General features: G+C 72.8%; 49 protein-coding genes and 1 pseudogene. 27 read left to right on the top strand and 23 right to left on the bottom strand.

Going from position 1 to position 56,599, the window contains the following annotated elements; genetic code table 11:
• Nucleotides 1–129 precede the first annotated feature (129 nt).
• Genes ACFVS6_RS35365 through ACFVS6_RS35355 form a run of 3 tightly spaced genes read left to right on the top strand, consistent with a single transcriptional unit; the run spans nucleotide 130 to nucleotide 3,535 of the window.
• Nucleotides 130–1,149 (top strand): carbohydrate ABC transporter permease, encoded by a 1,020-nt coding sequence (locus tag ACFVS6_RS35365; RefSeq protein WP_389710555.1) that lies wholly within the window; start codon nucleotides 130–132, stop codon nucleotides 1,147–1,149.
• 59 nt (nucleotides 1,150–1,208) lie between these two features.
• Nucleotides 1,209–2,045, top strand: a complete 837-nt coding sequence (locus tag ACFVS6_RS35360) for a carbohydrate ABC transporter permease (RefSeq protein WP_389710568.1) — start codon at nucleotides 1,209–1,211, stop codon at nucleotides 2,043–2,045.
• An 8-nt stretch (nucleotides 2,046–2,053) separates the two neighbouring features.
• Complete coding sequence (locus tag ACFVS6_RS35355) at nucleotides 2,054–3,535, top strand: glycoside hydrolase family 3 protein (protein ID WP_389710553.1); 1,482 nt, start codon at nucleotides 2,054–2,056, stop codon at nucleotides 3,533–3,535.
• Between the two features lie 112 nt (nucleotides 3,536–3,647).
• Here the strand turns inward: ACFVS6_RS35355 and nagB are convergent, their stop codons facing one another.
• Together nagB and ACFVS6_RS35345 are read right to left on the bottom strand one after the other, a co-directional pair.
• On the bottom strand, nucleotides 3,648–4,433 hold the full coding sequence (gene nagB / locus ACFVS6_RS35350) for a glucosamine-6-phosphate deaminase (RefSeq protein ID WP_389710551.1): 786 nt from the start codon (nucleotides 4,431–4,433) through the stop codon (nucleotides 3,648–3,650).
• A 186-nt stretch (nucleotides 4,434–4,619) separates the two neighbouring features.
• A complete protein-coding gene (locus tag ACFVS6_RS35345; RefSeq protein ID WP_389710549.1) occupies nucleotides 4,620–5,381 on the bottom strand; it encodes an SDR family NAD(P)-dependent oxidoreductase in 762 nt (253 codons plus the stop codon).
• A gap of 85 nt (nucleotides 5,382–5,466) precedes the next feature.
• Here ACFVS6_RS35345 and ACFVS6_RS35340 point away from each other — a divergent pair, with 85 nt between their 5' ends.
• Entirely contained in the window at nucleotides 5,467–6,060 is a 594-nt protein-coding gene (locus ACFVS6_RS35340) for a TetR/AcrR family transcriptional regulator (protein ID WP_389710547.1), read from the top strand.
• A 408-nt stretch (nucleotides 6,061–6,468) separates the two neighbouring features.
• Nucleotides 6,469–7,938 carry a sensor histidine kinase gene (locus ACFVS6_RS35335; protein ID WP_389710566.1) on the top strand — a complete coding sequence of 490 codons (1,470 nt, stop codon included), beginning with the start codon at nucleotides 6,469–6,471 and terminating at the stop codon, nucleotides 7,936–7,938.
• A gap of 193 nt (nucleotides 7,939–8,131) precedes the next feature.
• Here the strand turns inward: ACFVS6_RS35335 and ACFVS6_RS35330 are convergent, their stop codons facing one another.
• On the bottom strand, nucleotides 8,132–8,389 hold the full coding sequence (locus ACFVS6_RS35330; RefSeq protein WP_004937597.1) for a WhiB family transcriptional regulator: 258 nt from the start codon (nucleotides 8,387–8,389) through the stop codon (nucleotides 8,132–8,134).
• Between the two features lie 319 nt (nucleotides 8,390–8,708).
• The gene (locus tag ACFVS6_RS35325) at nucleotides 8,709–9,674 is read right to left on the bottom strand and encodes a diacylglycerol/lipid kinase family protein (protein WP_389710545.1); all 966 of its coding nucleotides are present in this window, start codon (nucleotides 9,672–9,674) and stop codon (nucleotides 8,709–8,711) included.
• A gap of 84 nt (nucleotides 9,675–9,758) precedes the next feature.
• Here ACFVS6_RS35325 and ACFVS6_RS35320 point away from each other — a divergent pair, with 84 nt between their 5' ends.
• Nucleotides 9,759–10,247, top strand: a complete 489-nt coding sequence (locus ACFVS6_RS35320) for a hypothetical protein (protein ID WP_389710543.1) — start codon at nucleotides 9,759–9,761, stop codon at nucleotides 10,245–10,247.
• A 25-nt stretch (nucleotides 10,248–10,272) separates the two neighbouring features.
• Here the strand turns inward: ACFVS6_RS35320 and ACFVS6_RS35315 are convergent, their stop codons facing one another.
• The 3 genes from ACFVS6_RS35315 to ACFVS6_RS35305 form a co-directional block, all read right to left on the bottom strand.
• Nucleotides 10,273–11,262, bottom strand: coding sequence for an RNA polymerase sigma factor SigF (locus ACFVS6_RS35315; RefSeq protein ID WP_281208121.1), 990 nt, complete (start codon nucleotides 11,260–11,262; stop codon nucleotides 10,273–10,275).
• A gap of 11 nt (nucleotides 11,263–11,273) precedes the next feature.
• Nucleotides 11,274–11,687 (bottom strand): anti-sigma regulatory factor, encoded by a 414-nt coding sequence (locus ACFVS6_RS35310; RefSeq protein ID WP_281208104.1) that lies wholly within the window; start codon nucleotides 11,685–11,687, stop codon nucleotides 11,274–11,276.
• A 214-nt stretch (nucleotides 11,688–11,901) separates the two neighbouring features.
• Nucleotides 11,902–12,162: a UBP-type zinc finger domain-containing protein gene (locus ACFVS6_RS35305; RefSeq protein WP_389710541.1), complete on the bottom strand. Its 261-nt coding sequence runs from the start codon at nucleotides 12,160–12,162 to the stop codon at nucleotides 11,902–11,904.
• Between the two features lie 55 nt (nucleotides 12,163–12,217).
• Between ACFVS6_RS35305 and ACFVS6_RS35300 the strand changes: the two genes are divergently transcribed.
• Entirely contained in the window at nucleotides 12,218–13,801 is a 1,584-nt protein-coding gene (locus ACFVS6_RS35300) for a Na+/H+ antiporter (protein ID WP_389710539.1), read from the top strand.
• Between the two features lie 49 nt (nucleotides 13,802–13,850).
• Here the strand turns inward: ACFVS6_RS35300 and ACFVS6_RS35295 are convergent, their stop codons facing one another.
• From ACFVS6_RS35295 to ACFVS6_RS35280, 4 genes are all read right to left on the bottom strand, one after another.
• On the bottom strand, nucleotides 13,851–14,744 hold the full coding sequence (locus ACFVS6_RS35295; RefSeq protein WP_389710537.1) for a 1-aminocyclopropane-1-carboxylate deaminase/D-cysteine desulfhydrase: 894 nt from the start codon (nucleotides 14,742–14,744) through the stop codon (nucleotides 13,851–13,853).
• A gap of 39 nt (nucleotides 14,745–14,783) precedes the next feature.
• Entirely contained in the window at nucleotides 14,784–15,374 is a 591-nt protein-coding gene (locus tag ACFVS6_RS35290; RefSeq protein ID WP_389710535.1) for an N-acetylmuramoyl-L-alanine amidase, read from the bottom strand.
• 125 nt (nucleotides 15,375–15,499) lie between these two features.
• Nucleotides 15,500–16,696 (bottom strand): globin domain-containing protein, encoded by a 1,197-nt coding sequence (locus tag ACFVS6_RS35285; RefSeq protein ID WP_389710533.1) that lies wholly within the window; start codon nucleotides 16,694–16,696, stop codon nucleotides 15,500–15,502.
• Nucleotides 16,697–16,866: 170 nt separating this feature from the next.
• Entirely contained in the window at nucleotides 16,867–17,325 is a 459-nt protein-coding gene (locus ACFVS6_RS35280) for an RrF2 family transcriptional regulator (protein WP_389710531.1), read from the bottom strand.
• 247 nt (nucleotides 17,326–17,572) lie between these two features.
• On the opposite strand from ACFVS6_RS35280, the gene ACFVS6_RS35275 reads away from it, so the two are divergent.
• The 4 genes from ACFVS6_RS35275 (at nucleotide 17,573) to ACFVS6_RS35260 (ending at nucleotide 21,525) form a co-directional block, all read left to right on the top strand.
• Nucleotides 17,573–18,979, top strand: a complete 1,407-nt coding sequence (locus ACFVS6_RS35275) for a family 2B encapsulin nanocompartment shell protein (RefSeq protein WP_389710529.1) — start codon at nucleotides 17,573–17,575, stop codon at nucleotides 18,977–18,979.
• On the top strand, nucleotides 18,979–20,025 hold the full coding sequence (locus tag ACFVS6_RS35270; RefSeq protein ID WP_389710527.1) for a family 2 encapsulin nanocompartment cargo protein polyprenyl transferase: 1,047 nt from the start codon (nucleotides 18,979–18,981) through the stop codon (nucleotides 20,023–20,025). The genes ACFVS6_RS35275 and ACFVS6_RS35270 overlap by 1 nt, the downstream gene beginning before the upstream one ends.
• A 210-nt stretch (nucleotides 20,026–20,235) precedes the next feature.
• Nucleotides 20,236–20,829: a GNAT family N-acetyltransferase gene (locus ACFVS6_RS35265; protein ID WP_389710525.1), complete on the top strand. Its 594-nt coding sequence runs from the start codon at nucleotides 20,236–20,238 to the stop codon at nucleotides 20,827–20,829.
• Nucleotides 20,830–20,940: 111 nt separating this feature from the next.
• The gene (locus ACFVS6_RS35260; protein WP_389710523.1) at nucleotides 20,941–21,525 is read left to right on the top strand and encodes a dihydrofolate reductase family protein; all 585 of its coding nucleotides are present in this window, start codon (nucleotides 20,941–20,943) and stop codon (nucleotides 21,523–21,525) included.
• A 219-nt stretch (nucleotides 21,526–21,744) separates the two neighbouring features.
• Here ACFVS6_RS35260 and snpA read toward each other — a convergent pair whose 3' ends face one another.
• Nucleotides 21,745–22,401, bottom strand: a complete 657-nt coding sequence (gene snpA / locus ACFVS6_RS35255) for a snapalysin (protein ID WP_389710521.1) — start codon at nucleotides 22,399–22,401, stop codon at nucleotides 21,745–21,747.
• A 206-nt stretch (nucleotides 22,402–22,607) separates the two neighbouring features.
• Between snpA and ACFVS6_RS35250 the strand changes: the two genes are divergently transcribed.
• The 3 genes from ACFVS6_RS35250 to ACFVS6_RS35240 all read left to right on the top strand — a co-directional run bounded on the left by ACFVS6_RS35250 (nucleotide 22,608) and on the right by ACFVS6_RS35240 (nucleotide 25,676).
• Nucleotides 22,608–23,540 carry a LysR substrate-binding domain-containing protein gene (locus ACFVS6_RS35250; protein WP_389710520.1) on the top strand — a complete coding sequence of 311 codons (933 nt, stop codon included), beginning with the start codon at nucleotides 22,608–22,610 and terminating at the stop codon, nucleotides 23,538–23,540.
• A gap of 275 nt (nucleotides 23,541–23,815) precedes the next feature.
• Nucleotides 23,816–24,733, top strand: a complete 918-nt coding sequence (locus ACFVS6_RS35245; RefSeq protein WP_389710518.1) for a DUF4097 domain-containing protein — start codon at nucleotides 23,816–23,818, stop codon at nucleotides 24,731–24,733.
• Nucleotide 24,734: 1 nt separating this feature from the next.
• Nucleotides 24,735–25,676, top strand: a complete 942-nt coding sequence (locus tag ACFVS6_RS35240) for a helix-turn-helix transcriptional regulator (RefSeq protein ID WP_389710516.1) — start codon at nucleotides 24,735–24,737, stop codon at nucleotides 25,674–25,676.
• A 91-nt stretch (nucleotides 25,677–25,767) separates the two neighbouring features.
• Here the strand turns inward: ACFVS6_RS35240 and ACFVS6_RS35235 are convergent, their stop codons facing one another.
• The 4 genes from ACFVS6_RS35235 to ACFVS6_RS35220 form a co-directional block, all read right to left on the bottom strand.
• Nucleotides 25,768–26,328, bottom strand: a complete 561-nt coding sequence (locus ACFVS6_RS35235) for a Clp protease N-terminal domain-containing protein (RefSeq protein ID WP_389710514.1) — start codon at nucleotides 26,326–26,328, stop codon at nucleotides 25,768–25,770.
• Nucleotides 26,328–26,537 (bottom strand): helix-turn-helix domain-containing protein, encoded by a 210-nt coding sequence (locus ACFVS6_RS35230; protein ID WP_079429728.1) that lies wholly within the window; start codon nucleotides 26,535–26,537, stop codon nucleotides 26,328–26,330. Before ACFVS6_RS35230 ends, ACFVS6_RS35235 begins: the two co-directional genes overlap by 1 nt.
• Nucleotides 26,538–26,628: 91 nt before the next feature.
• Complete coding sequence (locus ACFVS6_RS35225) at nucleotides 26,629–27,591, bottom strand: zinc-binding dehydrogenase (protein WP_389710512.1); 963 nt, start codon at nucleotides 27,589–27,591, stop codon at nucleotides 26,629–26,631.
• Nucleotides 27,592–27,743: 152 nt separating this feature from the next.
• A complete protein-coding gene (locus ACFVS6_RS35220) occupies nucleotides 27,744–28,946 on the bottom strand; it encodes an NADP-dependent malic enzyme (RefSeq protein ID WP_389710510.1) in 1,203 nt (400 codons plus the stop codon).
• Nucleotides 28,947–29,471: 525 nt separating this feature from the next.
• On the opposite strand from ACFVS6_RS35220, the gene ACFVS6_RS35215 reads away from it, so the two are divergent.
• From ACFVS6_RS35215 to ACFVS6_RS35205, 3 genes are read left to right on the top strand one after another with little or no spacing between them, the layout of a single operon-like run.
• Nucleotides 29,472–30,422 (top strand): ABC transporter substrate-binding protein, encoded by a 951-nt coding sequence (locus tag ACFVS6_RS35215; protein WP_356875721.1) that lies wholly within the window; start codon nucleotides 29,472–29,474, stop codon nucleotides 30,420–30,422.
• 35 nt (nucleotides 30,423–30,457) lie between these two features.
• Nucleotides 30,458–31,408, top strand: coding sequence for an amino acid ABC transporter permease (locus ACFVS6_RS35210; RefSeq protein ID WP_388889162.1), 951 nt, complete (start codon nucleotides 30,458–30,460; stop codon nucleotides 31,406–31,408).
• A gap of 11 nt (nucleotides 31,409–31,419) precedes the next feature.
• The gene (locus ACFVS6_RS35205; RefSeq protein WP_389710564.1) at nucleotides 31,420–32,172 is read left to right on the top strand and encodes an amino acid ABC transporter ATP-binding protein; all 753 of its coding nucleotides are present in this window, start codon (nucleotides 31,420–31,422) and stop codon (nucleotides 32,170–32,172) included.
• Between the two features lie 113 nt (nucleotides 32,173–32,285).
• Here the strand turns inward: ACFVS6_RS35205 and ACFVS6_RS35200 are convergent, their stop codons facing one another.
• Nucleotides 32,286–33,044, bottom strand: coding sequence for a class I SAM-dependent methyltransferase (locus ACFVS6_RS35200; protein ID WP_389710562.1), 759 nt, complete (start codon nucleotides 33,042–33,044; stop codon nucleotides 32,286–32,288).
• Between the two features lie 103 nt (nucleotides 33,045–33,147).
• Between ACFVS6_RS35200 and ACFVS6_RS35195 the strand changes: the two genes are divergently transcribed.
• Entirely contained in the window at nucleotides 33,148–33,777 is a 630-nt protein-coding gene (locus tag ACFVS6_RS35195) for a CGNR zinc finger domain-containing protein (protein WP_389710507.1), read from the top strand.
• On the opposite strand, the gene sodX is transcribed toward ACFVS6_RS35195, so the two are convergent.
• Complete coding sequence (gene sodX / locus ACFVS6_RS35190) at nucleotides 33,681–34,100, bottom strand: nickel-type superoxide dismutase maturation protease (protein WP_389710505.1); 420 nt, start codon at nucleotides 34,098–34,100, stop codon at nucleotides 33,681–33,683. The two genes, ACFVS6_RS35195 and sodX, sit on opposite strands and share 97 nt — an antisense overlap.
• Nucleotides 34,101–34,273: 173 nt before the next feature.
• Between sodX and sodN the strand changes: the two genes are divergently transcribed.
• A complete protein-coding gene (gene sodN / locus ACFVS6_RS35185) occupies nucleotides 34,274–34,669 on the top strand; it encodes a superoxide dismutase, Ni (RefSeq protein WP_388889173.1) in 396 nt (131 codons plus the stop codon).
• 229 nt (nucleotides 34,670–34,898) lie between these two features.
• Here sodN and ACFVS6_RS35180 read toward each other — a convergent pair whose 3' ends face one another.
• Nucleotides 34,899–35,084, bottom strand: coding sequence for a DUF6104 family protein (locus ACFVS6_RS35180; protein WP_281210560.1), 186 nt, complete (start codon nucleotides 35,082–35,084; stop codon nucleotides 34,899–34,901).
• Between the two features lie 137 nt (nucleotides 35,085–35,221).
• Between ACFVS6_RS35180 and ACFVS6_RS35175 the strand changes: the two genes are divergently transcribed.
• The 7 genes from ACFVS6_RS35175 (at nucleotide 35,222) to fxsT (ending at nucleotide 49,674) form a co-directional block, all read left to right on the top strand.
• Nucleotides 35,222–37,333, top strand: a complete 2,112-nt coding sequence (locus tag ACFVS6_RS35175) for a trypsin-like peptidase domain-containing protein (RefSeq protein ID WP_389710503.1) — start codon at nucleotides 35,222–35,224, stop codon at nucleotides 37,331–37,333.
• A 175-nt stretch (nucleotides 37,334–37,508) separates the two neighbouring features.
• Entirely contained in the window at nucleotides 37,509–38,540 is a 1,032-nt protein-coding gene (locus ACFVS6_RS35170; protein WP_389710501.1) for an AAA family ATPase, read from the top strand.
• Nucleotides 38,541–38,546: 6 nt separating this feature from the next.
• Nucleotides 38,547–43,466: an SAV_2336 N-terminal domain-related protein gene (locus tag ACFVS6_RS35165; RefSeq protein ID WP_389710499.1), complete on the top strand. Its 4,920-nt coding sequence runs from the start codon at nucleotides 38,547–38,549 to the stop codon at nucleotides 43,464–43,466.
• A complete protein-coding gene (fxsA, locus tag ACFVS6_RS35160; protein ID WP_389710497.1) occupies nucleotides 43,463–43,729 on the top strand; it encodes an FxSxx-COOH cyclophane-containing RiPP peptide in 267 nt (88 codons plus the stop codon). Before ACFVS6_RS35165 ends, fxsA begins: the two co-directional genes overlap by 4 nt.
• A 97-nt stretch (nucleotides 43,730–43,826) precedes the next feature.
• Nucleotides 43,827–45,092, top strand: coding sequence for an FxsB family cyclophane-forming radical SAM/SPASM peptide maturase (locus ACFVS6_RS35155; RefSeq protein WP_389710495.1), 1,266 nt, complete (start codon nucleotides 43,827–43,829; stop codon nucleotides 45,090–45,092).
• Complete coding sequence (locus tag ACFVS6_RS35150; protein ID WP_389710493.1) at nucleotides 45,089–46,561, top strand: HEXXH motif domain-containing protein; 1,473 nt, start codon at nucleotides 45,089–45,091, stop codon at nucleotides 46,559–46,561. Before ACFVS6_RS35155 ends, ACFVS6_RS35150 begins: the two co-directional genes overlap by 4 nt.
• 110 nt (nucleotides 46,562–46,671) lie before the next feature.
• Entirely contained in the window at nucleotides 46,672–49,674 is a 3,003-nt protein-coding gene (gene fxsT, locus ACFVS6_RS35145; RefSeq protein WP_389710491.1) for an FxSxx-COOH system tetratricopeptide repeat protein, read from the top strand.
• Between the two features lie 144 nt (nucleotides 49,675–49,818).
• Here the strand turns inward: fxsT and ACFVS6_RS35140 are convergent, their stop codons facing one another.
• From ACFVS6_RS35140 to ACFVS6_RS35125, 4 genes are all read right to left on the bottom strand, one after another.
• Nucleotides 49,819–53,703, bottom strand: a complete 3,885-nt coding sequence (locus tag ACFVS6_RS35140; protein ID WP_389710489.1) for a multifunctional oxoglutarate decarboxylase/oxoglutarate dehydrogenase thiamine pyrophosphate-binding subunit/dihydrolipoyllysine-residue succinyltransferase subunit — start codon at nucleotides 53,701–53,703, stop codon at nucleotides 49,819–49,821.
• Between the two features lie 258 nt (nucleotides 53,704–53,961).
• Nucleotides 53,962–55,092: an ATP-binding protein gene (locus tag ACFVS6_RS35135; RefSeq protein WP_389710487.1), complete on the bottom strand. Its 1,131-nt coding sequence runs from the start codon at nucleotides 55,090–55,092 to the stop codon at nucleotides 53,962–53,964.
• Nucleotides 55,089–55,829, bottom strand: a complete 741-nt coding sequence (locus ACFVS6_RS35130) for a response regulator transcription factor (protein ID WP_281210121.1) — start codon at nucleotides 55,827–55,829, stop codon at nucleotides 55,089–55,091. Before ACFVS6_RS35130 ends, ACFVS6_RS35135 begins: the two co-directional genes overlap by 4 nt.
• A gap of 245 nt (nucleotides 55,830–56,074) precedes the next feature.
• Nucleotides 56,075–56,398 carry a hypothetical protein gene (locus tag ACFVS6_RS35125; RefSeq protein ID WP_389710485.1) on the bottom strand — a complete coding sequence of 108 codons (324 nt, stop codon included), beginning with the start codon at nucleotides 56,396–56,398 and terminating at the stop codon, nucleotides 56,075–56,077.
• 16 nt (nucleotides 56,399–56,414) lie between these two features.
• On the opposite strand from ACFVS6_RS35125, the pseudogene ACFVS6_RS35120 reads away from it, so the two are divergent.
• A pseudogene (locus ACFVS6_RS35120) lies at nucleotides 56,415–56,599 on the top strand (hypothetical protein); the annotation flags it as partial.

The following is a 56,599-nucleotide window of genomic DNA, read 5'->3' as shown; positions in this document are numbered from 1 at the left end:
TTCCACCCCGCCCCCCCGCCCTCACCCCGTAGGGCACCCGCGGGGGGGGGGGGGCGGCGCCCCCCGCCGCCCCGCCCCCACCCCCGGTCGCGCATTTGACTCCACAGTCAACCGCGAGGAAGCCCCGACATGACCGTGCACTCCCAGGGAGCGACGACCAGCGCTCCACAGGACGCACCACAGAAGTCCGCCGGACGGCCCAAGGTGCCCGGCACCGGTACCGGCCCCAGCCATCCGTCGCCTCGCGGGGACAGAAGGTCGCTCCCCTCGGGGTGGGCGCCGTATCTGCTCGTCCTGCCCGCGGTGCTCAGCCTCGCGACACTGCTGCTGTACCCGCTGATCAAGAACGTGATCCTGTCCTTCCAGGACATCAACAAGATCGAGTTCATCCAGCGGAAGTACCCGTTCGCGGGACTGGACAACTACACCCAGCTGCTCGGCGATTCCGACTTCTGGACCGTCGTCCTGCGCAGCTTCGGCTTCACCTTCGCCAACGTCGCGCTCATCATGGCGGTCGGCTGCCTCATCGGCATCCTGCTCAACAGGCTCGGCAAGTGGATGCGCCTGGTCCTGTCGATGGCGCTGGTGATGGCCTGGGCCATGCCGATCGTCGCGTCGGTCCAGGTCTTCAAGTGGCTCTTCGACGAGCAGTTCGGCGTCATGAACTGGGTCATGCGCTCCGCCGGCTTCTCCGGCTACGACCAGCACAACTGGTTCGAGACCGGCTTCTCCACCCTGGTGATCATCACGATCCTGGTGGTCTGGGGCTCGGTCCCCTTCGTCGCCCTCAACATGTACGCCGGTCTGACGACGGTCGGAGCCGAACTGTACGAGGCCGCCCGCATGGACGGCGCCAACGGCTGGCAGACCTTCTGGAAGGTCGTCTTCCCCCAGCTGAAGCCGTTCTTCCTGATCACCACCTTCCTTGAGGTGATCTGGGTCTTCAAGGCCTTCACCCAGGTCTACGCGATGAACAAGGGCGGCCCCGACCGCGCCTCCGAGATCCTCCCGGTCTTCGCCTACGTCGAGGGCCAGAGCCAGTTCCACTACGGCCTGGCCGCCGCGATCTCCGTCCTGACGATCCTGATCCTCATCATCGTCATGTCCTTCTACTTCCGCCTGATCCTGAAGCAGGAGGAGGAGCAGTGAGCACCACCACCGCCCCGAAGCCGGCGCCGTCCGCCCCGTCCGCGAAGCCCGCCCAGCGGCTGCGCACCGGCCGGCCGCTGCGCCCCGGAACCGTCGCCAAGAACGTGGGCGCCCTCCTGCTGGCCCTCGTCTTCGTCTTCCCGGTCTACTGGATGTTCTCCTCGGCGCTCAAGCCGTCCAGCGAGATGCTCAGCAAGGACCCCGTCTTCGTCTTCACGCCGACGCTGAAGAACTTCGACAAGGCCACCGGCGTCGACAACTTCTGGTCGTACGTCACCAACAGCCTCGTCGTCACGATCTGCGCGGTGCTGCTGGCCCTGCTCGTCGCCCTCGCCGCGAGCTTCGCCATCGCCCGCATGAAGTTCAAGGGCCGCAAGGGCCTCGTCCTCGCCGTGATGATGGCCCAGATGGCCCCCTGGGAGGTCATGGTCATCGCGATGTACATGATCGTCCGCGACGCCGAGATGCTGAACAGCATCGGCGTGCTGACCGCCATCTACTTCGTGATGGTCCTCCCCTTCACCATCTGGACCCTGCGCGGCTTCATCGCCGCCGTCCCGGTGACCCTGGAGGAGGCGGCCCAGATCGACGGCTGCACCCGCGGCCAGGCCTTCCGCAAGGTGATCTTCCCGCTGCTCGCCCCCGGTCTGATGTCGACCTCGCTCTTCGGGTTCATCACCGCCTGGAACGAGTTCGCGATGGTCCTGATCCTGAACAAGGACAAGACCGCCCAGACCCTCCCGCTGTGGCTGACCGAGTTCCAGACCGCCTTCGGCAGCGACTGGGGCGCCACCATGGCGGCGTCCTCGCTCTTCGCGGTACCGGTCCTGCTGATCTTCATCTTCCTCCAGCGCAAGGCCGTCGGCGGCATGACCGCCGGCGCCGTGAAGGGATAACGGCCGACATGACTGTCCTTGCGCACCGCACGGATACCGTGACCCGCGACGCCCTCGCGGTCCTCCAGCCCGGCTTCGAGGGCACCACCGCCCCCGCCTGGCTGCTGCGCCAGGTCTCCGAAGGCCTCACCGCCGTAGGGCTCTTCGGCCGCAACATCACCTCGGCCGGGCAGCTCTCCGCCCTCACCGCGCAGCTGCGCGCCGAGCGCGACGACGTGCTCGTCGCCATCGACGAGGAGGGCGGCGACGTCACCCGCCTGGAGGTCCGGGGCGGTTCGTCCTTCCCCGGGAACCTCGCGCTGGGCGCCGTCGACGACACCGGCCTCACCCGCGACGTGGCCCGCGAGCTGGGCCGCCGCCTCGCCGAGTGCGGGGTCAACCTCAACTGGGCGCCGTCCGCGGACGTCAACTCCAACCCGGACAACCCCGTCATCGGGGTCCGCTCCTTCGGCGCCGACACCGCCCTCGCCGCCCGGCACACCGCCGCGTACGTCGAGGGCCTCCAGGCCGCCGGGGTCGCCGCCTGCACCAAGCACTTCCCGGGCCACGGCGACACCAACGTCGACTCGCACCACGCGCTGCCCCGCATCGACGTCGACCTGGACACCCTCCAGGCCCGCGAGCTGATTCCCTTCAAGGCGGCCATCGAGGCCGGCACCAAGGCGGTCATGAGCGCGCACATCCTCGTGCCCGCCCTCGACCCGACCCGCCCGGCCACGCTCAGCCCGCAGATCCTGACCGGCCTGCTGCGCAAGGAGCTCGGCTACGAGGGCCTCATCGTCACCGACGGCATGGAGATGAACGCCATCGCGGGGACGTACGGCATCGAACGCGGCTCGGTCCTGGCCATCGCGGCCGGCGCCGACGCCATCTGCGTCGGCGGCGGGCTCGCCGACGAGGCCACCGTGCTGGGCCTGCGCGACGCGCTCGTGGCCGCCGTCCGCGAGGGCTCGCTGCCGCAGGAGCGGCTCGCCGACGCCGCCGCCCGGGTGCGCGCCCTCGCGGACTGGACCCGTCGGGCCCGGTCGGACGCGCGGCCGGAGGGGAGCGGCGCGTCCGACATCGGCCTGACGGCGGCCCGCCGGGCCGTGGTCGTCTCCGGCACCGCGACCCCGGTCACCGACCCGTACGTCGCCACGCTCACCCCCGTCCCGAACATCGCCGTGGGGGACGAGACCCCGTGGGGGGTGGCCGCGGAGCTGGCCGCGCTGGTCCCGGGCACCGGGGCGGGCGTCTACCCGAAGGGCTCCGCAGTCGGGGACGTGCTCGCGGCCGCGGGCGACCGCACCGTCGTCGCGGTGGTCCGCGACGCGCACCGGCACCCGTGGATGACCGAGGTCCTGGACGCGCTCGTCGCGGCCCGCCCGGACACCGTGGTCGTCGAGATGGGCGTACCGCTCGCCGCGCCGCGCGGGGCCCTGTACCTCGCCACGCACGGCGCCTCCCGCGTCTGCGGCCGGGCCGCCGCCGAGGTCATCGCGGGCGTGTAACGGCCGGCGGCCCCGCGCGGGTCGACGCCGTACGTGCGAAAGGGCCGGGCCCCCGAGGAGGGGAGCCCGGCCCTTTCGCCGTTCCGCCGGCCGTGCCCGGCCGCGGACGCGGTTACAGGCCCTGCCAGGCGGGCTTGTCCGCGTAGGTCTGACGGAAGTAGTCGGCCAGCTTCAGCTTCGACGCGGCGGCCTCGTCGACGACGACGGTGGCGTGCCGGTGCAGCTGGAGCGCGGAGGCCGGGACGAGGGCCGAGAGCGGGCCCTCGACGGTCTGCGCGACGGCCTCGGCCTTGCCCTCGCCGGTGGCCAGCAGGACCAGGTGACGGGCGTCGAGGATGGTGCCGATGCCCTGGGTGATGACGTGGTGCGGCACCTGGTCGATGTCGTCGTCGAAGAAGCGCGCGTTGTCGACGCGGGTCTGCTGCGTCAGCGTCTTGATCCGGGTGCGGGAGGCCAGCGAGGAGCAGGGCTCGTTGAAGCCGATGTGGCCGTCCGTCCCGATGCCCAGCAGCTGGAGGTCCACGCCGCCGGCCGCGGCGAGGGCGCGGTCGTAGGCGTCGCAGGCGCCGACGATGTCCTCGGCGGAGCCGTCGGGGCCCATGAAGGAGGCCTCGGACAGGCCGAGGGGCTCCACGACCTCGCGCAGGACGACGGCGCGGTAGGACTCGGGGTGCCCGGCCGGCAGGCCGACGTACTCGTCGAGCTGGCAGACGCGGGCCCTGGACGCGTCGACCTCGCCCGCCTTGACCTTGGCGGCGAGCGCTTCGTAGATGGGCAGCGGGGTAGAGCCGGTCGCCACGCCGAGCAGGGCGTCGGGCTTGCGACGGACCAGGGCGGCCATGGCCTCCGCGATGAGCTCGCCGCCTGCCTTGGCGTCCGGGACGATGACAACTTCCACGCGGGGCCTGCCGATCTGAGAGAAGTGCGGTCACATTGTGGTATAGACCAATCTAGCAGAGCGGGGCCGTCCGTGGCGGGCCTTCGCCCCCGATCCATGGTGGTCCCGATCGCCCGCCCCGGCCTCCCGGGGCGGCGACGCCCGCGCCCCGGCCGGGCCGACGGGGACCCGCCGGCCCGGCCGCCCTCAGACCGGCGAGAGCTGGAGCCCACCCGTGGCGTCCAGGTGCTGGCCGGTGACCCAGCGGGAGTCGGGCGAGGCGAGGAAGGCGACCACGTCCGCCACCTCGTCGGGGGTGCCGACCCGGCGGAAGACGGACCGGGAGGCCAGGTGCTCCCGGGTCCCGGGATCGGCGAGCAGGGCGGCGTTCAGGTCGGTCTCGGTGATGCCGGGGCCGACCGAGTTCACGGTGATCCCGCGCGGGGCGAGTTCGGCGGCCAGGGACACGGTCAGGGCGTTCACCGCGCCCTTGGCCATGACGGTGGCGAGGATCGCGGGCAGCGCGAGGTGGGGGGTGCCGGTGACGTTCACGATCCGACCCCCGTCCCGCAGCCGCGCCAGCCCGTGCTTGATCACGAAGAACGGAGCCCGGGCGTTGAGCGCCTGGACCTGGCGGAAGGTCTCCTCGTCCGTGTCCGCGATGCCGGCGAAGGTCGCCGCGCCGGCGTTGTTCACCAGTACGTCCACGTGCTCGGTGGCCAGCGGATGGGCCTCGTACGCAGCCCAGAGCGCCTGGGCGTCGCCCGGCACCCCGAGTTCCGCGCGGACCGGGAAGGCCGTACCCCCGGCGGCCCCGATCGCGGCGACGGTCTCCTGCGCCGCGGCCCCGTCGTGCCCGTAGTGCACCGCGACCAGGGCTCCGTCGCGGGCCAGTCGCCGCGCGACCGCCCGCCCGATCCCCCTGCTGCCGCCGGTGACCAGTGCCGTCTTCCCCTTGAGCACGCCCATGACGCGCCCCCCTTCAGCATTCGCTAGTGGTCGCTACAGAAAGGGACCGTACCAGATTCGCTAGCGACCGCTATAGAATCCGGGCATGGTGACCGGACAGCGCGGCAGGCCCCGCTCCTTCGACCGCGACGCCGCCCTCGACAAGGCCATGCTCGCCTTCTGGGAGCGCGGGTACGAGGCGACGTCCATCTCCGACCTGACCGCCTCCCTGGGCATCAGCGCGCCCAGCCTCTACGCGGCCTTCGGTGACAAGCGCAAGCTCTTCGACGAGGTCGTCGTGGTCTACGGGGGCCGGTACGGCGACTTCGCGAGCGTGGCCATGGCCGAGGAGCCCACCGCCCGGGACGCCGTGCGGCGCATCCTGTTCGAGGCCGCCGAGGTCTACACGGACCCGGCCCACCCGCCGGGCTGCATGGTGATCAGCGCGGCCGTGAACACCACCAGCGAAGAGGTGGCGGAGGCCCTGCGGCAGCGGCGCAACGCCAACCTGGTGATGTTCGAGAGCCGGATCCGCGCGGACGTCGCCGCCGGGGTGCTCCCCGCCGACACCGACGCCGGCGCGCTCGCCCGCTACGCCGGGGCCGTGATCCAGGGAATGTCCGTGCAGTCCCGTGACGGGGCGAGCCGGGAGGAACTGGAGGCGGTCGCGGCCCGGGCGATGCTGGCCTGGCCGGCGTGACCTGATCCGCGGAGAAGGGTCAACTGCGGGAATTCCTGGAATGGGGCCCGGAATTCGGCCCTGAAATTCCTCTGGGCCACGGTGCAGGACGGGACCCTCGACCCGCCCGGCACCGTAGCCCGGAGTACTTACGGCCGTCGGGTGTGCGGTTCCCGGCGGCCGGTTGGGAGGTGCCTGCGCGGTCAGGGCAGAGCGCGCGGTTACCTCTATCCGTCCTCCTGTGCGGGGAGGGCGGAAGTCTCACTCAATTGTGGACTAGACCATTCTGCTCTGTCCATCCAATGGCGGGTGTCTTCATCCCGTCACTTCCTCCAACAGTACGCGGAGCGGGCCCCTCGTGGGTACTCCTGGGTATTCGCGTGGGGAAAGTCATGGCCGTACCCGGGGTACGCTCGCCGGGTGCCCTCCATGAACGACCTCGTACGCCAGCACACCGCTCTCAGTGAAGCCGAACTGGAGTGGCTCCATCTGCTGGTCTCGGAGTGGCAGCTGCTCTCCGACCTGTCCTTCGCCGACCTCGTGCTGTGGGTGCCCACCCTCGACGGCACCCGGTACGTGTCGGTCGCCCAGATGCGCCCGAACACCGGCCCCACCTCGTACCAGGACGACATGGTCGGCCACCTGGTGCCGCGGGGCCGCCGCCCGCTCCTCGACGCCGCCCTCGACGAGGGTCGGATCGTGCGCGAAGGCGACCCGGAGTGGCGCGAGGAGGTGCCCGTCCGCGTCGAGTCGATCCCCGTGCGCCGCGAGGGCCGGGTCCTGGGCGTCATCGCCCGCAACACCAACCTGCTCACTGTGCGTACACCCAGCCGACTGGAGCTCACCTACCTCCAGTCCGCCTCCGACCTGGCCCAGATGATCGCGGCGGGCTCCTTCCCGTATCCGGGGCAGCAGGTCGACATGGACGCCTCCCCGCGCGTCGGGGACGGCCTCATCCGGCTCGACGCCGAGGGCGTGGTGACGTACGCGTCCCCGAACGCCCTCTCCGCCTATCACCGGCTCGGCCTCGCGGCCGACCTGGTGGGCCAGCACCTGGGCACCACCACCGCCGAACTCGCCCCGTCCCGGGGCCCGGTGGACGAGGCGCTGGTGAAGCTGGCCAGCGGGTGGGCGCCCCGGGAGACCGAGGTCGAGGGCACCAGCGGGGTCATCCAGCTGCGCGCCATCCCCCTCAAGCCCAAGGGCACCCGCATCGGTTCCCTCGTGCTGTGCCGCGACGTCACCGAACTGCGCCGTCGCGAACGCGAACTGATCACCAAGGACGCGACCATCCGGGAGATCCACCACCGGGTGAAGAACAACCTCCAGACGGTGGCCGCGCTCCTGCGGCTCCAGGCCCGACGGATGGATTCGGAGAACGGCCGCGAGGCGCTGAACGAGGCCGTGCGTCGCGTCGGTTCGATCGCGATCGTGCACGAGACGCTCTCTCAGAACCTCGACGAGCGGGTCGAGTTCGACGAGATCGCCGACCGCGTGATCGCGATGGTCGCGGAGATCTCCCCGGGCAAGGTGGCCTGCCGGCGCACCGGCCGCTTCGGGATCCTGGACGCGGAGGTCGCCACCCCGCTGTCGATGGTGCTGACGGAGGTGCTCCAGAACGCGCTGGAACACGCCTTCACCCAGGGGGAGGGCGGCACGGTCGAGGTGTCCGCGATCCGTTCGGGCAGCGGCCGGGCCGACGCCCGACTGTTGATCACCGTGCTCGACGACGGCTGCGGACTGCCCGAGGGGTTCGACCCCCAACGCGCCGGCAACCTCGGGCTGCAGATCGTACGGACCCTCGTGGAGGGGGAGCTCGGCGGCACCTTCGACATGCTGCGCGTCGAACCGCGCGGCACCAAGGTGGTCCTCGACGTCCCGGCCAGCCCCCAGAAGTGACCCCCCGACCCGTCACTCAACGTGACGGGAACGGAACCGGCTCGCCGGGCGCGGTGCCGGGAAAGCACTGAGCCCCGGACCAGGGGGCACCCCCAGCGGTGGCTGGGGGGAGTCCCGGTCCGGGGCTCAAGAGCACGTTGCTGAGCGCTGCTATGGGTACTACGCGCTGCGGCTCGAGGCTCGAAAGTCGATGTCAGGCGGTGGCGTTGCGCGCCCGATTGCGAGCGGCGCGGCGCTTCATCGCGCGGCGCTCGTCCTCGCTGAGACCGCCCCAGACGCCGGAGTCCTGACCGGACTCGAGCGCCCACTGCAGGCACTGCTCCATGACGGGGCAGCGGCGGCAGACGGCCTTGGCTTCCTCGATCTGCAGCAGCGCAGGACCGGTGTTGCCGATGGGGAAGAAGAGTTCCGGGTCTTCCTCACGACAAACGGCGTTGTGACGCCAGTCCATGGCTGCTCCATCTCCTTGTATTGCGGGCAGGTTGCTTGTGAATGTGAACGCTTTCACGAATCCCCCCGTGAGGGAAGGGCCGACGCCCAGTTGCCTGGTGCGGTCCGAGATTCGTGGAGGGGTTCTGGCGCTCTGTGTGGGTGCCGGGTGCTGCGGGCTGTCCCGATCGCCATGTAGAGATTCGCAAACCTCGGACGGGGATACAACCCCTTCCGGAAAGTTTTTTTGGATTCGTCGGTGTCTACTAGGTCACAGCCCTAGTTCCTAGGGGTGGACTGGCGTGTAAACGTTCGAGTGAAAGGACTTTGGGCCCTTCCACTCACACAATCACACGCAGTGCCCGGCGTACGCCTGTGAACCGAACGCTGGTGCGCAGTCCGAGGTGATCGCCGTCCATCTGGAAGGGGAGCGGAACCTTCGAATGCAAGGTGAAGTCGGTCAGATCGTGCAGAGACACCGCGTGCTTGCCGTGCGGACCGCGCTCAGGAGTCGAGGTCAGGAGCTGCGTGGCGTACCGGGCGACCGCCGGAGTTGACAAACGATTGAGCGCCAATACGTCAAGCGCGGTATCGAACGACGCCTCCGGGGAGGCGTAGAGGGGCCGGTTCCCCAGGTACGTCCAGGGGGAGGTGTTGCAGACTATCGAGAGCACCAGGTCCGTCACCGGATCCTGGCCGGGACGCTCCAGGGTGACCGTGCCGTTCCTGCGGTTCGGCTCCTCCCAGAACTGGCGCATGAGCTGTCGCATGTACAGGGCGTGCGTCGAACGCTTGCCGCGTTCGCGCTGCTGCTCGACCCGTCCCACCACGCCCGCGTCGAATCCGAAGCCCGCGCAGAACGTGAACCAGCGGGCCGGGACCGACTCGTCCTCGGTGCCGGGGGAGCCGGCGGCCAGGCCGAGGCCCACCGTCCGCTCGCGCTCCTCGCGCAGGGCGTCCAGCAGGGCGCCGGTCGCCTCGACCGCGTCGTTCGGCAGTCCCAGCGCCCGGGCGAAGACGTTCGTCGATCCGCCGGGCACCACCGCCAGCTTCGGCAGCCGGTCCGGATCGGGCCCGTCGTGCAGCAGGCCGTTGACCACCTCGTTGACCGTGCCGTCGCCGCCGAGGGCGACCACCAGGTCGAGACCCTCGTGCGCGGCCTTGCGGCCCAGGTCACGGGCGTGGCCCCGGTACTCGGTCGTCACCGCTTCCAGCTTCATCTCGCTGGCCAGCGCGTGGGTCAGGACGTCGCGCGTGCGCGCACTGGTCGTCGTCGCTGCTGGGTTGGCCACGAGGAGTGCACGCATGACCGCCAGAGTACCCACCCCTCCCCGGGCATTCCCTACCGACCGTCCCGTACCGCGCCGGCGGCACGCGGCTACCCTGCTGGGGTGAGTAAGAAGCAGAGCCGTCAGCAGAGCCGTCGGCAGACCCCGAACGCCCCCGCCGCCGCGGTCGCCGCACCCGCGGTCGCCCCTGCCGCTGCGCTGCCCCGTCGGCTCACCGCCGCCGCCGTGCTCACCGCCCTGGAGGGCCTGGCCCTGGCCGGGCTCGGCGTCTACATGCTGTTCGTCGGCATCGCCGGCGACCCCGACTCCCCGCAGCAGGCCGAGACCGGCGGGGTGACCCTGCTCGCGCTCGCCGCGCTCCCGCTCGTCGCCGCGCGGGGCCTGCGCCTGGGCCGCCGCTGGAGCCGCGGCCCGGCACTGATCACGCAGCTCATGGCGATGCCGGTGGCGTGGACCCTGTGGACCACCGGCGGCGCGATGACGGCCGCCGCCGTGGCACTGGCCCTGGCCGCCATCGCCGTGACCGTCCTGCTGGTGAACCCCACGGCCACCGAGGCGCTCGGCATCGGGCCCGGCGAACAGGCCCGATGACCCCGCCCCTCACGTAGGCCGGCGGCTACTCCTCCACGAGGAGCTTCTCCCGGAGCTGGGCCAGGGTGCGGGCCAGCAGCCGGGACACGTGCATCTGGGAGATGCCGACCTCCTGCGCGATCTGCGACTGGGTCATGTTGCCGAAGAACCGCAGCAGCAGGATCCGCTTCTCCCGCGGCGGCAGTCCCTCCAGGAGCGGCTTGAGGGACTCGCGGTACTCGACGCCCTCCAGCGCCTCGTCCTCCGAGCCCAGGGTGTCCGCGACGGCCGGGGACTCGTCGTCCGTGTCCGGCACGTCCAGGGAGAGCGTGCTGTAGGCATTGGCCGATTCCAGCCCCTCCAGCACCTCCTCCTCGGAGATCCCGAGCCGTTCGGCCAGTTCGTGCACCGTCGGCGAGCGGCCGTGCTGCTGCGACAGCTCGGCCGTGGCCGTGGTCAGCGACAGCCGCAGCTCCTGGAGGCGGCGGGGGACCCGTACCGCCCAGCCCTTGTCGCGGAAGTGCCGCTTGATCTCGCCGACCACGGTGGGCGTGGCGTACGTCGAGAACTCGACCCCGCGGTCCGGGTCGAACCGGTCCACCGACTTGATCAGGCCGATCGTCGCGACCTGCGTCAGGTCGTCCAGCGGCTCGCCGCGGTTGCGGAACCGCCGAGCCAGGTGCTCGACGAGCGGCAGGTGCATCCGGACCAGCCGGTTGCGCAGTTCCGCGCGCTCCGGTGAGCCCTCGGGCAGCTCGCGCAGCTCGAAGAACAGGGCCCGCGCACCGCTGCGGTCCCGCGGATCCGGCAGCGCCACGGGCGCGGCCGGCACCGCCGGGGCCGTGGCAGCGGCCTCCGGTGGCTGTGGTTGGTCGTGCTGGTTCTCGCTCATAGGGCCCGCCCGTCGCTCCGCCGAGTCCAAAAAGCCGTCTTCCGCATCCGCGTCAGCCGGGTGCGGCCGGGCGTGCTGCTGTTCCGGAATGCCGCCGTCGACCTCGTGCCGTACCCGGGGCCGATCCCCGCCCCGCACCGGGATCTCCCCGCCGCTCACACCGGGCCTGGCCCCGCGCCGCGCTGTTTGTAGAGACTGATGCTCACCGTCCGGTTCTCCTCGACCGTCGCCTCGACCTTGCCGGCCAATGCCGACAGGACCGTCCACGCGAACGTGTCGCGCTCCGGCGCGCGGCCGTCGGTGGTCGGCGCCGAGACGGTCACCTCCAGCGAATCGTCCACCAGCCGGAAGACGCAACTGAGGACGGAGCCGGGCACGGCCTGCTGGAGCAGGATCGCGCAGGCCTCGTCCACCGCGATGCGGAGGTCCTCGATCTCGTCGAGAGTGAAGTCCAAACGGGCTGCGAGACCGGCCGTGGCCGTTCGCAGCACGGACAGGTAGGCACCCGCAGCGGGCAGCCGGACTTCCACGAAGTCCTGGGTCCCGGGCTCGCCTGCGATCTGGGACACCCTCACCTCCAAGGTGGTACGAGCTCTGTTCGCCGGTGACGCTATCGCGATCCGGGTGATCGTGTCGCGGCACCCCTCACAGCGCCCCTTTCGGGGCGCCCGGGCCGACCTGCCGTGCGTCCAGTGACTGATGGTAAGCCCATGGGTACGCACAGTGGCTAGAGGTCTGCGGGCCCAATTCGGGGGAACCGGCGGAGGGTTGACCTACCCCGGTTCAGACGATCGAACCGTCGACGAAGCACCATCGCCAGGTCTCCCCCGGCTCGAAGCTCCGCATCACCGGATGGCCGGTCTCCTGGTGGTGCGCGGTGGCGTGCCGGTGGGGGGAGGAGTCGCAGCAGGCCACGTACCCGCACCCGAGGCACATCCGCAACTGCACCGGATGGCTCCCGAGTGCCAGACATTCCGGGCAGGTCATCGCATGTGGGACGGGCTCGGGGCGCGGCAGTTCTGCAACGTGGGTGCACTCGCTCATGATGGCCAGCGTACGACCAGGCTGCGTGTGCACGACGCGATGAGGGTGGATCGTCATGGAGGTATTGCCGCTGGTGGCGCTGGTGGCGGGCAGCGCCGCGGTGGCGGGCCTGGCCCGCCGCACGCCGGTGCCCGCGCCGCTGCTGCTCGTCGCGGTCGGGCTGATCGCGGCGTACGTCCCGGGCGTGCCGCCGTACGTCCTCGACCCGCACATCGTGCTGCCGCTGCTGTTGCCGCCGCTGCTGCACACGGCCGCGGTGGACAGCTCGTACCTCGACCTGCGGGCCAACGTCCGGCCGATCGCGCTGCTGTCGGTCGGCTACGTGCTCTTCGCGACGCTGGCCGTCGGCTACGCGGCGTACCTGCTGGTGCCGGGGCTCTCGCTGCCCGTGGCGCTGGTGCTGGGCGCGGTGATCGCCCCGCCGGACGCGGTGGCGGCGACCGCGATCGCCCGCAAGCTGGGCCTGCCGAACCGGATCACGACCATCCTGCAGGGCGAGTCCCTGGTCAACGACGCCACGGCGATCACCGCCTACAAGGTGGCGCTCGCCGCGGCCGTCGGGGTCGGCGCGGGCTGGGCCGGGGGGATCGCGGAGTTCCTGCTCGCCTCCGTCGGCGGGGTCGGCGTGGGCCTGCTGCTGATGGTGCCGATCCACCAGCTGCGCAAGCGGCTGAAGGAACCCCTGCTCCAGAACACCCTGTCGCTGCTGATCCCGTTCGTGGCGTACGCGGCGGCCGAACGGGTGCACGCCTCGGGAGTGCTGGCGGTCGTCGTCGTCGCCCTCTACCTCGGGCACCGGAACTGGCAGGTCGACTTCGCCACCCGGCTCCAGGAGGAGGCGGTGTGGAAGATGGTCTCCTTCGTCCTGGAGTCCGTGGTCTTCGCGCTGATCGGACTCCAGCTGCCGGTGGTCCTCAAGGGCCTGGGGGAGTACGAGCCCTCCGCCGTGGTCGGGTACGCGGTCGCCGTGTTCCTCGCCGTGGTGGCGGCCCGCTTCCTGTGGGTGTTCCCCGCGACGTTCCTCCCGCGGTGGCTCTCCGAACGCATCCGGGACCGGGAACCGGAGACCAACTGGAAGGCCCCGGTGATCGTGGGCTGGGCCGGCATGCGTGGCGTGGTGTCGCTGGCGATCGCGTTCTCGGTGCCGCTGGACGTCCCGCACCGCAACCTCATCCTCTTCCTCACCTTCACGACCGTCATCGGGACCCTGGTCGTCCAGGGCCTGACGCTGCCGCCGCTGATCAAGCTGCTGAAACTGCCGCCCCGCGACGTCCGGGCCGAGACGCTCGCCGAGGCGCAGGCGCAGAGCGAGGCCTCGCGGGCCGCCGAGGACCGGCTGGCGGAACTGCTGGAGGACTCGGAGCACAACGCGCTGCCGCCGCCCCTCGTGGAACGGCTGCGCACGGTGTTGGAGCGCCGCCGCAACGCGGTGTGGGAGCGGCTGGGCGAGGTCAACGCACGGACGGGGGAGTCGGCCGACGACGTCTACCGCAGGTTGGCGCGGGAGATGATCGCGTCCGAGCGGGAGGTGTTCGTGGCCCTGCGCGACGCCCGCCGGATCGACGACGAGATGCTGCGCGCGCTGCTGCGCCGGCTGGACCTGGAGGAGGCGGCGGCCTACCGGGAGGAGTCCGCCTGATCGCCGCTGCCGCCGGTACGGCCCCACCGGCGGCGGCAGCGGCGGCGGTTCACGGCCGGCCGGTGATGACGGCGGCCAGGGTGGTGCCCCGGGGGAAGGCGCCCGACCCGGCGAGGGCGACGAGCGCCCACAGCAGCTTGGCCACGTAGATCCGCTCGACGGGGAACCCGTGCCGCTCGCCGAAGTCGGCGGCGAAGGCCTCCAGGGCGGCCGGGACGCGGGCGTAGCCGCCGTGGTCGAATCCCTCGGCCAGGCTCCAGTCGCCGACCGGCCCGCCGAAGGCGGCCTCCTGGAGGGAACGTATCCCCGCCCCCAGGAAACCGCCCGCGAGGACCGGTACGCCGAGGGCCCGCGCGTCCGGGCCGAGGCCGGCGGCCAGGCCGGCGAGGGTGCCGCCCGTGCCGCAGGCCACCGCCACCACGTCGGCCTGGCCGCGCAGCTCGCGGCCCAGTCCGGCGCACCCCCGCAGGGCGAGGGCGTTGCTGCCGCCCTCGGGGACGACGTACGCGCCGGAGGCGCCGGCCCCGGCCAGCAGCCGGTCCCGGGTCCCGGGCTCCGCCTTGCGGCGGTAGTCGGACCGGGTCACGAAGCACAACCGCATGCCGTCCGCCGCGCACCGGGCGAGGGAGTCGTTGAGGGGCCGACCGGCGAGTTCGTCCCCGCGCACGATGCCGGTGGTGCGCAGGCCGAGCAGCCGGCCGGCCGCCGCGGTGGCCAGCAGGTGGTTGGAGTAGGCGCCGCCGAAGGTGACGAGCTCCTCGTGCCCGGCCTCCAGGGCGGCCCGGAGGTTGGGCGCGAGCTTGCGCCACTTGTTGCCGGGCAGCTCCGGGTGCACGAGGTCGTCCCGCTTGAGCAGCAGTCGGACCCCGTGCGCGGTGAACCGCTCGTCGGCCGCCTCGACCAGCGGGGACGGCGGACGGGGACACAGTTCGGGGTGGCTCACCCCTTCATTGTCGGCCCGGGCGGGGCGCGGGGCGGCCGGTCACTTGAGGCGTTCGGCCACGCGGGCCCTCATCGAGGCCATCGTGAAGCCCCTGGGGTCGACCTTGCCCGGCTGCCATTCGAGGTGGCCGATGACCGACGGGGCGGTCCAGCCGTGCACCCGGCACAGGGCGGCGGCCGCGCGGGCGATGGCGTCGAGCTGTACCGCGGGCCAGGGGTCCTTGCCGTCGCCGAGGTTCTCGCACTCGAAGCCGTAGAAGTGGCGGTTGCCGTCGGTGTCCGCGCTGTGGTCGGGGGGCAGTCGCTTCTCGGCGATGACCGCGGCGAGGACGTCGGAGTCGCCGGAGCCGGCGTGGTTGGTCCGGCCGTGGCCGACCAGGTGGACCCGTCCGTCCTTGGCGATCACCCCGTGACAGAGCGGGCCGGGCAGGTCCGCGTGTCCGTCCCGGCAGAGGGCGACGGTGTACGGGGTGCCGCGCGTGACGGTGTGGTGGATCATCACGCCGTGCACGGGACCCCAGGGGCCCTTGTGGTTGCGGTTGTGGGTGCGCCAGGAGCCGACCTCGACGACGGTCAGGCCTTCGTTCCGGAGTGCGTTGATGAAACGGTCCGCGGACATGGGTGCGGCCATGGCCGCCTCCTTTGCGGTGCGTGAGAGACACACTGCGTGTGCGCCTCGTTACGTTCCGGTGTAGTGGAGGCGACCCTTCCGGGGCTAGGGCGTTCGTACGGTGAGCGAGCGGATCCGGCCGGCGGTCAGGCCGACGCCAGCCACAGGTCCGGGCCGAACACCTCGTAGTGGATGTCCGACGCCGGCACGCCCTTGGCGATCAGCTGGCCGCGCACCGCCCGCATGAAGGGCAGTGGTCCGCACAGGTAGGCGGTGGTGCCGGGGGCGACCGGGACGTCCGTCAGGTCGACGAGGCCGGTGGCGTCGCCCGGCTCGGCGGCCTCCTCGTACCAGAAGCGGGCCGAGGCGTCGGCGAGCTTGTGGGTGAGGGCCCGGTGGTCGGCGCCCAGGGCGTGGTCGGCGGGGGAGCGGTCTGCGTGCACGACGGTGACGGGGGCGGTGTGCCCGGTTTCGGCCAGGTGCTCCAGCATCGACAGCATAGGGGTGCAGCCGATGCCGGCCGAGGCGAGCAGCACCGGCGCGGAGCCGTCCCGCAGGACCAGGTCCCCGTACGGGGCGGAGACGCGGAGCCGGTCGCCCGTGCGGATCCGGGCATGCAGGTGGTTCGAGACCTCGCCGTCGGGGCCGCCGGCGGCCGGGCCGTGCACGCGCTTGACGGTGATCGCGCGGACCGGCGAGCCGGGGGCCCGGGAGAGGCTGTACTGGCGGATCTGACGGGCCCCGTCGGGGAGTTCGACCTGGACGGAGACGTACTGACCGGGCCGGAAGTCGGGTGCGGGGGCGCCGTCGGCGGGGGTCAGGTGGAAGGTGGTGCAGTCCGCCGTCTCCTCGACCCGCGCGGCCACGGTCCACTCCCGCCACACGTCCCCGGCGAGGACCCGCTGCTCGGCGTAGAGGCGCTCCTCGATGGCGACGAGGGCGTTCGCCATCAGCCAGTAGACCTCGTCCCAGGCCTCGGCGACCTCGGGGGTGACGGCTTCGCCGAGGATCTCGACGATCGCGGCGAAGAGGTGGGTGTGCACGACCGGGTACTGCTCGCGGGTGACGCCCAGCGAGGCGTGCTTGTGCGCGATGCGGCCGAGCATCACGTCGGGGCGGGTGCCGGGGTTCTCGACGAGGTGGGTGGCGAAGGCGGCGATGGAGCCCGCCAGTGCCTGCTTCTGGAGGCCCGCGTTCTGGTTGCCGCGGTTGAACAGGTCGCGGAGCAGTTCCGGGTGGGCCGTGAACAGCTTGCTGTAGAAGAGCTCCGTGATGTCGCCGATCGCCGCCCCGACGGCGGGCAGGGTGGCGCGTACGGTCGCGGTCGACTTCTCGGACAGCATGGGGGCTCCTCGCCTAATTGGTATGTGACATGCGTATTAAAGGGCCGAAAAAAGGGCCCGTCGCGGTGCGGACATTCGTTCGAGATCCCCTCGGATCCCAGCGTAGGCGGGCCGAACGGCGGACCGAACCGGCCATCCGGCCCGTGGTGGCGGGCCTTTCGGCCCCCGCCTCAGCCCGGGCCGGACGGCCCGGCGCCGGATCCGCCCGAGAGGCTCAGGAGCAGCGGGCCCGTCGGGCTCGCCACCAGGTCGTTCACCGTGAGCGGGTCCAGTGCGGCGAAGAACGCCTCCTGGGCCCGGCGCAGCGCGCCGCGCAGGACGCAGGCGCCGCGCAGCGGACAGGGAGTGGCGCCGTCGCAGTCCACGACGTCGCCGGCGCCCTCCAGTTCGCGCACCACGCCGCCGATGGAGGCGGCGCGTCCGGAAGGCGTGAGCGTCAGCCCGCCGCCCCGGCCCCGGCGCGCCTCGACCAGCCCCAGGTGTTGGAGCCGGGCGACCACCTTGGCGGTGTGGGTGTACGGAACCTCCATGGTCGCCGCCACTTCCCGGGTGGTGGGGAGGTCCGTCTCCTCGACGGCCAGGCGCATGAGGACGCGCAGCGCCAGGTCGGTGAATCGCGTCAGCCGCATGCCCACAGCGTAGAAACCTTGCATCCTGGATGCAAGTTAAAGCGGGGTTCGCGCTCGATCGGAGCGGGCGGTGTGCACGGTATGGCCGGAAACAGCCGTCGGAGTCGACCCCTCCGGCCGGGTCGGACCGCAGAGCATGCCCACACCCACACGGAGTAGTCCCACCCTTTTGTGTAATGGTCCGGCTGCGTTGCGTACTGGAAGGCTTTCGTACCGCATATCCATGGAGTGATCGAAGGGGAAAGACATGTCGGTCCAGGCAGGTTCCGAAACCGAAGCCCAGACACCGCAGCGCAGTCTCGGCACCTCGGCCGCACGGAACTTGGCAACCACGACCAAGTCCGCGCCGCAGATGCAGGAGATCACCTCGCGGTGGCTCCTGAAGATGCTCCCGTGGGTCCCCGTGCAGGGTGGTACGTACCGCGTCAACCGCCGACTGAGCTACTCGGTCGGCGACGGACGCGTGGAGTTCATCAAGACCGGGACCCAGGTCCAGGTCATCCCCGCCGAACTCGGGGAACTGCCGCTGCTGCGCGACTACGACGACGAGGCGGTCCTCACCGAACTCGCCAACCGGTGCCAGCAGATCGACTTCGAGCCCGGTCAGGAGCTCACCTCCTTCGGCAACACCTCCGACAGGGTCTTCCTGCTCGCCCACGGCCGCATCGACCACGTCGGCCCCGGCCCCTACGGCGAGGACGCCGTCCTGCGGACCGTCGCCGACGGCGCCTACTTCGGCGAGGACGCCCTCACCGACGGCGAGGCCATCTGGGAGTACACGGCCCGCGCCGCCACCCCCGGCACCGCCCTCGTCCTCTCCCGCCAGGACTTCCTGCTCCTCGCGGACCGGGTCGACTCCCTGCGCGAGCACGTCGAGAACGTCCGCACCCAGCCCGCCCAGCGCACCAACAAGTACGGCGAGGCCGCGATCGACCTCTCCGCCGGCCACCAGGGCGAGGCCGTGCTCCCCGGCACCTTCGTCGACTACGAGGGCCGACCGCGCGAATACGAGCTCTCCATCGCGCAAACGGTCCTGCGCGTCCACACCCGCGTCGCCGACCTGTACAACCAGCCGATGAACCAGACCGAGCAGCAGTTGCGGCTCACGGTCGAGGCGCTGCGCGAGCGCCAGGAGCACGAGATGCTCAACAACCGCGACTTCGGCCTGCTCCACAACGCCGACTACGACCAGCGCATCCAGCCCCACGACGGCGCGCCCACGCCCGACGACATGGACCAGCTGCTGAGCATGCGCCGCGGCTCCAAGATGTTCCTCGCGCACCCCAAGGCCATCGCCGCCTTCGGCCGCGAGTGCAACAAGCGCGGCCTGTACCCCGAGGCCATCGACATCGGCGGCAACCGGGTGCCCTCCTGGCGCGGCGTGCCGATCTTCCCGTCCAACAAGATCCCGATCAGCGACGCCCGTACGACCTCGATCCTGTGCATGCGCACCGGCGAGGAGGAGCAGGGCGTGATCGGCCTGCACCAGCCGGGGATCCCCGACGAGATCGAGCCGAGCCTGTCGGTGCGCTTCATGGGCATCAGCGAGCAGGCGATCATCTCGTACCTGGTCACCGCCTACTTCTCCGCCGCGGTGCTCGTCCCGGACGCGCTCGGCGTCCTGGAGAACGTCGAGATCGGCCGCTGGCGCTGATGACCCCCAACGCCCTCGCCGCGGGCGAGGGGCAGGAAGCCGCGGTCCTGCTGGAGCGCACGAGGGAGACGGTCAATCCGTGGCTGCGCCGTACCGTCGAGAGCCTGCCGGGCTCCATGCGGGACGTGGCGATGTACCACTTCGGCTGGCAGGAGGCGGACGGCACTCCGGCGGCGGGCAACGCGGGCAAGGCCATCCGGCCGGCGCTCGTGCTGGCCTCGGCGCAGGCCGTGGGCGGGCCGCCCGGGGTCGCCGAGGACGCCGTACGGGCGGCGGTGGCCGTGGAGTTGGCGCACAACTTCACGCTGCTGCACGACGACGTCATCGACAAGGACGTCCGGCGGCGCGGCCGGGCCACGGCCTGGACCGTCTTCGGCATCCCGGACGCGGTCATCACGGGCGACGCCATGATGGCGCTCGCGCTGCGGCAGCTCGCCGAGGACCCGCACCCGGCCTCGGCGGCGGCCTCGGCCCGGCTCGCGGCCTGCGTCATCGAGCTCTGCGCGGGGCAGCAGGCGGACTGCGCCTTCGAGCGGCGGCCCGACGTGTCCCTCGACGAGTGCCTGACGATGGCCACGGCCAAGACCGGGGCCCTGCTCGGCTGCGCGTGCGCCCTCGGCGCGCTGTACGCCGGCGCCGGGCCGGAGGAGGTCGACGCGATGGACGCCTTCGGCCGGGAGGCCGGGCTGGCCTTCCAGCTGATCGACGACCTGATCGGCATCTGGGGGGACCCGGGACACACCGGCAAACCGGCCGGGGCCGACCTGGTCGCGCGCAAGAAGTCCCTCCCGGTCGTGGCCGCCCTCACCTCGGGCACCGAGGCGGGGGCCGACCTCGCGGCCCTGTACGCGGGCCCGATGACCGCCGACGACGTGCGGGAGGCGGCCCGGGCGGTGGACCGGGCGGGCGGCCGTGACTGGGCGCAGGCCCATGCCGCCGACCGGATGGGCCGGGCGGTGCAGGAACTGTCGCGCGCCGTCCCGGACCTCGCGGCGGCGGGCGGACTGTTGGCGCTGGCGGAGTTCGTCACGCGGCGCACGCGGTGAACGCGTAGGGCGGGGCCGGGCGCCCACGACGAGCGCGCGCGTCGAGCTGCTGACGTCGAGCTGCTCGCGTCGGGCGCGGCGGCTCGCGCGGGCTCCCGGGCCCGAGGCCTGTTCCGGCACCGTGGTGGTGCCGGAACAGGCCTTTCTGCGTCGGAGGGTCAACTCTAGGATCGTTCACGGTTGTTGACACGTGAGTGAAGGGTGTGACCTGTGGTGCTGGAGATACGCCAAGCGGATCATTCCGAGCGGGACGCGGTGGCGCGGCTGCTCGACGAGGCCTTCCGGGACGACCCGGTCAGCACCTGGGTCTTCCCCGATCCGGAGCACCGGGCCGCCGTGCACGGCAAGTTCCTCGGCGTCTTCGTGGACGTGGCCCTGGAGGAGGGGCGGATCGAGCGCACCGCCGACGGTGCGGCGGCCGCGCTGTGGCTGCGGGTTCCGGCGGGCGAGCCGGAGGGCGAGGACGAGGTGCCGGCGCGGATGCGCGCGGTGGCCGACCCCGGCAACGAGCGCTGCGAGCTGGTCGGCCGGTTGACCGGGGAGGTCCATCCGACCGCCGAGGAGCACGAGTACCTGCTGATGATCGCCGTCGCTCCGGACCGGCAGGGCGAGGGGCTCGGCACCGAGCTGATCCGGCCGGTGCTGGAACGCTGCGACCGCGACGGGGTGGCCGCGTACCTGGAGGCGAGCAGCGAGCGCAGCATGCGCCTGTACGAGCGGCTGGGCTGGGAGTTCACGGGCCGGACGGTGCAGCTGCCCGACGGACCCCCGATGTGGCCCATGTGGCGCAAGCCGCAGGGCTGAGGCGCTCGCGTCCCGGGTTCCGCGGAAAAGGAGCTAGGCAAAGTACTTCATGTGAAGTACTTTGCTTGACGTGCCGCGGAGCGGTGGCACTGTCCAGTGGAAGAGAATCGCTTGCGCAAGCTCACGTACTTCATCGCCACCACGGTCGACGGCTTCATCGGAGCCCCCGACGGCGACGCCGATTTCCTCCTCTCCTTCCTCGACCCCGAGTTCATCGGCCACCTGACGGCCGAGTACCCGGAGACGATCTCCGCGCTCGGTCGAACCCGGCTCGGCATCGAGGACGCCGCCCCGAAGCGGTTCGACGCGGTCCTCATGGGTCGTCGCACCTACGAGCCGGGCCTCAAGGTGGGCATGACCAGCCCCTACGGCCACATGCGCGAGCAGTACGTCGTCTCGCGCGGCCTCGCCGAGAGCCCCGACCCGCAGGTGACGCTGATCGCCGGGGACGTGGTCGAGAAGGTCCGCGAGCTCAAGGCGCGGGACGGGCTCGGCATCTGGCTGTGCGGCGGCGCGGACCTCGCCGGGCAGCTCGCCGACGAGATCGACGAGTACGTCGTCAAGACCTACCCGGTCGTCGTGGGGACCGGCATGCCGATGTCCCGGGCCGGCTTCGGCGTGCGCCCGCTGGAGCTGACCGGCTGCACCGTCCTCGGCGGCGGTCAGACGATCACCGGCTACACCGTCAAGCGCTGACCCGCCGAGCCCGCGGGAACCGGACCGCCGCGGACGCGTGACCGGTGGCCCCGAAGCACGCGCACGAGGGACGGTCGGCCCCGCGGGCCGGGCACGAGCAGCAGACGTGCCCGGCCCGCGGGAGCCCCGTCGAGACGCCGGCCGGACATCGGTGGGGCACCTCCGGAGGCCCGGCGGGGCGCCTCCGGAGGGGCCGCGGGGAGACCGTACGGCGGTCCGTCAGCCCTTCGAGCCGAGGCCCGACGCGGCCAGACCGTTCGCCCAGAGCTGGTTCACGCGGGAGCGCTCCGCGCTGTTCGGGGTGGCGTTCTGGCACGAGGTGCCCGGGCCGCCGCCCGACATCAGCTCGCTGCACGGACCCGAGTAGTGGTCCGGCAGCCCCAGCACGTGACCGGTCTCGTGCGAGGTCACCCGGGTGGAGTTGTACTGCTGGTTCTGCCGGTAGTCCAGGAAGATGTAGCCCCGTCCGTGCCCGTCCGTGCTCGCGTACGAACCGCGGGAGTCGTTGCCCTCGCGGTACGAGAAGTTCCCGCCGGAGGCCACCTCCTGCAGCTTCACGTTGGCCACCGAGCTGTTCCAGATCCGCGTGGAGTTGGCTATCTGGGTGCGGAAGCTGGGCGCGCTGCGGGTGTTGTAGGTGACGGTCACCGCGAGGGCGCCCGGGTTCGCCGCGCGCTGCTCGGCCACCGAGCGCTGCACGGCGTCGAAGAAGGCGCGGTTGGCGTTCTCGTTCTCCTGCGAGCGCTCGTACGCCGCGTAGGAGGACGGGGAGCCGGCGGGGGTGGCGGCGGTGGCGGTGGGGACGATGCCGCCGAGCGCGGCGGCGACGCCGAGGCCGACGGCGGAGGCCAGCGTGGCCTTGCGGGAGTGGCGCATGTGGGGGAGCTCCTACTCATCCGGTGTGGGGGTGGTGGTTCGGTACCGGAGTCTGCGGGAGCGGATGGGGCCGGCGGATGATGTCAGAGCCCGATAACACCGGCCTATCGGGAAGTTTTCGGGAGGCCAACTGGCGTGAGAATGGCGCGATTCGGGGGGCTATCGGCGGCTGGTGCGGGCCACCGGCGCCGCCCTACTCTCGGGTCATGGAGCTTGAGGTGAGGCACCTGCGCGCGCTGTGCGCCATCGCCGACGCCGGCAGTCTGCACAAGGCGGCGCGGCAGCTCGGCGTGAGCCAGCCCTCGCTGACGACCCAACTGCGGAGGATCGAACGGGCCCTGGACGGCGAGCTGTTCCTGCGCGAGCGCACGGGCTGTCGGCCAACGCCGTTCGGACGCACGGTACTCGGGCGGGCGCGGCCCTTATTGGCCGAGATGGCCGCGTTGGTCGCGGAGGCGCGGGCGGCGGCCCACGGGCCCCGGCTCCGGATCGGTTCGACCGCGAGCCGGGCCCTGCCGGGTTGGCTGCGCAGGCTCCACCGAAGACATCCGGACGCGGAGACCTCGCTGGTCGTCGACGTCTCGGCCAACGCCCTGCTGCGGATGGTGGACGCCGGCCAACTGGACGTGGCGTTCGTCCACGAGGTGGAGGGCAGCCCGCTCCGGGTGCCGGCCGGGCTGCAACTGCACGTGCTGATGGAACGCGAGCCGCAGTTCGTCTCCATGTCCCGGGACCATCCGGCGGCGAGCTCGCCCATCGTGAAGCTGGCGGACCTGGCGCGGGACCGGTGGACCGTCGATCCCTCCGTCGACGGTGAGTGGGACGGGCTGCGCAGGGTGTTCGCCGGGGCCGGTCTCGACCCGCCCGTCCTGCACGCCGACTACCACACGGCGACCTCCCTGATCATCTCGGGCGAGGCGGTGGCGCCCTGCCAGCCCACGTCCGGACCGCGGGAGGACATGGCCATCAGGCCGCTGTCGGGGGACCCCCTCGCCGTGCGGCTGCTGCTCGCGACGCGGCCGGGCGCGCACGCGGAGGTCTTCGAGGACCTCCGCGCGGCCTACCGCGAAGTCGCCCTGAGCACGCCCCCGTACCGGGCGTGGCTCCGGCACCACGGGAACCGACTGCTGGTGGCCTGAGCCCTGCAGCCCTGCAGCCCTGCAGCCCTGCAGCCCTACAGCCCTACCGCCCTCTCGTCCGGTCCCACCCACCCCGGCGCCGCCACCCGCCCGCCATCCACCCCGCCGCACGCCCACCCACCCGCCCCCCTCCGAGCCCGGTTCCGGTGGCCATCGGCCACGGGCCGGGTTCCGTTGTATCGCGACATGCTGCTTGACTTCCCCCAGCCGCGATATATCGTGTTCTCACGAGACGCGATATGTTGCGTGCGTCGTCCACGAGGAGGAGCAGCACCATGACAGAGCAGATGACGTGGTCCGTCGCCGCACCCCAGAAGCTCGACTTCGAGCAGCCGGTGACGGAGCTGCGCGTCCGCGTCGTCGGCGGCACGGTCAACGTGGTCGCCGCCGACGAGGGGCCGGCCCGACTGGAGGTCGCCGAGGTGGACGGGCCGCCGCTGCACGTGGTGCAGGAGGGCGGGGCGCTCACCCTCTCCTACGAGGACCTCCCCTGGAACGGCGCGCAGGGCTTCAAGAAGTGGTTCGAGGGCAAGCCGTGGAAGGCCTGGTCCGGCTCCTCCGAGGACGGCCGCAAGGCATGGGAGCGCAGCGTCACCGTGACCGTCGCCGTACCCGCCGGCACCCGCGTCCAGGTGGCCGCCGTGAGCGCCGCGACCTTCGTGTCCGGCATCGGGGGCCCGGTCGACGTCAACGGGGTCTCGGGCGACACGACGCTCGTCGGACTCTCCGGCCGGATCAAGGCGCACACGGTCTCGGGCAGCGTCGAGGCGCAGTCCGTCACGGGTGAGCTGGGCTTCCACTCGGTCTCCGGCGGGCTGACGGTGGTCGACGGCTCCGGCGGCAACGTACGGGCCGACTCGGTCAGCGGTGACATGCTCATCGACCTCGCCCCGGACGCGGCCGCGCCGAAGCCGGTGGACATCTTCCTGAACTCGGTCTCCGGGGAGGTCGCCATCCGTCTCCCGCACCCCGCCGACGCCAAGGTGGAGGCCAACACCGCCACCGGCGGCGTCTCCAACGCCTTCGAGGACCTGCGGGTCTCGGGCCAGTTCGGCGCCAAGCGGATCACCGGCACCCTGGGCACGGGCGCGGGCACTCTGCGGGCCACCACCGTCTCCGGTGCCATCGCGCTCCTGCGCCGCCCCCAGGCCGAGGCCGACGCCCCCCTCCAGCTCGACAAGAAGGTGCTCTGACATGCCCCCCGTCTTCGCCCACGGCCGCCTCCGCCTCTACCTCCTCAAGCTGCTCGACGAGGCCCCGCGCCACGGGTACGAGGTGATCCGACTGCTGGAGGAGCGCTTCCAGGGCCTGTACGCGCCGTCCGCGGGCACCGTGTACCCCCGGCTGGCCAAGCTGGAGGCCGAGGGGCTCGTCACCCACGCCACCGAGGGCGGGCGCAAGGTGTACTCGATCACCGAGGCGGGCCGCGCCGAGCTCGCCGACCGGGTCGGTGAACTCGCCGACCTGGAGCTGGAGATCCGCGACTCGGTCTCCGAGCTCGCGGCCGAGATCCGTGACGACGTCCGGGGCGCCGCCGGTGACCTGCGGCGCGAGATGCGGGCGGCGGCCGCGGCCTCCGCGACGGCGACCCAGGTCGAGGACGAGTCCTGGAAGGCGGCCAAGGAGGAGCTCCGCAAGGCCAAGGCCGAGTGGAAGGAACAGGCGCGCCGGGCGAAGGACGAGAGCCGCCGGGCCCGTGAGGAGGCCCAGCAGGCGCGCCGTCAGGCCAAGGAGGCGCAGGAGCGGGCCCGCGAGGAGGTCCAGCGGATCGCCGCGCAGCTCCAGGAGCAGTTCACGAAGCCGGGCGGGGTCCTCGGCAACCTGGCCGGTGCCTGGCTGGGCGGCAACGGGGGTCACGCGGGTCACGGCGGCCACGCGGGTCACGGGGGCGACACCGACCACGGTGGTGCGGCCCGGGCCGGCGGGGCGACGACCCCGGACCACGGGTGGGCCGAGGACCTGACGGCCGGGTCCGACCCGGCGCGGGACCTGGACCGGCTGCTGGACCGGTTCCGCGACGACGTGCGCGACGCGGCCCGCGACCACGGCGTGACCCCGGCCCAGCTGGCCGAGGCCCGTGCCCACCTCGCGGCGGCCGCGACCCGCATCGCGGCGGGGCTGCGCCCGGGGGCCTAGGGGGTGTTCTGGAAGTAGCGCCGGGCGCCCGGAGGCCGCGGGCCGGGCGGGACTTCTAGAACACGCCCCAGAACCCGCCGGTGGCCGCCGGTCAGGCGGCCAGGCTCCGCTCCGCCGTCGCGTACGTGACGCCGTGGTCCGCGAGGACCTCGGCGACCGTGCCGGGTCGCGAGAGCAGGGCCAGCAGCAGGTGCAGGGTGCCGATGTGACGGTCCTTGCGGCCCAGGGCGATCCGCAGGGACTGCTCCAGGGCCTTCTTGGCGCCCTGGGTGAAGGGGAAGTGGCGCTGCTCGGGATCCGGGCGCCCGAGCACCGAGCGCAGCGAGGAGCCCAGGGTCCGCCGGCGCGGGGCGGCCGGGGTCAGTGCTCCCGAGCCGTGGCTCTCCTCGATCCGGGAGACGATCTCCCCGAGGTCGATGCCGAGCCCGGCCAGCGCCTCCTCGTCGGCCCGGGACATGCCCCCGCGGCGCCGGGCTTCGGCGAGGGCGGCCGTCACCGACTCCCGGTCCACGCCCAGGGGGTCGAGGGCGCCCAGGGCCAACAGGGAGAGCAGCAGGTGTTCCTCGGCCACGGTGGAGGCGCCGGTCCGGCGTGCCTCCGTGACCGCCCCCGACACCGCGTCGCGGGCGTCCCGGGTGAAGCGTTCGAACATCAGAGCCTCCCGTGTTTCTTGTGCACGGCCTGCCGGCTGACGCCCAGCTCGGCCGCGATCTCCTGCCAGGACCAGCCCTGGGCGCGGGCGCTGCGCACCTGCACGGTCTCCAGCTGCTCAAGCAGCCGCCGGAGCGCGGCAACGGCCCGCAGGCCCACACGGGGGTCCCGGTCTCCTGCTCGTTCGGCGAGGTCGGTGGCTTCCGTCATGCATGTCAATGTAGGTTGACAAGGGAGGGCTGTCAACCTTCATTGACGAACGGGGGCGGTGCGGCGGCGCGGGAGTGCCCGCGCCGGGGGGTCAGACCGTGAGCACGACCTTGCCGAACAGGTCGCCCGATTCCAGCTTCTCGAAGCCCTCGCGCGCCCGGTCCAGGGGCAGCACCTCGTCGATGACGGGCCGCACGCCGGTGGCGGCGCAGAAGGACAGCAGGTCCTCCAGCTCGTCCTTGGTGCCCATGGTCGAGCCGACGACCTTCAGCTCCAGGAAGAAGATGCGCGTCAGCTCGGCGTGCGCGGGCCGGTCGCCGCTGGTGGCGCCGGAGATCACCAGGGTGCCGCCCGGGCGCAGCGACTTGATGGAGTGCGACCAGGTGGCGGCGCCCACGGTCTCGATGACCGCGTCCACCCGGTGCGGGAGCCGTGCGCCGGGCTCGAACGCCTCCGTCGCGCCCAGTTCCACGGCCCGCTCGCGCTTGGCGGCGTCCCGGCTGGTCGTGAAGACCCGCAGGCCCGCCGCCCGGCCGAGGACGATCGCGGCGGTGGCGACCCCGCCGCCGGCGCCCTGGACGAGGACGGAGTCACCGGGGCGCACCCCGGCGTTGGTGAAGAGCATCCGGTACGCCGTCAGCCAGGCCGTGGGCAGGCAGGCGGCCTCCGCGAAGGACAGCTCGGCCGGCTTGCGCAGGACGTTCCAGGCGGGGACGGTCACCTGCTCGGCGAAGGTGCCCTGGTAGCGCTCGGTCAGGATCGACCGGGGCTCGTCCGGGCCGACGCCGTGGCCGCTCTGGCCGATCACGGAGTGCAGGACGACCTCGTTGCCGTCCTGGTCGATCCCGGCGGCGTCGCAACCGAGGATCATCGGGAGCTTGTCCCCGGAGAGGCCGACCCCGCGCAGCGACCACAGGTCGTGGTGGTTGAGGGAGGCGGCGCGGACGTCGACGGTGACCCAGCCCGGACGGGCCTCCGGCGCCGGGCGTTCGCCCAGTACGAGGCCGCTCAGCGGCTGGTCACGGTCGATCTTGGCGGCGTAGGCAGCGAACATGCCGTGACGCTACCGCTCGGTAGGGTCGGGATTCCAGACCTACCGGGGCCGGGTCGTGAGGCCTTCGTCGCACGGGCCGGGCGCCGAAAGGGGTGAGGCCCGGCCGGAACGTTCCGGCCGGGCCTCACCCGTAGTGCTGTGTTCCGCGTGGATCAGACCAGGCGGGCCACTCCGTCGGCCTTCGCCGCGGCGGCGACCGCGGCCGAGACGGCCTCGGCGACGCGCGCGTCGAACGGCGACGGGATCACGTAGTCGGCGGCGAGCTCGTCACCCACGACGCCGGCGATGGCGTCGGCGGCGGCGATCTTCATGCCTTCGGTGATCCGGGTCGCGCGGACCTTGAGGGCCCCGGCGAAGATGCCCGGGAAGGCCAGCACGTTGTTGATCTGGTTCGGGAAGTCCGAACGGCCCGTCGCCACGACCGCCGCGTACTTGTGCGCGACGTCCGGGTGGACCTCCGGGTTCGGGTTGGCCATGGCGAAGACGAACGCGTCCTTCGCCATCGAGGCCACCGCCTCCTCGGGCACCGTGCCGCCGGAGACGCCGATGAAGACGTCCGCGCCGGCCAGCGCCTGCTCCAGCGAGCCGGTCCTGCCCGTCTTGTTGGTCAGGCCCGCGATCTCGGCCTTGACGTCCGTCAGGTCCGAGCGGTCCGCCGAGACGACGCCCTTGCGGTCGGTGACGCAGACGTCGCCGATGCCCGCGTCCACCAGGATCTTGGCGATGGCGATGCCCGCGGCGCCGGCGCCCGAGATGACGGCCCGCAGGTCGCCGAGGGTGCGCCCGGTGAGCTTGGCGGCGTTGCGCATGGCGGCCAGCGTCACGATGGCCGTGCCGTGCTGGTCGTCGTGGAAGATCGGGATGTCCAGCGCCTCCTGGAGGCGCCGCTCGATCTCGAAGCAGCGGGGCGCGGAGATGTCCTCCAGGTTGACCCCGCCGAAGGACGGAGCGAGACGGATGACCGTCTCGATGATCTCGTCCGTGTCCTTGGTGGCGAGTGCGATCGGAACCGCGTCCACGCCGCCGAACTGCTTGAAGAGAATGGCCTTGCCCTCCATCACGGGGAGGGAGGCTTCCGGGCCGATGTCACCGAGTCCGAGCACCGCAGTGCCGTCGGTGACGACGGCGACCACGTTGGACTTCCAGGTGTACTCGTTGACCAGGTCCGGCTGCTCGGCGATGGCGCTGCACACCTTCGCCACGCCGGGGGTGTACGCGAGGGACAGGTCGTCCTTGTTGAGGACGGGCACGGTGGCCTGGATGGCCATCTTGCCGCCCCGGTGCAGTGCGAACACCGCGTCGGGGTTGTTGTCCGTCGCGCTGTCACTGCGAGGGTTGACGATCTCCGCTGCCACTTTGTGTGACCCCTTAAGTCCTTTGAATCGTTGAGGGTGGCCACTCCTGGTTAAGGGGTGGGCGGGCACCGCGTCCGTGCTCCTCGTCGACGGTTGGACCGTCTCCGCGGAGGGGAGGTTCGTACGCGCGGGCGCGCCGCACGCGCGCCCTGAGCCCCGGATGAGGGGTGTAAGGATCTGTTCTACCCGAAGAACGCTCGGCCGGACGAGTCGATTCCCGCACGATCGTAGGCTCCTTGTCCGGGTTTTGGCTAAAAGTCCAAACCTCGATGTCCAGCAGACGAGACGCGCCGCAAAAACTGAGGCGAAAGAGGCTGGTCACAGGCTTTTGTGCGGCGCTGACAGCCGTTCCCCGCAGTCCTGTTGGGTGATCGGGTGCGCCCGTTATCTGATTTTGACCTTATGGGCAGCCTGAATGCGTCAGTCCGAATGGCAAGATGCCGTAATCACACAAGGTCGCGACACTCGATGGTGCGTGCCCCGACCGTTCTCGGATGCTTTTCCACCTGCCGGAGGAACCAGCTCATGACCGCAAGCACCACCCGTCGTACGACCGCCGCCCGGTCCCGGATCGCCGCGGTCGGCGCGATCGCGGTCACCGGTGCCCTGATCCTCACGGGCTGTGGCGACCAGACCGACTCTGGCTCCTCGACCCCCTCGGCCAAGACCGACAACAGCGCCCCGCTGTTCTCGAAGCTGCCGAAGAAGATCCAGGACGCCGGTGTCGTCAAGGTCGGTTCCGACACCGCCTACGCCCCGATGGAGTTCGTCGACGGCGGCAAGATCGTCGGTGTCGACCCCGACATCGCCGACGCCCTGGGCAAGCAGCTCGGTGTGAAGTTCCAGTTCACCTCCGGCACCTTCGACGGCCTGATCACCTCGCTGGAGACGGGCCGCCAGGACGTCGCCATGTCGTCGATCACCGACAACAAGAAGCGCCAGGAGGGCCTGGACGACAAGGGCGCCAAGATCGGCAAGGGCGTCGACTTCGTCGACTACTTCTCCTCCGGCGTCTCGCTCCTGGTCAAGAAGGGCAACCCGGACAACATCAAGTCGCTCGACGACCTCTGCGGCAAGACGGTCGCCGTCCAGCGCGGCACCACGTACGAGGACACCTTCAAGGCGCAGGCCGAGAAGTGCGGCGACAAGAAGCTCACCATCGAGGCCTTCGACACCGACGCCGAGGCGCAGACCCGCGTCAAGGCCGGCGGCGCCGTGGCCGACCTGAACGACTTCCCGGTCACCGCCTACACCGCGAAGACCTCGGGCGGCGGCAACGACTTCGAGGTCGCCGGCCAGCAGGCCGACGTCGGCCTCTTCGGCATCGCGGTCTCCAAGGAGAACACGCAGCTCCGCGACGCCATCAAGGAAGCGCTCGACGCCATCATCAAGGACGGCTCCTACGCCAAGGTCCTGGAGAAGTGGAACGTGAAGGACAGCGCCGTGCCGTCCGCCACGATCAACGCAGGCAAGTGACTCCCGAGCGAGCGCACCACTGAAGGGCAGTCATTGTGACTGACAAGATCGACAAGGGTCCGGCCGCAACCCCGCCGGCCGGGCCCGGCGCCTCGGGCACCACCTACGAGGCCATCAAGGCCATCCCCGTCCGCCACTACGGTCGCTGGATCAGCGCCGTGGTCGTGGCGGTCCTGCTCGCCTGGCTCGTCTACGCCTTCTCCCAGGGCAAGATCATCTGGGCGACGGTCGGTGACAAGCTGTTCGACCCGGCGGTCCTCGCAGGCCTCGGCAACACCATCATCATCAGCATCTCCGCCATGGCGCTGGGCCTCGTGCTCGGCATCCTGTTCGCGGTGATGCGGCTTTCGAACAACCCGGTCACGAGCTTCGTGTCCTGGCTCTACATCTGGTTCTTCCGCGGCACCCCGGTCTACGTACAGCTCCTCGTGTGGTTCAGCCTCCCGCTGATCTTCCAGTACATCAACCTCGGTCCGATCTACAAGAACGAGACCGTCGACGTCATGACGCCGTTCATGGTCGCCCTGCTGGGCCTCGGCCTGAACGAGGGCGCCTACATGGCGGAGATCGTCCGTGCGGGCATCCAGTCCGTCGACGAGGGCCAGAGCGAGGCCTCGCACGCGCTCGGCATGACCCGGACGCAGACCATGCGCCGCGTCGTGCTGCCGCAGGCGATGCGCGTGATCATCCCGCCGACCGGCAACGAGTTCATCAACATGCTGAAGACCTCGTCCCTGGTCTCGGCGGTGCAGTACACCGAGCTCCTGCGGGCCAGCTCCAACATCGGCAGCACGGCCGGCGCGGTCATCGAGATGTACTTCGTCGCCTCCATCTGGTACCTCGCCCTCACCAGCGTCTTCAGCGTCGGGCAGTACTACCTGGAGCGGCGTTACGCACGCGGTTCGCTGCGCAGCCTGCCGCCCACGCCGTTCGAGCGGCTGAAGGCCAACCTGAACATGTTCCGCCGTACGGAGGTGGCGAAGTGACCGCCCAGCCGATGGTCAAGGCAGAAGGCGTCCACAAGTCGTACGGCGCCGCCCACATCCTCCGCGGCATCGACCTGGAGGTCGCGCCCCGGGAGGTCTTCTGCCTGGTCGGTCCGTCCGGCTCCGGCAAGTCGACGTTCCTGCGGTGCATCAACCACCTGGAGCGCATCAACGCCGGCCGGCTCTCGGTCGACGGGCAGCTGGTGGGGTACAAGCAGAAGGGCGACAAGCTCTACGAGCTGAAGGACAGCGAGGTCGCGGCCCAGCGCCGGGACATCGGCATGGTCTTCCAGCGCTTCAACCTCTTCCCGCACATGACGGCCATCGAGAACGTCATGGAAGCCCCGGTCATGGTCAAGGGCGAGTCCAAGGCGGTGGCCCGTGCGCGCGCGGTCAAGCTCCTGGACCGCGTCGGCCTCGGCGACAAGGGCGGGAACTACCCGACCCAGCTCTCCGGCGGCCAGCAGCAGCGCGTGGCGATCGCCCGCGCGCTGGCCATGGAGCCGAAGCTGATGCTCTTCGACGAGCCCACCTCGGCGCTCGACCCGGAGCTCGTCGGTGACGTCCTCGACGTCATGCGTGACCTGGCCGAATCGGGCATGACCATGATCGTGGTGACCCACGAGATGGGCTTCGCCCGCGAGGTCGGCGACAACCTCGTGTTCATGGACGGCGGTGTGGTGGTCGAATCCGGCAACCCGCGCGACGTCCTGGGCAACCCGCAGCACGACCGGACGAAGGCGTTCCTGTCCAAGGTGCTGTGAGCGGTACGCGCACGACGCCGCAGGGGCGGTACGGGATCCCGTACCGCCCCTGCGGCGTTTCCGCGCCGATTTCCCGCCCCGGCGCGGATGCCCCACTTCAGACCGCGGATTTCCTACTTCAGACCTAGGACCAGCGCGTCCGAGGGGGAGCGCCAGACGGTACGGGCCTCGCCGAAGCCCGCTTCGCGCAGCGTCCGGGCGTGCCAGGCCTCGTCGGGGGTGTCGCCGTCGGCGTGTTCCCCGTAGATCGCGAACCGGGCCTCGGTCGGCCCGGCCAGCACGGGGTCGGCCGCCGCCAGCTCCCACCACTGCCGCCAGTCCAGGACCCCGTCGGCCTTCTCGCGGTCCATGCCGGCGTGGCGGTGGGCGCGTTCGGCGGCGGCGATGCGCGGGGCGGAGGGGTCGGGCATGCGGTCGGCGTTCATGAACACCCCGCCCGGCCGGACCAGGGGCGCGATCTGCCCGTACAGCGCCGCCAGGGCGGGGCTGTGCAGCCAGTGCAGCGCGGTCGCGGTCAGGACCGCGTCGTAGGAGTCGTACGGGAGGGCCGCGCGCCAGTCGGGGTCCTTGAGGTCGGCGGTCACGAAGGTGACCCGGTCGTCGCCCTCGAAGTGGCCCCGGGCGATCGTCAGCAGCGCGGGGTCGAGATCCAGCCCCGTACTCGTCGCCGACGGGAACCGCTTGAGCAGCCGGTCCGTGATACTTCCCGTACCGCACGCCAGATCCAACACCCGGGGGGAGGGGCCCACCAGTGCCTCGACCATGTCCAGCATCACCCGGAACCGCTCCTCGCGGTCGGGCAGGTACCACTCCTGCTGCCGGTCCCAGCTGTCCTGCCAGGCCTGCCAGTCCGTACCGATCGCGCCGGTCACCGCGTCCGTCACCCTGAAGTCCTCCGTACGTAATACCCTCGAAGACGTATCAGCCGTTACCTCGGCTCCCGCTCACCCTAAACCGCAGCCGTAAGGACTACAAGTGGAACTGGCCCATTACTCGGACTATGCCGTGCGCCTGGTCAACACCGAGGAGCCGGCCCGCAACAAGGACTCGCTCACCTCGGTGGACGACGTCCGCGCCCTCTTCGGGGCCAGCGTGCAGATGGCGCGCCGGGTCACCGACACCGACGTCACCCGGTTCCGCAACGTCCGCGGCCGGCTGCGCTCCGTCTTCGAGGCCGCCGACGGCGGGGACCACGTCCTCGCCGTGGACCTCCTCAACTCCCTGCTCATGGAGTTCCCCGTCAGCCCGCAGGTCTCCGGCCACGAACTCGTCGGACCCGACGGACGCCCCGACTGGCACATCCACCTCGCCGACCACCCGTCCAACGCCTCGGCCGGCTACGCCGCCATCGCCTCCATGGGCCTGGCCTTCCACCTCACCGAGCACGGCCCCGACCGCCTCGGCCTGTGCCAGGCACCGCCCTGCCGCAACGCCTACCTCGACACCTCCACCAACCGCTCCCGGCGCTACTGCTCCGACCGCTGCGCCACCCGCGCCAACGTCGCCGCCTACCGCGCCCGCAAGCGGCTGGAGGCCGAGGAATCCGCCCGCAGCACCCGCAGCGCCGACGCCGCCCAGGACAGCCGGGCCCTCAGCGAGCGCTGACCCGCCGGGAGCGGCCGCAACCGCAGCACCGCCGTCGCCAGCACCAGCTCCTCGGGCACGGCCCCGTAGTCGGTGCTGTCCCCGGACTCGTTGAACGGGTTGTCGCCGAGCATCCACCAGCCGCCGGGGCGGCGCTCGGCCGCACGCTTGACCACCAACAGGTCCTGCTGAAGCGGGTGCCGGAACACGACCACGTCACCCGGCCGGACCAGCGCCCCGTGACGGACCACGAGCAGGTCCCCGTGCACGAGGGTCGGCACCATCGACGGGCCCGTCACCTCCACCATCTCGAAACGCGCCCGCGAGCGCCTGTTCTCCACCATCCGAGGCCTCCTCTTCCCTGCCCGCATGGTGCCGCACGGCCCCGTACGTTCGCTCACCACTCCTCGCACGACCCTGGACTTTTGTCCTAAGCCCATGGGGGCGACGGCGAATTCCTCTTTCTCAGCGAGTAATCTCCCCTCTTGAGAAGACGATCACGAGGAGGACAAACTCCATGCTTACCCGCCTCTTCGCCCCCAAGGCGAAGGTCTCCGCCCACTGTGACCTGCCCTGCGGCGTGTACGACCCGGCCCAGGCCCGTATCGAGGCCGAGTCCGTCAAGGCCGTCCAGGAGAAGTACCAGGCCAACGACGACGCGGACTTCCGCGCGCGCGCCATCACCATCAAGGAGCAGCGCGCCGAGCTCGCGAAGCACCACGTCTCGGTGCTGTGGAGCGACTACTTCAAGCCCCCGCACTTCGAGAAGTACCCGCAGCTCCACACCCTGGTCAACGACACCCTGAAGGCCCTCTCGGCCGCCAAGGCGTCCAACGACCCGGCGACCGGCGCCAAGGCGCTGGAGCTCATCGCCGAGATCGACCGCATCTTCTGGGAGACCAAGGCCGCCTGATCCAGGGCGCCCCGGTACCCCCGCGCTGCCACTGGGAGCGCGAACGACGACGGCCCGACCGCTCCTCGCGGTCGGGCCGTCGTCGTGTTTCCCCGTACGCATCCGTACGCCTTGGCGGGCACCCGCGCGCGAGCCGTACGCGGGTGCGTACGAGGTGCGAGGGGTCGCGCACGACGTGCACGCGGGTGCGCCCGCGGCACCGCGGCCGCGCGCGCTCCCGCCGGGTGTCCTACTCGTCGTCCTCGTCGTCATCGTCGAGACGGGCCAGCCACGTGGCCAGGCGCTCCACCGGAACCTCGAAGTCCGGGTTGAGGTCGACGAACGTGCGGAGCTGCTCGGCGAGCCACTCGAAAGTGACCTCCTCCTCGCCGCGCCGCTTCTCCAGCTCCTCGATGCCGCGATCGGTGAAGTACAAGTCGGGCTCCGTGCCGTGTCGGGATGGGGTGTTTCCCGCCAGGATAATCCGCCTTACGGCGAGACCTCCCGCCGTCCCGTGCACCGGGGCTAGCCTGGACGTTCTCGGTGGGATGAGCGGGGGGCGGGGGTCTGGGGATGCCGGATGGGCGCACGGCGGGGTCCGCGCGCGCCTTCGAGCTCCTGGAACCCCTCGTCCGGGCGGCCACGGTACGCGTCCACGCGCCCCCGGGAGGGTATGAGAACCCGGGCAACGACGGGACCGGACCCACCTGGGGCAGCGGCTTCTTCATCGCCCCCGGCTGGGTCCTGACGTGCGCGCACGTGGTCGGCGAAGGGGGTGCTGCGGTGCGTCTGGTCGGGCGTGAGGTCGGCATCACCTTCTTCTCCGGGGCGTCGGCCGGAGCCACCGGGACCACGGGCACGGTCACCGGCCGGGTGGAATGCGTACTCCCGGAACGGCTGGAGGAACACAGACCCGGGCGGCGGGCCCTGTGGGACCTGCCCGACCTGGCCCTCGTCCGGGTGCTCTCGCCCGTCTCGCACGCCTGCGTGTGGCTGACCGACCGGGCGGGCCCCCGACTCGACGAGGCCGCCTACTTCGGCTGCACCGAGGAACTCGGCATCCGCGAGATCACCGGCCGCACCACCCGCCTGCGCGGCACCGCCGGGAACGGCGCCGCGATCCGCCTCGGCGACGACGACGAGATCGAGGCCGGCATGTCCGGCGGCCCCGTCGTCGACCTCACCCGCGGCGAGGTCGTCGGCGTCGTCAAGGCCCGGCGGTCCGCCGGCGGGGGCGGACTGGCCGTGTCCGTCGACCGGTTACGGACCCTGCCGATGCCGACGAACGGCCGGACCGGCCTGTACCGGCGCGTCATGCAGGCCCACGACCTGTACCACTACGACCGCCACCTCAGCGATCTCGACAGCCGCCGCACCTGGACCGACGTCCACGACGAACTCCCCGACGGCGACGCGGACCGCCACGGCGGACGCGGCCGGCTGACCCCGGGCGAACGCACCACCCTGTGCGGGCTCCTCGCCGAACTCCCGCCGCCCGGCTCCTCCGAGGCCGTCCGGGAACTCGCCGAGCAGGCCCGGGGCGAGGAACCCGACACGGGACTGCCGGCCCCGCTCAGCTGGCGCGACGGACTCGGCCTGCTGCACGACCCGCCCGGCGCGGGCGGCGAGGCCGCGGCGATGCTCCGCTACGCGACGGACGTGAGCGTCGCCGACCACCGCGAGCCGCCCTCCCCGGGCGCCGACGAGGAACTCTGGGACTGGGTGCGGGTCACCGCCGAGCGGCTCTGGCGCCCACTGCGGCGCGAGCTGGCCGAACGCCACGAGCGGGGCCTGGCCGCACGCGAACGACGCCGCAGGGCCCGCGCCGGCCAGGCCGTCCACGGCCCCGCCCGCCGGCGCGGCGGCCTGCCCGAGGGACCCTCGGTGCTGCTGGAGGTCTGGGCCCACGGCTGGGAGGACGTCTACGACTGGCGGGTCTCGGTGCTCGCGGGCCCCGCGCGGCCCGGCCGGGTCACCCCGGTGGCCGCCGGCGTACGGGCGACCCCCGCCGGACTCCCCGACGCCCTGCGGGCCCCGCTCGCCGAAGGGTTCCGGCGCTGCGACACGCACGAGGCCCCCGCCCTGCTGGAAGTGGCCGTGGAGCCCGAGCTGTTCGGACTGCCCGTCGACGAGTGGGCACTGTCGGGCGGGGTCCCGGTGGGCGTCCAACGGCCGGTGGTGCTCCGCCACCCGGCCGGGTGGGACGAAGCCGCCACGGACCCCGCGGACGCGGCGGCAGCCCCGATCGACCGGCGCTGGACACGGGTCCAGGCGGGACCCCTGCTGGACCAGCGGGCCGACTGCGCGCGGGGCCGGGCCCGCAGCCCGTCCCCGGAATGGCTGCGGGGGCTGACGGACAACACCGTCCCGGTGCTCTGCCGGGAACCCGGCACCGAACCGACCCTGGGCGCCCTGCACCTCGTACGCGACGCCGGCTACGGCGTGACGGTGTGCCGACGGCCCCCCGGCGACCCCGGGGCCTCCTGCGCGCCGTTCCACCGAGGGCTGCGCGAGGAACTGGCCGAGGCGGGCCGGGGCGCGGTGCTGCCGCTACGGCTGCGGACGCTGCGGGCCCGGGCCCACGGGGCCGACCCGGACGCGTACTGGGCGGCCGGCACCGCACTCGTCTGGCAGGACCCGGCCCGGGCCCTGCCCGAGGACGAGCCCCTCCAGGGCGACCTGTGAGCCGGGCGCGCCGCCGGCCGGGCGGCAGTGCGCCGGGCGGGCGTCCGCGGCGGACGGGCCCTCCGGGGGCCGGGGCGTACGGAACCCGGCGGGAACGGGCACCGGGAGGCCCGCGCGGGCGCGCGGGCGGTCCGGCGACGGTGGGGCATCGAGGGAATCGAGGGAGGGGACGGCCGTGAACGACGAATGGCTCATCTACCGGGGCGTGGGCGAACCACACGACGGGATCGACGCGTTGCCGGACCCGCCGCCCTGGCGGGACTTCGACGGCGGCCCCGTCGCGGAGCCCTGCGACGCGGCGACCGCCCCCGACGGGAACGTGGCCCGCCGGCTCGGCGCCCACCGGCAGGCCGCCGAACTGCACCGGCCCGAACCGGAGGAACTGGAGGCCGTCAACGCGGCCCTCTACCTCCGCAGGCCGCTGCTCGTCACCGGCCACCCCGGAACCGGGAAGTCCACCCTCGCGCACGCCGTCGCGCACGAACTGAAACTCGGCCGCGTGCTGCGCTGGCCCGTGGTGTCACGGACCGTGCTCCAGGAAGGGCTCTACCGCTACGACGCCCTCGCCAGACTCCAGGACGTCCAGATCGCCGCGGGCGCCGGACCCGCCGCGGGCGACAGGAGCGGGACGGGCCCGGCCGACGGGATCGGCAGGTACATCCGGCTCGGCCCGCTCGGAACGGCCCTGCTGCCCACCGGGAAACCCCGCGTGCTGCTCATCGACGAGCTCGACAAGAGCGACATAGACCTGCCGAACGACCTGCTGAACGTACTGGAGGAAGGGGAGTTCACCCTCCCCGAGCTGGAACGCGTCGCCGACACCGAACCCGAGGTGCGGGTCCTCACCGACGACGGGGCACGGGTGACCGTACGGGACGGGCGCGTGCGCTGCCGGGCCTTTCCGTTCATCATCCTCACCAGCAACGGGGAACGGGACTTCCCCGCCGCGCTGCTGCGCCGCTGCATCCAGCTCAAGCTCGGCCAGCCCGGCGAGAAACGCCTCGCCACCATGGTCAGGGCGCACCTCGGGGAGGAGGCCGCGCAGCTGGGCGCCGAACTGATCCGCGAGTTCCTCAGCCGCTCCCGCACCGAACTCGTCGCCGCCGACCAACTCCTCAACGCCATCTACCTCACCCACCACGCGGCCCCGCCCACCCGGGAGGACCTCGCCGACCTGCTCATCCAGCGCCTCGACCGCCCGAGGTGAGCGCCCGTGCCCGCAGCCGTGCCGCCACCGCCGTTCGACCCCGAGGTCCGCACCCTCGCCGTACTGCTGCGGGCCGCCGGACTCGATCCGTCCGCCGAGGAGCTCGCCGACGCCCTGTGGCTGGCCGCGCGCACCCGCCGCCCCGCGCGCTCCGGTCCCGACGCCGAGGCCCCGAACCCGACGGAACGCCCCGGACCGACACCCGGGCCGGGAACCCCGGACGGGACCGCGCCACCGGCTCCCGAACCCCCGGAGCCGGTCCCGCCGGAGCCGGAGGTGGAGGATCCCGTCGGGCTGTACGCCGACGGGCCGGGCGTGCCCTCCGACACCGCCGTCGACACCGAGGTGCCCGTCGGCGACGCCGTGCCCGTACGGGTTCCCGGGGCGGCCGCCCTGCCCCGGATCCTCGACATCCAGCGGGCCCTGCGCGCCCTCCAACGACACCGCCCGCCCGGCCGGCCCACCCGTACCGTCCTCGACGAGAACGCCACCGCGGAGGCCAGCGCCCGCGCCCTCGGCCTGGTCATCCCCGTCTTCCGGCCGGAGAGCCGGCGCGAGGCGACCGTCCGTCTGGTCATGGACGCCTCCCCGTCCATGGCGGTGTGGCAGGAGATGTTCGAGGAACTGAGGACGGTCTGCGAACGACTGGGCGCCTTCCGGGACGTCCAGGTCCACCGGCTGCACCGCCTCGCGGACGGCACCCCCGCCGTCGGCCGCGGCCCCGCGCCCGGCGTCGGCCTGCGCTCGGGGGACCAACTCCGCGACCCCACCGGACGGGCCCTGACCATGATCGTGTCCGACTGTGCCGGGCCGCTGTGGCGCGAGGGCGAGGCACAGCGGCTGCTGTACCGGTGGGCCCAGTGCACCCCCTGCGTCGTGGTCCAGCCGCTGCCGCAACGCCTGTGGGGCCGCAGCTGGCTGCCGACCGAGCGCGGGGTGCTGGAACGCACCGAGGACGGGGCGGGCGGCCCCGGCGGCGGCCGGCTGCGGTTCCGCCGGGACCGGCCGCCGCGCCCCGGGCGGCCCGGCGGCGGGCTGACCGTACCCGTCCTCCCGCCGAACGCGACCGCGCTCGGCGCCTGGGCCCGGCTCGTCGCGGGCCTCGGCACCGGGCCCGTACCGGCCGAGGTGGGCCGGGTCCAGGCCCGGCATCCGGCCGCGCCCGTCCCGCTGCCCCGGGCCGCCCGGCCGCCGCGCGAACTGGTGTCCCGCTTCCGGGCGTCGGCGGCCCCCGGCGCCGTACAGCTCGCGGTGTACCTGTCGGCGGCGCCCCTGACCCTGCCCGTGATGAGGCTCGTGCAACGCACGATGCTGCCCGACTCCGAACCCTCGGACCTGGCCGAGGTGCTGCTGAGCGGACTGCTGCGACGCACCGGGGAGGTGCCGGGCCAGTGGTACGAGTTCGTTCCCGGCGTGCAGGACGTGCTGCTGGGCCCGCTCGGCCGGGACGAGGCCGCGCTGGTGCTCAAGCACTGCTCCGAGTACGTGCTCGCCCACTTCGGGCGGGGCGTACGGAACTTCCCCGCGCTCGCCGTCTCGCAGCTCACCGGCGTGGCGTCGGCGCCCTCCGACCCCGGACCGGCGCGCGCCCCCGGCGGGCAGCTCCCGCAGGCCTTCGCGCACGTCTCCGCGAGGGTCGTGCGGCGCTACCTGCCGGGCCCGCCCGAGCCGCCCGAGGAGGAGCCCCCGGCGGACGGGACCGCGCCCGCCGGGCCCCCGCCGGCCGGCCGGGCCCGCGCCGTGCGCGCGGCCCGCGACCGGCTCGCGGACGGCGACGCCCGCGCCCCCTACGAGGCCGTGGCCCTGCTCCGGCGGGCCGTCGCGCTGCCCGCCGGGCCGCAGGACCCGCCGGAGGAGGCGGAGGCCGCGCTGACCGCGGCCCTGCTCGTGCTGTGGGCGGCGCAGCGGGACCCCGAGCTCCTCGACGAGGCACAGCGCGCCGTGACCGGGCTGCACACCCCGACCGCGCGGTCGCTGTTGGGCCGGGTGCTGTACGAGCGGGCCCTGGCGGGGGGCGGGGACGCGGAGCTGCTGGCCGCCGCCGACCGGGAGTTCGCGGCGGCGGGCGCCGCCACGACGGACCCCGGGCTGCGCCGGGACTGCGCGGTCCGGCGCTCCCGCACCCTGATCCGGCTGGCCGCCCTCCGCAACGACCCGGCCCCGCTACGGGAGGCCCGCGCGGCCCTGGAGGCCCTGACGGCGCCGAACGGGCCGGGGGAGGGGCCGGAGCCCGGCCCGTTCGGCGAGCGGCGCGGGGGCGGTGGGGTCGGCGGGACCGGCGAGGTCGATGGGTCGGGTGGGGTTGGTGGGGTTGGTGGAAAGGGCGGCACGGGTGCCGATCCCCACGGCGAGGACGTCGGTCCGGGGGAGGAGGGCCGGGGAGGCGGGGTCGGTCAGGCTGATGGGGCCGGGGGGACCGGTGGGCGCGACTCCGACTCCGACTCCGGCTCCGGCCCCGACCCCGATGCCGGCTCGGGCGAGGTGGGCCGGACGGGGGAGGAGGCCGGTCGGGCCGTGGACGCGGGCGGTTCCGGGGAGGGTGACGCGGATCCCGGACTGCGGCTGGCCCTCGGGCGGGTGCTGCTGGCCCTGCTGCCCCGCACGCCGGACGCCGCCGCCCGTACCGCGCTCGCGGAGGAGGCCGCGGCCGTCCTGACGGCGGTCCTGGCGACGCTCGCGGGTGCCGCTTCCCGCACCGACGCCGACCCGGAGGCCGCGGACCCGGACACCGCCGATCCGGATGCCGTGGACCCGACGGGTACGGCCCCCGACGGCGTCGGCCCGCCGGCCCGCGTCCGGGTGGAGCTGGCCACCGCCCTGCGGTACCTGCCCGGGCGGCTGGAGGAGGCCGCCCGACAACTGGTGCGGGCCCTCGACGAGACCGCCGGGGATCCCGAACTGCGGCTGGCCGGGCTGCTGTGCCTGGCCAGGGTGCACCGGGCCCGGTACGCCCGCGACGCCGATCCGGTGGCCCTGGAGGCGGCGGCCGAGGCGTACGGGAGGGCCAGGCGGCTGAGCCCCCGGGACGGCGAGGCCTTCGCGGAACTGCTGCCCGAGTGGGGCGACGTACTCCTGGAACGGGCCCGGACCCCGGACGGGCAACGGTTCGTCTCCGCCGCCGTGCGGGTGCTGCGCGAGAGCCGCTCCGCGGTGCCGCAGTCCGATCCGGGTGCCGCGCACCGGTTGCTGCGGCTGGCCGCCGGGCTGCGCCTGCGGCACGCCTACGAGGGGGACCTCGTCGACCTGCGGGAGGCGGAGCACCTGCTGGAACTCGCCGCCCGGCAGGGACACGGGCCGCTGGAGCGGGCCCGCGCCTGGCGGGAACACGGGGACGTGCAGCAGGAGATCCACGCCCACACCCGCACCGTCGACCGGCTCGACCGGGCCGCGGACTCCTACCGCAGGGCCTGGCGCGCCGCGCTGGAGGCCGACCGGGAGGAGCGCGCGGAGACGGCCCTCCAGCTCGCCGCCAGGGTGCAGGAGCTCCGCGGCGAGGTACTGGAACGGCTGGCCCGGCCCCGGGCCGCCCTCGACGCCTACCGGGCCGCGCTGGAACTCTGGCAACGCGTCGACGCCCGACACCCCGCCGCGCCGACCCCCGGCACCGCGCAGCCCCCGGACCCCGGCGAACCGAACCCGCCCGAGCCACCGCACGGTCCCGGCCCGGGCGGCCCGCCCACCCCGGCCGCGGGCTCCGGCGTCCCGAACCCGTCCGGACCCTCGGGTGGCACGCCGGCCTCGGCCGCGGGCTCCGGGGAACCGAACCGGTCCGATGCCCCGCGCGGGCCCGGCCCGGCCGCAGGCTCCGGTCACCCGGACCCGTCCGATGCGTCGGGTGGGTCCGGTCCGGGCGGTGCACCCGCCCCGGCCGCGGGCTCCGGCGGCCCGAACTCCTCCGCGGGCGACGGCCCGTACGAGGCCCCGTACGCGGCCGGTCACGGCAGCGGGCCCGCTCCGGGCGCCGGGCCGGGGCCCGGCCAGGTCGCCGGGCACGGCGCCGTGGCCGACTTCGGCCGGGACACCGTGCCGGGCACCGCCCGGGACGCCGGCCACGGTCCGGCGCGCGACTTCGGCCGGGAGATCGATCGGGACACCGGGCGGGGTGCGGGTCGGGACGCCGGCCACGGAGCCGTTCCCGACTTCGGCCCGGGCGTCGCGCGGACCCCGCGCCAGGACCCCGGACGCGGGGCCGCGCCCGGTCCGGACGGTGGTCGGGCCTCCGACCCCGACCCCGGCGTCGCACGCGACTCCGGCCGGACCGCCGGGCATGACGCGGGGCCCGATGGGGGCCCGGGCGTCGGGCCGACCCCGGGCCAGGACCCGGGAGGCGGCGCCGCGCCCGACCGCGGGCGGAAGCCCGGTCCGGACGGCGGTCGGACCTCCGACCCCGACCCAGGCGTCGCATACGACTCCGGCCGGACCGCCGGGCATGACGCGGAGCCCGGCAGGGGCCCGGGGGTCGGGCCGGCCCCGGCGCAGGGTCCGGGACGCGGCCCCGCGCCCGGTGCCGGACGGGAGGCCGGTCCGGACGGTGGTCGGGCGGCTGCCGACCCCGACCCCGGTCGCGGGATCACCGGCCGGACCTCCGGGCACGGCGCCCCGCCCGACCCCGGCCGGGCCTCCGCGCCCGGTGCCCCGTACGAACCCGGACAGGGGAGCGGCGTTAGGGACGGGGGGCACGGCGCCGTGCCCGACTCCGTGCCCGGGGCCGGATCGGGCGCCGCCGACGGCGGCCGCGCCGGACCCCGCACCGACCCGCCCGCCGCCCGGCAGGACCCCCCGCACGACGCCCGCCGCGACCCGCGCCACGACGGCCCGCACGCCCACCCGCACGAGGGGTCCGCCGACGGCCCCGACGCGGGGCGGCCGGGCGATCGACGGCGGGCCCTGCGGGCGCGCATACGGGACCTGGAGGCGGGCCTGTGAGCCGTTTCCGCCCGCCGTGCGACGGGAAGAGCCAGTGGACCGACCGACAACAGGGGGACCAGCAGCCCATGGTGACCGGACGTCAGGAAACGGCGGCAACCGCGCGGCCCTGTCCCGGCCGGTTGCCGGACCTCTCGGGACTCGACCTGGCCGCCCTGCGCGGGATCGACCATCCGGTGCTCGCCGAGGTGATCGAGGGCATGGTCGAACGGGTCACGCACCCGGCCGAGATCCTGAACGCCTTCGACTCCGGCGTAGCCTGAAGTACCTCCGGTCACAGAGGGAGTTGACCACTTTCCGCCGTTAGCCGGACCGGTCCGGAGGGCAGGGATGCACCGTCCGCAGCGGGAGGTACAGGCGATGAGCCATGCGATCACGAGCGATCTCGTGCTGCCCGCCCACCGGACCCCGTCCCGCCACGCGCGGCACGCCCCCTGGCCCTACACCCGCCTCGACGTGCCCGCCCTGCGCGCCGCCGGCCACCGCCCGCAGCCGATCCGACAGTTCGTCCTCAAGACGCACGGCCGCTGCAACCTGGCCTGCACCTACTGCTACGTCTACGAGATGGCCGACCAGGGCTGGCGCACCCGCCCCGCCGTCATGGCGCCCGCCACCGCCCTGCGCGCCGCCGAGCGGATCGCCGAGCACGCCGCCGCCCACGCCCTGACCCGGGTCGACCTCGTCCTCCACGGCGGCGAACCCCTCCTCGGTCCGCCCGGCGCCCTGGCCGCCCCCGTCGAGGCGGTGCGGGCGGCGCTGGCCCGCCTCTCGCCGCGCACCGGCGTCACCGCGGCCGTCCAGACCAACGGCACGCTGCTCACCCGCGGCCGGCTCGCCGCGCTGTCCGCCGCCGGGATCCGGGTCGGCGTCAGCCTCGACGGCGGTCTGCCCGCGCACAACGCCCGCCGCGTCGACCACGCCGGGCGGCCCGGCTTCGGGGCGGCCGCCCGCGGTCTGCGGCTGCTCGCCCGGCACCCCGACAGCTACGCCGGGGTGCTGTGCGTGGTGGACGTGACCCAGGATCCGGTGGAGACGTACGAGTCCCTGCTGGCCTTCCAGCCGCCGGCCATCGGGCTGCTGCTGCCCCTCGCCAACTGGAGCAACCCGCCGCCCGGCTGGTCGCGGCACGCCAGCCCGTACGGGGACTGGCTGCTCGCCGTGTTCGAACGCTGGTGGCACGACGGCGTGCGGCGCACCCGGATCAGGATCTTCGAGGAGGTCATCGCCCTGCTGCTGGGCCTGCCCGCCGCCACCGAGACGCTGGGCCTGGCCCCCGCGACGACCGCGGTCGTCGAGACCGACGGGAGCATCGAGCAGGCCGACTCCCTCAAGTCCGCCTACGAAGGGGCCGCCGCGACCGGGATGACCCTCGAAAGCCACAGCTTCGACGAACTGCTCGACCATCCCGGGTTCGCCGCCCGCCAACTGGGCCGGGAGGCGCTCGCGCCCGCCTGCCGGGCCTGCGAACTCGTCGAGGTGTGCGGGGGCGGGCACTACCCGCACCGCTACCGCGAGCGGGAGGGCTTCCGCCAGCCGTCCGTGTACTGCGCCGACCTCCAGGCCGTCATCCGCCACGTGGCCCGCGCCCTGCACACCGCCGCCACCACCGGACGGGCCGCCTCATGAACCACCGCGCCGAAGCCACGCCCCGCACCGACGCCACCCCCGGCACCGACGCCACCCCCGGCACCGCCGCGGGCCGGCATCCCGAGGCCGCCCACCCGGCGGAGGCCGCCCGCCCCGCCGGACCCCTTCCGGCCGGTGGGGTCGGGCGGACGCCCCGCGCGGCGGCCGTACCCACCCAACACGCAGGCCCCACCAGCCCCACCCACCCCACCGGTTCCCCCGCCCCGACCGACCTGGCCCGCTTCGCCGTCAGCTCCCACACCCTGCGCGCCCTCGCCTCCACCGAGCCCTCCGCCGAAGGCACCCGGCTGGTGCGCGACGTACGCCGCTCCAAGCGGCTCGTCCTGCTGCGCGCCGTCCTCGACGCCGCCCCCGACGCGGAGGCCGCCGAACGCTGGGCGCTGCTGGAGGAGGCCGAACGCCAGGACCCCGAGGCGGTCCGCGACGTCCTGCACTACCCCGCCACCGGGGTCTGGGCGGAGGAGACCCTGCGCCGGCTGCACGCACCCCAGGGGCCGCCCCCCGACCTGGGCCACCTCGGGGCCCTCGCCGTAGCCGCCGCCCTGCGGGCCGGGATCAGCTTCAAGGTCACGCTCCGCCCCGTCCACGGCCGGCTCGTCCTGCCGACCCTCGGACTGCTGCGGCCCGACCGCCCCGGCCCCCTCGCCCTCACCGAACGCTCCTGGGACGGCGCCGACACCCTCCCCCTGCACGCCCTGCCCGGCGGCGTCACCGCCCTCGACGACCTCGACCCGTACCGGGCCCCCGCCCCCACCGACGGCGGACCCGCCGGTGTCCGCCCGGCCCGCCGGCTCACCCCCAAGGGGCACAAGCGCTGGGACACCCAGTGGTCCGGCGCCCTCACCCTCCTGGAACGCTACGACTCCACCCGGGCCGAGGAGGCCGCCCGACTGCTGCGCTCCGTGGTCCCGCTGGCCGGCGGGTCCCGTTCCAGCGGCGCCACGCTCCCCGCCGCCGCCGGTTCGGTCCTGGCCCGCGCGCAGGCCCCGCCCGCCCTCGCCGCGACCCTCGTCCACGAGGTGCAGCACGGGAAGCTGGCCGCCCTGGCCGACGTGCTGACCCTGCACACCGCCGACCGCACCCCCCGCCACTGGGCGCCCTGGCGCAGCGACCCCCGGCCGCTGGAGGGGCTGTTGCACGGCGCGTACGCCCACCTGGCCCTGGCCGGGTACTGGCAGCGCGCCGCCCTGTACGGGGCCCGCGGCGCCTGGGCCCAGCACGCCCGGGTCCGCGCGCAGGTGGCCGCCGTCCTGCCGACCCTGCGCGCGCACCCGCAACTCACCCTCACCGGCAGTGAGTTCGTGGAGGGCATGAGCATCGCGGAGCGGGCCATGGACGAACTCCCGCCCCCCGGCGACCAGCACGTCACCGCCCGCCGGGCCCTGGAACGCGAACGCGGCGCCTGGTGCGAGGCCCATCCCGAACTCGCCGTGTTCGCCACGGGATGAGAGGCGTCGCAGCGGCCTGACGACCCGTCCGCTGCGGTACCTTTTCAGTCCCGCCCCACCCCGTACCCGCCCCACCCCGTCCACCGCCCGGATCCCAGGGAGACGGCCGCATGACCGGTACCGGTACGCGTCACGACCGCGACGGAGCCCCCCAGCCGCAGCGCTTCGTCATCAGCTTCGCGGGCTTCAACCGGCCCTGGGCCGTGTGGATCGCCCACCGCCTGGAGGAGCACGGCCACCGCGTCGCCCTCCAGCGCTGGGACCCGCAGAGCAGCCCCGGCCTGACCGACGCCCTCGACGACCTCGCCCGGGCCGGCGGCAAGGTCCTCGTCGTGCTCAGCGAGCGCTACTTCTCCGCCGGCACCCACACCGACGAGGAGTGGAACGCCGCGCTGCGCACCGTCACCGCCTCCCACCCCGACCGGTTCGCGGCCGTCTGCCTGACCGACTCCCCGCTGCCCAGCGCCGTCGCCGCCCTGGAGAAGACCGACCTGTGGGGCCTGGACTCCTACGAGGCCGAGTACCGCGTGCTGCGCCGGCTGGAGCTCCCCACGGACCGGATCGGCACCGAGAGCGGACGCCGCGGACCCCGCTTCCCCAACGACCCGCCCGAGATCTGGGGCCGGGTCCCGCGCCGCAACCCGCGCTTCACCGGCCGCAACGACGTCATCGGCCGACTCCGGGCCGCCCTCACGGACGCCCCGCCCGGCGCGTCCACCGTGACCCTGCTCGGCCTGTCCGGCGTCGGCAAGACACAGGTCGCCACCGAGTACGCCTACCGTTTCGCCTCCGAGTACGACGTCGTCTGGTGGATCCCCGCCGAGGACCGGCCCACCCTGCGCGAACGCCTCGCCGACCTGGCGCCCGCGCTCGGCCTGCCGCTCGGCGCGGGCAGCTACGGCGAACAGATCCGGGCCGTGCTGGAGGCACTGCGGCGCGGCACCCCGTACCACCGCTGGCTGATGGTCTTCGACGGCTGCGACCACCCCGACGACCTCACCGACCTCCTGCCCTCCGGCGCAGGCGACGTGATCATCACCTCCCGGAACCGCGAATGGGCCGCCCGGCACACCAGCCTCGTCGAAGTCCCCCTCTACGCCCGGCCCGAGTCCGTCACGTTCATCCGCCGCCGGGCCGGCCGCCTCACCGGCGACGAGGCCGACCAGCTCGCCGAGGCGCTGGAGGACTACCCCCTCGCCCTCGACCAGACCGCGGGATGGCTCGCCGACTCGCCCATCGGCGTCGGCGAGTACCTCACCCTCCTCCAGCACCGGCTGGACTCCCACGAGGCCGTCACCCTCTCCGACGACTACCCGCTGCCGTTCCCGACCGCGCTGGCGATACTCCTCAACAACGTGCGGGAGAACTTCCCCGACGCCCTCGCCCTGCTCCGGCTGTTCGTTTTCTTCGCCCCCGGCCGGGTCCCGCTGCGGCTGCTGCGCGAGTTCCCCGCCGACGACGTCCCCGAGCACCTCGCCGGGATCGTCAACGACCAGATCCGCTGGAACGCGGCCCTCAACAAGCTCGTCCAGTTCTCCGTCGTCCGCCTGGAGTACTCCGACCTGTCCGTGGAGGAGGGCGGCGGCCTGGAAACCGTCCAACTCCACCGCATGGTCCACAACATCGTCCGCGAGAACCTCGCCGAGGAGGAGGCCGAACAGCTGTCCCGCTCGGTCCGCCAGGTCCTCGCCGCCGCCGACCCCGGCCGGCCCACAGACTCCAGGCTGTGGCCCCGCTACGCCGAGCTCATCCCGCACCTGGAGTCCGCCGGCGTACTGACCAGCTCGAACCCGCGCATCCAGAACTTCCTGCTGCACTGCCTGCGCTACCTGACCCTCGCCGGGGAGTACCGCACCTGCCTGCGCCTGGCCGAACGCACCGACGGCATCTGGCGGGCCCTGCTCGGCGACGACCACGACCAGGTCCGCGAACTCAGCTACCACTACGGCGGCGCCCTGCGGATGCTCGGCCACTTCCGCCGCGCCGAAACCCTCGCCCGCGCCGTCGCCGACCGGCTCGTCGCCGAACGCGGCGACCGCGACCTCGAAACCCTCCGGGCCACCAGCACCTACGCGGGCGTCCTCCTCAGCACCGCCAAGTTCGAGGAGGCCCGACAGCTGCTGGAACACGCCTTCGAGACCTACCGCGAACTCCTCGGCGAGGACGACTCCACCACCCTCAACGCCCAGAACAACGTCGCCGTCGCGCTGCGCCTCCTCGGCCGTTACCAGGAGGCCTACGACATCGACCTGGACACCCTGCGCCGCCGCGAACGGGTCCTGCGCGTCCGGCACATCGCCACCCTCTCCTCCGGGGTCGGCTGCGCCATGGGGCTGCGCCTGATGGGCCGCTACCGCGAGGCCCTGGCCCGCCAGGAACAGGGCCTCAAGCTCCACATCCAGGTCCTCGGCGCCAACCACCCGCAGACCCTGCGGGCCGAGCACAACCTCGGCCAGTGCCTGCGCCGCTCCGGGGACATTCCCGGCGCCGGCGCCCGCCTGCGCAGCGTCCTGGAACGCTCCACCCGCGTCTTCGGCGCCGAGTTCCCCTGGACCCTGATGGTCGCCTCCGACTACGCGACCTACCTGCGCGAGTACGGGGACATCGAGGAGGCCCGCCGGATCTCCGAGGACGTCGTGCGCGGCTACCAGTCCCAACTCGGCCTCGCCCACCCCTACAGCATCGGCACCGTCGGCAACCTCGGCCTGGTCCTGCGCGCCCAGGGCGAACGCGCCGAGGCCCTCAACCTCGCCGAACAGGCCCTGGTCGGGATGCGCGGCGCCCTCGGCGACCGGCACCCCTGGACCCTGGGCTGCGCCCTCAACGCCACCGGGCACCGCAACATCACCGGCCGGCTCGACGACGCCCTCGACCTCAGCCGCGAAACCCTGCGCGACGCCGAACGCGTCCTCGGCCCCGACCACCCGATGACGCTGAGCGCCCGCATCGCGCTCGCCGCCGACCTGCGCGCCGTACGCGAGGACATCGAGGCCTCCAAGCACGAGGACGCCGGCATCAAGGCCCTCACCCGCACCCTGGGCCCGCAACACGTCCACACCGTGTCCGCCCGCCGACAGACCCGCCCCTACTGGGACTTCGAACCCCAACCGTAGGGCCCGGGCCGTGACAGCCCGCCGCCGCGCCCGCCGCGCCCCGGCCGCGTCCGTGGCCGTGTCCGTGGCCGTGGCCGTGGCAACGCCGGAAGGCCCGGCCCCCCGAGGGGACCGGGCCTTCCACGTTCGGGCTCGACGGGCCGACTACGCCTCGAAGACCTCGTTCAGCAGGAGCTGCTGCTCCGCCTGGTGACGCTTCGCGGAACCGACCGCCGGGGACGAACCGTGCGGACGGGAGATCCGCCGCAGGCGCTCGCCCGCCGGGACCTCCGCGCCGACCGCCAGGTCGAGGTGGTCGATCAGGTTCAGCGCGATGAACGGCCACGCACCCTGGTTCGCCGGCTCCTCCTGCGCCCAGATGTACTTCGCCGCGTTCGGGAACTTGGCGATCTCGGCCTGGAGCTCGGCGCCCGCCAGCGGGTACAGCCGCTCGATGCGGATGATCGCCGTGTCGGTGATGCCGCGCTTCTCCCGCTCGGCCTCCAGGTCGTAGTAGACCTTGCCGGCGCAGAAGACGACCTTGCGGACCGCGTTCGGGTCCACGGTGGCGTCACCGATGACCGGACGGAACGAACCGGTCGTGAACTCCTCCGCCTTCGACGCCGCGGCCTTCAGACGCAGCATCGACTTCGGGGTGAAGACGATGAGCGGCTTGTGGTGCGGGTTGTGGACCTGCCAGCGCAGCAGGTGGAAGTAGTTCGACGGCAGGGTCGGCATCGCGACCGTCATGTTGTCCTGCGCGCACATCTGGAGGAAGCGCTCGGGACGCGCGGACGAGTGGTCCGGGCCCTGGCCCTCGTAGCCGTGCGGCAGCAGCAGCGTGACGCCGGAGGTCTGGCCCCACTTCTGCTCGGCCGAGGAGATGAACTCGTCGACGACGGTCTGCGCGCCGTTGACGAAGTCACCGAACTGGGCCTCCCAGAGGACCAGCGCGTCCGGACGGGCCAGCGAGTAGCCGTACTCGAAGCCCATCGCCGCGTACTCGGAGAGCAGCGAGTCGTAGACGTTGTAGCGGGCCTGGTCGTCCGACAGGTAGAGCAGCGGGGTGTAGTCCTCGCCGGTCTCCCGGTCGATGAGGACCGCGTGACGCTGACCGAAGGTGCCGCGGCGCGAGTCCTGGCCGGACAGCCGGACCGGGGTGCCCTCCATCAGCAGCGAACCGAAGGCCAGGGTCTCGCCCATGCCCCAGTCGATGGTGCCCTCGTCGATCATCGCCGCGCGGCGCTGCAACTGCGGCAGCAGGCGCGGGTGGACGGTGACGTTGTCCGGGATGTTGACCTGGGACTCGGCGATCCGCTTGACCACGTCCTGCGAGATCGCGGTGTTCACCTCGACCGGGAACTCCTGCGCGGTCTGCGCCGGCGTCACCGGGGCGCCGACGGCCGGAGCGGTCGCGGCCTCGCGGACCTCCGCGAAGACCTTCTCCAGCTGGCCCTGGAAGTCCTGGAGCGCCTGCTCGGCCTCTTCCAGCGTGATGTCGCCGCGACCGATGAGGGACTCGGTGTACAGCTTGCGCACCGAGCGCTTCTTGTCGATCAGGTCGTACATCAGCGGCTGCGTGAACGCCGGGTTGTCCGACTCGTTGTGACCGCGGCGGCGGTAGCAGATGAGGTCGATGACGACGTCCTTGTTGAACGCCTGACGGAACTCGAAGGCGAGCCGCGCGATGCGGACCACGGCCTCCGGGTCGTCACCGTTCACGTGGAAGATCGGCGCCTCGATCATGCGGGCCACGTCGGTCGCGTACATCGACGAACGCGAGGACTCCGGGGCGGCGGTGAAGCCGACCTGGTTGTTGATCACGACGTGGACGGTGCCGCCGGTGCGGTAGCCGCGCAGCTGCGACATGTTCAGCGTCTCGGCGACCACGCCCTGGCCCGCGAAGGCCGCGTCGCCGTGCAGCGCCAGCGGCAGGACGGTGAAGTCCGTACCGCCCTTGTTGATGACGTCCTGCTTGGCGCGGGCGACACCCTCCAGGACCGGGTCGACCGCCTCCAGGTGCGAGGGGTTCGCGACGAGCGAGACCTTGATCTGCTCCCCGTCGAGGCCCGTGAAGGTGCCCTCGGCGCCCAGGTGGTACTTGACGTCGCCGGAGCCGTGCATCGACTTCGGGTCGAGGTTGCCCTCGAACTCGCGGAAGATCTGCGCGTACGACTTGCCGACGATGTTCGCGAGCACGTTCAGCCGGCCGCGGTGGGCCATGCCGATGACGACCTCTTCGAGGCGGGCCTCGGCGGCCGAGTCGATGACGGCGTCGAGCAGCGGGATGACGGACTCGCCGCCCTCCAGCGAGAACCGCTTCTGACCGACGTACTTCGTCTGCAGGAAGGTCTCGAAGGCCTCCGCCGCGTTCAGCCGGCGCAGGATCCGCAGCTGCTCCTCGCGCTCCGGCTTGGAGTGCGGGCGCTCGATGCGGTCCTGGATCCAGCGACGCTGCTTCGGGTCCTGGATGTGCATGAACTCGACGCCGGTGGTGCGGCAGTACGAGTCGCGCAGCACGCCGAGGATGTCGCGGAGCTTCATCATCGACTTGCCGGAGAAGCCGCCGACCGCGAAGTCGCGCTCCAGGTCCCACAGGGTGAGGCCGTGCTCGGTGATGTCGAGGTCGGGGTGCTTGCGCTGCTTGTACTCCAGCGGGTCGGTGTCGGCCATGACGTGGCCGCGGACCCGGTAGGAGTGGATCAGCTCGAAGACGCGGGCGGCCTTCGTGACGTCGTCGTCGTGCGAGGCGTCGATGTCACGGTTCCAGCGGACCGGCTCGTACGGGATCCGCAGCGCCTCGAAGACGTCGTCGTAGAAGCCGTTCTCGCCGAGCAGCAGGTTCGCGACGATGCGCAGGAACTCGCCGGAGGCCGCGCCCTGGATGACCCGGTGGTCGTAGGTCGAGGTCAGGGTCATGACCTTGGAGATGCCCAGCTTGTTCAGGGTGTCCTGCGAGGTGCCCTGGAACTCGGCGGGGTAGTCCATGGAGCCGACGCCCATGATGACCGACTGTCCGGGCATCAGGCGGGGCACGGAGTGCACGGTGCCCAGACCGCCGGGGTTGGTCAGCGAGACGGTGACGCCGGTGAAGTCGTCCATCGTCAGCTTGCCGACGCGGGCCCGGCGGACGATGTCCTCGTAGGCCATCCAGAACTCGAAGAAGTTGAGGGTTTCGGCCTTCTTGATGCCGGCGACGACGAGCTGGCGGTCACCGTTGGGCTTCACCAGGTCGATCGCGAGACCGAAGTTGATGTGCTCCGGCTTGACCAGGGTCGGCTTGCCGTCCTTCTCCGCGAAGGAGTGGTTCATGGCCGGCATGGCCTTGATCGCCTGCACCATCGCGTAGCCGATGAGGTGCGTGAAGGAGATCTTCCCGCCCCGGGCGCGCTTGAGGTGGTTGTTGATGACGATGCGGTTGTCGAACAGCAGCTTCACCGGGACGGCGCGGACGGAAGTGGCCGTCGGCACGTCGAGGGAGGCGTTCATGTTCTTGGCGACGGCCGCAGCCGGGCCGCGGAGCGTCACCAGTTCGGGGCCCGTGGGGGCCTCGGTGGCGGGCGCGGCCTTCTGGGCGGGGGCGGCAGCAGGAGCGGCCGGGGCCTGAGGGGCAGGAGCGGCCGGTGCGGCGGCCGGGGCCTGGGAGGTGACAGTCACAGCAGGGGCACCAGAGGGGGTGGCAGGAGCAGGGGCAGGAGCTGACGCGGGCGTGGGCGCGGCGGAGACCGGTGGGGCGGCGCTCGCCGCCCCCGTGGCGGCGGCGTCGGCCTGCGGGCCCCGGGCGGCGGGAGCGGCGGCCTGTGCGGAGGCGCCGTCCGTCGTCGTGGGCTTCTCGGGACTGTCCGACTTCACCGGAGCGACTGCGCCCCCCGGCTTGTAGTCGGCGAAGAAGTCCCACCAGGCCCGGTCGACCGAGTTCGGGTCCTGGAGGTACTGCTGATAGATCTCGTCGACGAGCCACTCATTCGCACCGAAGCCTGAGGCAGGGGTCTTCCCACGCTCTGCTGTTTCGGTCGTGGTGCTCGGGTTACTGGGGGACTGTGGCGACACGGCGGCAACCGCCCTCTTCCGCTTCACAAGGTATGGACAGCGGTGATAAAGGCTACGCCTCCCCGGCCACCCAATGCAGGCCGGGCGGGACTTCCGTCGTGCAGGTCACATCGAACGGCGGGTTTCGCCGCCTGGAATGGCGGGAAACAAGCGTGGTTCGGGTAGCAGACAACCAGGTTGCGGCCTCCATGGCTTCGCACCCCTGACGACCCCGGGCACATGTGGCCGAGATCATGTCCTTCCCACTCGAACCCTACGTCAAGACGTCGCCGGTGAGCTGCCCGGAAGAGTGACAAGGATTCGGCAACCTCGTGACGATTCGGCCACGCCGATGGCACCGCCGTGCAGGCCCACGGCCCACTGGGCGATGGCCAGCCCCAACCCGGTGCCCCCGTCGCCGCTCCGCGCGGCCCCCCGGTTGAACCGCTCGAAGACCCGGTGCCGCTCGGCCTCCGGAATGCCCGGACCCTCGTCCACGACCTCCAGCTCCAGGCTCCCCGGCTCCTCCCCGGCACGGGCCCGCACCGTGACCCGGCCGTGCGGCGGACTGTGCTTCACGGCGTTGTCGATCAGGTTCGCCACCACCTGGTGCAGCCGTTCCGCGTCCGCGTACGCCGTCAGCACCGGCGGGAACACGTCCAGGTGGAGGTGCACGTCGTTACGGGTGTGCCCGCCCGACCCGGTGGACAGCCCCGGCCGTCCCGCGGCGGCCAGCCCCGACTCCTTCAGCACCCCCGACAGGTAGGGCCACACCTCGAAGCGCCGCGCCCGCAGCGGAACCACCCCGTTGTCGACGCGCGACAGGTCCAGCAGCGTCTCCACCAGCCGGCCGAGGCGCTCCGTCTGCTTCAGCATGGTCCGCATGGTCTCCGGATCGGCGGCCGAGACCCCGTCCACCACGTTCTCCAGCACCGCCCGCAGCGCCGCGATCGGCGTGCGCAGTTCGTGCGAGACGTTCGCGACCAGTTCCTTGCGGTGCCTGTCCACGGCCTCCAGGTCGTCCGCCATCACGTTGATCGTCGAGGCCAGGTCGCCCAGCTCGTCCCGGCGGCCCGCCCCGCGCACCCGGCGCGTGTAGTCCCCCTGGGAGATCGCGCGCGCCACCCGCGTCATGTCGTCCAGCGGCGCCGTCAGGCCGTGCGCCACGAACTGAGTGATCAACATCGAGGCGATCACCGAGAACACCGTGATGAACCGCAGCTCGGTGTCGGTGCGCAGGGCCACCAGCAGCAGCCCCGTCGTGATGAACACCGAGACCACGACGAGCGTGCCCAGCTTCGTCTTGATGGAGAAAGGCGAGTACGGGCGCAGCCCGCCCGCGGACCGCTGCGCGGGAACCCGGGAACCGGGCCGCCGACCCGGCCGGCGCTGCGAGGTGCCGCCGCTCATGCCTGGGCCGGGGTCTCCAGGGCGTACCCGACGCCGTGGACCGTACGGATCCGCTCCGCCCCGATCTTCCGGCGCAGGGCCTTGATGTGGCTGTCGACCGTACGGGTCCCGGACGCGTCGGCCCAGTCCCACACCTCCGCCAGCAACTGCTCCCGCGACAGCACCGCCCGCGGGGTCCCGGCCAGGCACACCAGCAGGTCGAACTCCGTCGGTGTCAGGTGCACGTCCTCCGTCTGCACCCGGACCCGGCGCTGAGCGTGGTCGATCTCCAGGTCGCCCAGGCGCAGGGTCGCCCCGCGCGGGGCGTGCGCGGCCAGCGTGGCCCGCTCCACCCGCCGCAGCAGGACGTGGACCCGCGCCGCCAGCTCCCGCATGGAGAACGGCTTCGTCATGTAGTCGTCGGCCCCGACGCCGAGACCCACCAGCATGTCGGTCTCGTCGTCGCGGGCGGTGAGCATCAGCACCGGAACCGGCCGCTGCGCCTGGACCCGGCGGCACACCTCCAGCCCGTCGAAGCCGGGCAGCATGACGTCCAGTACCAGCAGCTCGGGCAGCCAGCTCTCGGCCGCGGCGACCGCGGCCGGACCGTCGTACGCCGTCTGCACCTGGAAGCCCTCGGCGCGCAGCCGCGCCGAGATGGCGTCGGCGATGGTGCGGTCGTCCTCGACCACGAGCACGCGCCGTTGGGCGCCCGGGGTGGCCGCGGCGCCCGTGTGGGTGGTGTGTGTCTGTTCCATGTCCCGCCCCTGAAGATCCCGCGTGTTGGGGTGCAGCGTAGAGGAGCCACCGGCCTGCGGCTATGCACGGTTCGGACAGGGAGTACCGGGTTCCGATCCTCGCCGCGGCCCGTCACGGGGGCGGTACGGGCCGTGTGCGCGGCCGTTCGCGGTGCCGCGGCGGGTCGCCGGCGCGGGGCCGCCGGTGACGTACCTCACCGCACCGGCCACGGGTCGGGGCGGGGGCCCGAGGGGCGGGAGCCGGGTCAGGACGGGGGCTCGAAGCGCGGGAGCCGGTCCAGGACCTTCGACAAGCCGGGGGTCAGCGAGGACTGGTCGCAGGCCACCTCGGTGCCGGCGTGGACGAAGGCGTAGACGAAGCCGTCGAAGACGGGAGGGTCGGACATCGCGACCCGGGGCAACCGCGGCAGGTCGGCGTCGCGCAGCGCACCGCGCAGCGCCTCCAGCCCGGCCGGCGCCAGTTTCCCGGCGCCCTCGGGCCCGGCCCGGCCGTCCAGACGGGTCCAGGAGCCGTCGCCCTTGACGACCAGGGTGTGGGTGCGGCCCGCGTAACCGCCGGTGCGGGACACCCGGAGCAGGGTCTCGGTGGCGCCGGGACCGGGCGGGGTGCTGCTCGGGGACCCGCTCGCGGGGCTGCTCGTCGGGCTGCTCACGGACGGGCCGGGGGCCGGGTCCGTGCCCGGGCCGGTGGGCGCGGCGGACCCCGCGCCGCCCGACGAGGGCGCCGGCGAGGCAGCGGCCGTGGTCGCCGGGACGCCGGTGCCCGGCGC

Source organism: Streptomyces sp. NPDC057939 (assembly GCF_042887545.1).
GTDB lineage: Bacteria > Actinomycetota > Actinomycetes > Streptomycetales > Streptomycetaceae > Streptomyces.
Note: the sequence above shows the minus strand (reverse complement) of the source record. Positions and strands in the feature narration are given on the sequence as shown.

Coding starts and splice junctions, on each gene's coding strand:
- ACFVS6_RS35365 (WP_389710555.1), top strand. CDS start 130: ATGACCGTGCACTCCCAGGGAGCGACGACCAGCGCTCCACAGGACGCA.
- ACFVS6_RS35355 (WP_389710553.1), top strand. CDS start 2,054: ATGACTGTCCTTGCGCACCGCACGGATACCGTGACCCGCGACGCCCTC.
- ACFVS6_RS35345 (WP_389710549.1), bottom strand. CDS start 5,381: ATGGGCGTGCTCAAGGGGAAGACGGCACTGGTCACCGGCGGCAGCAGG.
- ACFVS6_RS35340 (WP_389710547.1), top strand. CDS start 5,467: ATGGTGACCGGACAGCGCGGCAGGCCCCGCTCCTTCGACCGCGACGCC.
- ACFVS6_RS35335 (WP_389710566.1), top strand. CDS start 6,469: ATGAACGACCTCGTACGCCAGCACACCGCTCTCAGTGAAGCCGAACTG.
- ACFVS6_RS35330 (WP_004937597.1), bottom strand. CDS start 8,389: ATGGACTGGCGTCACAACGCCGTTTGTCGTGAGGAAGACCCGGAACTC.
- ACFVS6_RS35325 (WP_389710545.1), bottom strand. CDS start 9,674: ATGCGTGCACTCCTCGTGGCCAACCCAGCAGCGACGACGACCAGTGCG.
- ACFVS6_RS35305 (WP_389710541.1), bottom strand. CDS start 12,162: ATGAGCGAGTGCACCCACGTTGCAGAACTGCCGCGCCCCGAGCCCGTC.
- ACFVS6_RS35300 (WP_389710539.1), top strand. CDS start 12,218: ATGGAGGTATTGCCGCTGGTGGCGCTGGTGGCGGGCAGCGCCGCGGTG.
- ACFVS6_RS35290 (WP_389710535.1), bottom strand. CDS start 15,374: ATGGCCGCACCCATGTCCGCGGACCGTTTCATCAACGCACTCCGGAAC.
- ACFVS6_RS35285 (WP_389710533.1), bottom strand. CDS start 16,696: ATGCTGTCCGAGAAGTCGACCGCGACCGTACGCGCCACCCTGCCCGCC.
- ACFVS6_RS35280 (WP_389710531.1), bottom strand. CDS start 17,325: ATGCGGCTGACGCGATTCACCGACCTGGCGCTGCGCGTCCTCATGCGC.
- ACFVS6_RS35275 (WP_389710529.1), top strand. CDS start 17,573: ATGTCGGTCCAGGCAGGTTCCGAAACCGAAGCCCAGACACCGCAGCGC.
- ACFVS6_RS35270 (WP_389710527.1), top strand. CDS start 18,979: ATGACCCCCAACGCCCTCGCCGCGGGCGAGGGGCAGGAAGCCGCGGTC.
- snpA (WP_389710521.1), bottom strand. CDS start 22,401: ATGCGCCACTCCCGCAAGGCCACGCTGGCCTCCGCCGTCGGCCTCGGC.
- ACFVS6_RS35250 (WP_389710520.1), top strand. CDS start 22,608: ATGGAGCTTGAGGTGAGGCACCTGCGCGCGCTGTGCGCCATCGCCGAC.
- ACFVS6_RS35245 (WP_389710518.1), top strand. CDS start 23,816: ATGACAGAGCAGATGACGTGGTCCGTCGCCGCACCCCAGAAGCTCGAC.
- ACFVS6_RS35240 (WP_389710516.1), top strand. CDS start 24,735: ATGCCCCCCGTCTTCGCCCACGGCCGCCTCCGCCTCTACCTCCTCAAG.
- ACFVS6_RS35235 (WP_389710514.1), bottom strand. CDS start 26,328: ATGTTCGAACGCTTCACCCGGGACGCCCGCGACGCGGTGTCGGGGGCG.
- ACFVS6_RS35230 (WP_079429728.1), bottom strand. CDS start 26,537: ATGACGGAAGCCACCGACCTCGCCGAACGAGCAGGAGACCGGGACCCC.
- ACFVS6_RS35225 (WP_389710512.1), bottom strand. CDS start 27,591: ATGTTCGCTGCCTACGCCGCCAAGATCGACCGTGACCAGCCGCTGAGC.
- ACFVS6_RS35215 (WP_356875721.1), top strand. CDS start 29,472: ATGACCGCAAGCACCACCCGTCGTACGACCGCCGCCCGGTCCCGGATC.
- ACFVS6_RS35205 (WP_389710564.1), top strand. CDS start 31,420: ATGGTCAAGGCAGAAGGCGTCCACAAGTCGTACGGCGCCGCCCACATC.
- sodX (WP_389710505.1), bottom strand. CDS start 34,100: ATGGTGGAGAACAGGCGCTCGCGGGCGCGTTTCGAGATGGTGGAGGTG.
- sodN (WP_388889173.1), top strand. CDS start 34,274: ATGCTTACCCGCCTCTTCGCCCCCAAGGCGAAGGTCTCCGCCCACTGT.
- ACFVS6_RS35175 (WP_389710503.1), top strand. CDS start 35,222: ATGCCGGATGGGCGCACGGCGGGGTCCGCGCGCGCCTTCGAGCTCCTG.
- ACFVS6_RS35155 (WP_389710495.1), top strand. CDS start 43,827: ATGAGCCATGCGATCACGAGCGATCTCGTGCTGCCCGCCCACCGGACC.
- ACFVS6_RS35150 (WP_389710493.1), top strand. CDS start 45,089: ATGAACCACCGCGCCGAAGCCACGCCCCGCACCGACGCCACCCCCGGC.
- fxsT (WP_389710491.1), top strand. CDS start 46,672: ATGACCGGTACCGGTACGCGTCACGACCGCGACGGAGCCCCCCAGCCG.
- ACFVS6_RS35135 (WP_389710487.1), bottom strand. CDS start 55,092: ATGAGCGGCGGCACCTCGCAGCGCCGGCCGGGTCGGCGGCCCGGTTCC.
- ACFVS6_RS35130 (WP_281210121.1), bottom strand. CDS start 55,829: ATGGAACAGACACACACCACCCACACGGGCGCCGCGGCCACCCCGGGC.